The sequence below is a fragment of the Alicyclobacillus tolerans genome, from assembly GCF_900142255.1.
In the GTDB taxonomy this organism is placed as follows: Bacteria; Bacillota; Bacilli; order Alicyclobacillales; family Alicyclobacillaceae; genus Alicyclobacillus_I; species Alicyclobacillus_I tolerans.
This window is the reverse complement of the sequence record NZ_FRAF01000013.1, coordinates 1-57,671: the sequence shown is the minus strand read 5'-3', so window position 1 is coordinate 57,671 and position 57,671 is coordinate 1. Positions and strand designations below refer to the sequence as shown.

62 protein-coding genes and 1 riboswitch (1 of these 63 running past the window's edge) are annotated in these 57,671 nt (G+C 43.5%); of the genes, 7 read left to right on the top strand and 55 right to left on the bottom strand.

The features are described from left to right. From BUA75_RS08720 to moaC, 10 genes are all read right to left on the bottom strand, one after another. Nucleotides 1-784, bottom strand: partial view of an acyl-CoA mutase large subunit family protein gene (locus tag BUA75_RS08720; RefSeq protein ID WP_072874222.1) — the start only. The gene continues 875 nt to the left of window position 1, outside the view; 784 of the gene's 1,659 nt are visible here — the first part of the coding sequence; it begins with the start codon at nucleotides 782-784; the stop codon falls past the left edge of the window. Next, on the bottom strand, nucleotides 781-1,488 hold the full coding sequence (gene lipB, locus BUA75_RS08715) for a lipoyl(octanoyl) transferase LipB (RefSeq protein ID WP_072874221.1): 708 nt from the start codon (nucleotides 1,486-1,488) through the stop codon (nucleotides 781-783). Before lipB ends, BUA75_RS08720 begins: the two co-directional genes overlap by 4 nt. Nucleotides 1,489-1,506: 18 nt before the next feature. Next, complete coding sequence (lipA, locus tag BUA75_RS08710) at nucleotides 1,507-2,463, bottom strand: lipoyl synthase (RefSeq protein ID WP_072874220.1); 957 nt, start codon at nucleotides 2,461-2,463, stop codon at nucleotides 1,507-1,509. A gap of 161 nt (nucleotides 2,464-2,624) precedes the next feature. After that, nucleotides 2,625-3,926, bottom strand: coding sequence for a dihydrolipoamide acetyltransferase family protein (locus BUA75_RS08705; protein ID WP_072874259.1), 1,302 nt, complete (start codon nucleotides 3,924-3,926; stop codon nucleotides 2,625-2,627). Between the two features lie 38 nt (nucleotides 3,927-3,964). Further along, the gene (locus BUA75_RS08700) at nucleotides 3,965-4,948 is read right to left on the bottom strand and encodes an alpha-ketoacid dehydrogenase subunit beta (protein WP_072874219.1); all 984 of its coding nucleotides are present in this window, start codon (nucleotides 4,946-4,948) and stop codon (nucleotides 3,965-3,967) included. Continuing rightward, nucleotides 4,949-5,953 (bottom strand): thiamine pyrophosphate-dependent dehydrogenase E1 component subunit alpha, encoded by a 1,005-nt coding sequence (locus BUA75_RS08695; RefSeq protein WP_072874218.1) that lies wholly within the window; start codon nucleotides 5,951-5,953, stop codon nucleotides 4,949-4,951. Nucleotides 5,954-6,060: 107 nt separating this feature from the next. Next, on the bottom strand, nucleotides 6,061-7,482 hold the full coding sequence (gene lpdA / locus BUA75_RS08690) for a dihydrolipoyl dehydrogenase (protein WP_072874217.1): 1,422 nt from the start codon (nucleotides 7,480-7,482) through the stop codon (nucleotides 6,061-6,063). A gap of 24 nt (nucleotides 7,483-7,506) precedes the next feature. Further along, entirely contained in the window at nucleotides 7,507-8,598 is a 1,092-nt protein-coding gene (locus tag BUA75_RS08685) for a Glu/Leu/Phe/Val dehydrogenase dimerization domain-containing protein (protein ID WP_072874216.1), read from the bottom strand. Nucleotides 8,599-8,812: 214 nt separating this feature from the next. Next, entirely contained in the window at nucleotides 8,813-10,870 is a 2,058-nt protein-coding gene (locus BUA75_RS08680) for a sigma 54-interacting transcriptional regulator (RefSeq protein WP_242650282.1), read from the bottom strand. A gap of 131 nt (nucleotides 10,871-11,001) precedes the next feature. Next, the gene (gene moaC, locus BUA75_RS08675; protein ID WP_072874214.1) at nucleotides 11,002-11,514 is read right to left on the bottom strand and encodes a cyclic pyranopterin monophosphate synthase MoaC; all 513 of its coding nucleotides are present in this window, start codon (nucleotides 11,512-11,514) and stop codon (nucleotides 11,002-11,004) included. Between the two features lie 175 nt (nucleotides 11,515-11,689). On the opposite strand from moaC, the gene BUA75_RS08670 reads away from it, so the two are divergent. Further along, complete coding sequence (locus BUA75_RS08670) at nucleotides 11,690-12,373, top strand: molybdenum cofactor biosynthesis protein MoaE (protein ID WP_083574228.1); 684 nt, start codon at nucleotides 11,690-11,692, stop codon at nucleotides 12,371-12,373. A gap of 12 nt (nucleotides 12,374-12,385) precedes the next feature. Here the strand turns inward: BUA75_RS08670 and BUA75_RS08665 are convergent, their stop codons facing one another. Further along, nucleotides 12,386-13,390, bottom strand: a complete 1,005-nt coding sequence (locus BUA75_RS08665; protein WP_072874212.1) for an MBL fold metallo-hydrolase — start codon at nucleotides 13,388-13,390, stop codon at nucleotides 12,386-12,388. A gap of 218 nt (nucleotides 13,391-13,608) precedes the next feature. Between BUA75_RS08665 and BUA75_RS08660 the strand changes: the two genes are divergently transcribed. Together BUA75_RS08660 and BUA75_RS08655 are read left to right on the top strand one after the other, a co-directional pair. Next, nucleotides 13,609-14,961 (top strand): glycosyl hydrolase family 18 protein, encoded by a 1,353-nt coding sequence (locus BUA75_RS08660; RefSeq protein WP_072874211.1) that lies wholly within the window; start codon nucleotides 13,609-13,611, stop codon nucleotides 14,959-14,961. 27 nt (nucleotides 14,962-14,988) lie between these two features. Continuing rightward, the gene (locus BUA75_RS08655; protein ID WP_072874210.1) at nucleotides 14,989-15,486 is read left to right on the top strand and encodes a permease; all 498 of its coding nucleotides are present in this window, start codon (nucleotides 14,989-14,991) and stop codon (nucleotides 15,484-15,486) included. Nucleotides 15,487-15,494: 8 nt separating this feature from the next. Here the strand turns inward: BUA75_RS08655 and BUA75_RS08650 are convergent, their stop codons facing one another. The 4 genes from BUA75_RS08650 to BUA75_RS08635 all read right to left on the bottom strand — a co-directional run bounded on the left by BUA75_RS08650 (nucleotide 15,495) and on the right by BUA75_RS08635 (nucleotide 19,659). Continuing rightward, on the bottom strand, nucleotides 15,495-16,415 hold the full coding sequence (locus BUA75_RS08650; RefSeq protein WP_072874209.1) for a DNA-3-methyladenine glycosylase family protein: 921 nt from the start codon (nucleotides 16,413-16,415) through the stop codon (nucleotides 15,495-15,497). A 377-nt stretch (nucleotides 16,416-16,792) separates the two neighbouring features. Beyond that, on the bottom strand, nucleotides 16,793-17,638 hold the full coding sequence (locus BUA75_RS08645) for a C40 family peptidase (protein WP_072874208.1): 846 nt from the start codon (nucleotides 17,636-17,638) through the stop codon (nucleotides 16,793-16,795). Between the two features lie 111 nt (nucleotides 17,639-17,749). After that, entirely contained in the window at nucleotides 17,750-18,463 is a 714-nt protein-coding gene (locus BUA75_RS08640) for a cell wall hydrolase (protein WP_207549736.1), read from the bottom strand. Nucleotides 18,464-18,478: 15 nt separating this feature from the next. Continuing rightward, nucleotides 18,479-18,649: riboswitch (cyclic di-AMP (ydaO/yuaA leader) on the bottom strand. Between the two features lie 95 nt (nucleotides 18,650-18,744). Beyond that, on the bottom strand, nucleotides 18,745-19,659 hold the full coding sequence (locus BUA75_RS08635; RefSeq protein WP_072874206.1) for a DMT family transporter: 915 nt from the start codon (nucleotides 19,657-19,659) through the stop codon (nucleotides 18,745-18,747). 141 nt (nucleotides 19,660-19,800) lie between these two features. Here BUA75_RS08635 and BUA75_RS16100 point away from each other — a divergent pair, with 141 nt between their 5' ends. After that, nucleotides 19,801-20,661 carry a G5 and 3D domain-containing protein gene (locus BUA75_RS16100; protein WP_072874205.1) on the top strand — a complete coding sequence of 287 codons (861 nt, stop codon included), beginning with the start codon at nucleotides 19,801-19,803 and terminating at the stop codon, nucleotides 20,659-20,661. Between the two features lie 107 nt (nucleotides 20,662-20,768). On the opposite strand, the gene BUA75_RS08625 is transcribed toward BUA75_RS16100, so the two are convergent. From BUA75_RS08625 to aroQ, 33 genes are all read right to left on the bottom strand, one after another. Beyond that, nucleotides 20,769-21,056: an LSm family protein gene (locus tag BUA75_RS08625; protein WP_072874204.1), complete on the bottom strand. Its 288-nt coding sequence runs from the start codon at nucleotides 21,054-21,056 to the stop codon at nucleotides 20,769-20,771. Nucleotides 21,057-21,261: 205 nt separating this feature from the next. Beyond that, a complete protein-coding gene (locus BUA75_RS08620) occupies nucleotides 21,262-21,783 on the bottom strand; it encodes a YfiT family bacillithiol transferase (RefSeq protein ID WP_072874203.1) in 522 nt (173 codons plus the stop codon). A gap of 41 nt (nucleotides 21,784-21,824) precedes the next feature. Next, nucleotides 21,825-22,367, bottom strand: a complete 543-nt coding sequence (locus BUA75_RS08615; RefSeq protein WP_072874202.1) for a GNAT family N-acetyltransferase — start codon at nucleotides 22,365-22,367, stop codon at nucleotides 21,825-21,827. Nucleotides 22,368-22,494: 127 nt separating this feature from the next. Continuing rightward, nucleotides 22,495-23,304: a sporulation transcription factor Spo0A gene (gene spo0A / locus BUA75_RS08610; protein WP_165611986.1), complete on the bottom strand. Its 810-nt coding sequence runs from the start codon at nucleotides 23,302-23,304 to the stop codon at nucleotides 22,495-22,497. A 126-nt stretch (nucleotides 23,305-23,430) separates the two neighbouring features. Next, entirely contained in the window at nucleotides 23,431-24,693 is a 1,263-nt protein-coding gene (gene spoIVB, locus BUA75_RS08605; RefSeq protein WP_072874201.1) for a SpoIVB peptidase, read from the bottom strand. 110 nt (nucleotides 24,694-24,803) lie between these two features. Continuing rightward, entirely contained in the window at nucleotides 24,804-26,483 is a 1,680-nt protein-coding gene (gene recN / locus BUA75_RS08600) for a DNA repair protein RecN (protein WP_072874200.1), read from the bottom strand. A gap of 3 nt (nucleotides 26,484-26,486) precedes the next feature. Then, nucleotides 26,487-27,350, bottom strand: coding sequence for an NAD(+)/NADH kinase (locus BUA75_RS08595; protein WP_072874199.1), 864 nt, complete (start codon nucleotides 27,348-27,350; stop codon nucleotides 26,487-26,489). A gap of 54 nt (nucleotides 27,351-27,404) precedes the next feature. Continuing rightward, nucleotides 27,405-27,749: a hypothetical protein gene (locus tag BUA75_RS08590; RefSeq protein WP_207549735.1), complete on the bottom strand. Its 345-nt coding sequence runs from the start codon at nucleotides 27,747-27,749 to the stop codon at nucleotides 27,405-27,407. Between the two features lie 106 nt (nucleotides 27,750-27,855). Continuing rightward, entirely contained in the window at nucleotides 27,856-28,692 is an 837-nt protein-coding gene (locus BUA75_RS08585) for a TlyA family RNA methyltransferase (RefSeq protein ID WP_072874197.1), read from the bottom strand. A gap of 4 nt (nucleotides 28,693-28,696) precedes the next feature. After that, complete coding sequence (gene dxs / locus BUA75_RS08580) at nucleotides 28,697-30,571, bottom strand: 1-deoxy-D-xylulose-5-phosphate synthase (protein WP_072874196.1); 1,875 nt, start codon at nucleotides 30,569-30,571, stop codon at nucleotides 28,697-28,699. Beyond that, nucleotides 30,572-31,186 (bottom strand): CNNM metal transporter family protein, encoded by a 615-nt coding sequence (locus BUA75_RS08575; protein ID WP_072874195.1) that lies wholly within the window; start codon nucleotides 31,184-31,186, stop codon nucleotides 30,572-30,574. Nucleotides 31,187-31,961: 775 nt separating this feature from the next. After that, on the bottom strand, nucleotides 31,962-32,837 hold the full coding sequence (locus BUA75_RS08570) for a polyprenyl synthetase family protein (RefSeq protein WP_165611980.1): 876 nt from the start codon (nucleotides 32,835-32,837) through the stop codon (nucleotides 31,962-31,964). Nucleotides 32,838-32,847: 10 nt separating this feature from the next. Continuing rightward, nucleotides 32,848-33,063 (bottom strand): exodeoxyribonuclease VII small subunit, encoded by a 216-nt coding sequence (gene xseB / locus BUA75_RS08565; RefSeq protein ID WP_072874193.1) that lies wholly within the window; start codon nucleotides 33,061-33,063, stop codon nucleotides 32,848-32,850. Next, nucleotides 33,038-34,414 carry an exodeoxyribonuclease VII large subunit gene (gene xseA / locus BUA75_RS08560; RefSeq protein ID WP_072874192.1) on the bottom strand — a complete coding sequence of 459 codons (1,377 nt, stop codon included), beginning with the start codon at nucleotides 34,412-34,414 and terminating at the stop codon, nucleotides 33,038-33,040. The genes xseB and xseA overlap by 26 nt, the downstream gene beginning before the upstream one ends. Further along, a complete protein-coding gene (locus BUA75_RS08555; protein ID WP_072874191.1) occupies nucleotides 34,411-35,250 on the bottom strand; it encodes a bifunctional 5,10-methylenetetrahydrofolate dehydrogenase/5,10-methenyltetrahydrofolate cyclohydrolase in 840 nt (279 codons plus the stop codon). Before BUA75_RS08555 ends, xseA begins: the two co-directional genes overlap by 4 nt. A gap of 28 nt (nucleotides 35,251-35,278) precedes the next feature. Continuing rightward, the gene (locus BUA75_RS08550) at nucleotides 35,279-36,283 is read right to left on the bottom strand and encodes an NAD(P)/FAD-dependent oxidoreductase (RefSeq protein WP_072874190.1); all 1,005 of its coding nucleotides are present in this window, start codon (nucleotides 36,281-36,283) and stop codon (nucleotides 35,279-35,281) included. 55 nt (nucleotides 36,284-36,338) lie between these two features. Beyond that, the gene (locus BUA75_RS08545) at nucleotides 36,339-37,334 is read right to left on the bottom strand and encodes a Kae1-like domain-containing protein (protein ID WP_072874189.1); all 996 of its coding nucleotides are present in this window, start codon (nucleotides 37,332-37,334) and stop codon (nucleotides 36,339-36,341) included. Further along, a complete protein-coding gene (gene nusB, locus BUA75_RS08540) occupies nucleotides 37,331-37,744 on the bottom strand; it encodes a transcription antitermination factor NusB (protein WP_072874188.1) in 414 nt (137 codons plus the stop codon). Before nusB ends, BUA75_RS08545 begins: the two co-directional genes overlap by 4 nt. A gap of 5 nt (nucleotides 37,745-37,749) precedes the next feature. Further along, complete coding sequence (locus BUA75_RS08535; RefSeq protein ID WP_072874187.1) at nucleotides 37,750-37,980, bottom strand: DUF2273 domain-containing protein; 231 nt, start codon at nucleotides 37,978-37,980, stop codon at nucleotides 37,750-37,752. A gap of 3 nt (nucleotides 37,981-37,983) precedes the next feature. Further along, nucleotides 37,984-38,529, bottom strand: a complete 546-nt coding sequence (gene amaP / locus BUA75_RS08530; RefSeq protein ID WP_072874186.1) for an alkaline shock response membrane anchor protein AmaP — start codon at nucleotides 38,527-38,529, stop codon at nucleotides 37,984-37,986. Between the two features lie 30 nt (nucleotides 38,530-38,559). Further along, complete coding sequence (locus BUA75_RS08525) at nucleotides 38,560-38,988, bottom strand: Asp23/Gls24 family envelope stress response protein (RefSeq protein ID WP_072874185.1); 429 nt, start codon at nucleotides 38,986-38,988, stop codon at nucleotides 38,560-38,562. A gap of 159 nt (nucleotides 38,989-39,147) precedes the next feature. Continuing rightward, nucleotides 39,148-40,509 (bottom strand): acetyl-CoA carboxylase biotin carboxylase subunit, encoded by a 1,362-nt coding sequence (gene accC, locus BUA75_RS08520; protein WP_072874184.1) that lies wholly within the window; start codon nucleotides 40,507-40,509, stop codon nucleotides 39,148-39,150. Between the two features lie 8 nt (nucleotides 40,510-40,517). Next, nucleotides 40,518-41,045 carry an acetyl-CoA carboxylase biotin carboxyl carrier protein gene (accB, locus tag BUA75_RS08515; RefSeq protein ID WP_238413690.1) on the bottom strand — a complete coding sequence of 176 codons (528 nt, stop codon included), beginning with the start codon at nucleotides 41,043-41,045 and terminating at the stop codon, nucleotides 40,518-40,520. A gap of 168 nt (nucleotides 41,046-41,213) precedes the next feature. Further along, nucleotides 41,214-41,771 (bottom strand): SpoIIIAH-like family protein, encoded by a 558-nt coding sequence (locus BUA75_RS08510; RefSeq protein WP_072874182.1) that lies wholly within the window; start codon nucleotides 41,769-41,771, stop codon nucleotides 41,214-41,216. A 25-nt stretch (nucleotides 41,772-41,796) separates the two neighbouring features. Next, nucleotides 41,797-42,378 (bottom strand): SpoIIIAG-related protein, encoded by a 582-nt coding sequence (locus BUA75_RS08505; RefSeq protein ID WP_072874181.1) that lies wholly within the window; start codon nucleotides 42,376-42,378, stop codon nucleotides 41,797-41,799. 18 nt (nucleotides 42,379-42,396) lie between these two features. After that, nucleotides 42,397-42,909 (bottom strand): stage III sporulation protein AF, encoded by a 513-nt coding sequence (gene spoIIIAF, locus BUA75_RS08500; protein WP_072874180.1) that lies wholly within the window; start codon nucleotides 42,907-42,909, stop codon nucleotides 42,397-42,399. After that, nucleotides 42,906-44,114 carry a stage III sporulation protein AE gene (spoIIIAE, locus tag BUA75_RS08495; protein WP_072874179.1) on the bottom strand — a complete coding sequence of 403 codons (1,209 nt, stop codon included), beginning with the start codon at nucleotides 44,112-44,114 and terminating at the stop codon, nucleotides 42,906-42,908. Before spoIIIAE ends, spoIIIAF begins: the two co-directional genes overlap by 4 nt. A gap of 58 nt (nucleotides 44,115-44,172) precedes the next feature. Next, the gene (gene spoIIIAD / locus BUA75_RS08490; protein ID WP_306954537.1) at nucleotides 44,173-44,553 is read right to left on the bottom strand and encodes a stage III sporulation protein AD; all 381 of its coding nucleotides are present in this window, start codon (nucleotides 44,551-44,553) and stop codon (nucleotides 44,173-44,175) included. 22 nt (nucleotides 44,554-44,575) lie between these two features. Then, on the bottom strand, nucleotides 44,576-44,770 hold the full coding sequence (gene spoIIIAC / locus BUA75_RS08485; RefSeq protein ID WP_238413689.1) for a stage III sporulation protein AC: 195 nt from the start codon (nucleotides 44,768-44,770) through the stop codon (nucleotides 44,576-44,578). A 47-nt stretch (nucleotides 44,771-44,817) separates the two neighbouring features. Then, nucleotides 44,818-45,339, bottom strand: a complete 522-nt coding sequence (gene spoIIIAB, locus BUA75_RS08480) for a stage III sporulation protein SpoIIIAB (protein WP_129583580.1) — start codon at nucleotides 45,337-45,339, stop codon at nucleotides 44,818-44,820. A 12-nt stretch (nucleotides 45,340-45,351) separates the two neighbouring features. After that, nucleotides 45,352-46,344: a stage III sporulation protein AA gene (gene spoIIIAA, locus BUA75_RS08475; RefSeq protein WP_083574224.1), complete on the bottom strand. Its 993-nt coding sequence runs from the start codon at nucleotides 46,342-46,344 to the stop codon at nucleotides 45,352-45,354. Nucleotides 46,345-46,675: 331 nt separating this feature from the next. Next, complete coding sequence (gene efp, locus BUA75_RS08470; protein WP_072874175.1) at nucleotides 46,676-47,233, bottom strand: elongation factor P; 558 nt, start codon at nucleotides 47,231-47,233, stop codon at nucleotides 46,676-46,678. A gap of 39 nt (nucleotides 47,234-47,272) precedes the next feature. Beyond that, nucleotides 47,273-47,734: a type II 3-dehydroquinate dehydratase gene (gene aroQ / locus BUA75_RS08465; RefSeq protein ID WP_072874174.1), complete on the bottom strand. Its 462-nt coding sequence runs from the start codon at nucleotides 47,732-47,734 to the stop codon at nucleotides 47,273-47,275. Between the two features lie 152 nt (nucleotides 47,735-47,886). Between aroQ and BUA75_RS08460 the strand changes: the two genes are divergently transcribed. Continuing rightward, nucleotides 47,887-48,465 carry a histidine phosphatase family protein gene (locus BUA75_RS08460; RefSeq protein WP_072874173.1) on the top strand — a complete coding sequence of 193 codons (579 nt, stop codon included), beginning with the start codon at nucleotides 47,887-47,889 and terminating at the stop codon, nucleotides 48,463-48,465. Between the two features lie 64 nt (nucleotides 48,466-48,529). Here BUA75_RS08460 and gcvPB read toward each other — a convergent pair whose 3' ends face one another. The 3 genes from gcvPB to gcvT are packed head-to-tail and all read right to left on the bottom strand — an operon-like array spanning nucleotide 48,530 to nucleotide 52,505. Continuing rightward, nucleotides 48,530-50,023 carry an aminomethyl-transferring glycine dehydrogenase subunit GcvPB gene (gene gcvPB / locus BUA75_RS08455; protein ID WP_072874172.1) on the bottom strand — a complete coding sequence of 498 codons (1,494 nt, stop codon included), beginning with the start codon at nucleotides 50,021-50,023 and terminating at the stop codon, nucleotides 48,530-48,532. Further along, on the bottom strand, nucleotides 50,023-51,378 hold the full coding sequence (gene gcvPA, locus BUA75_RS08450) for an aminomethyl-transferring glycine dehydrogenase subunit GcvPA (RefSeq protein WP_129583579.1): 1,356 nt from the start codon (nucleotides 51,376-51,378) through the stop codon (nucleotides 50,023-50,025). The genes gcvPB and gcvPA overlap by 1 nt, the downstream gene beginning before the upstream one ends. Nucleotides 51,379-51,389: 11 nt before the next feature. Beyond that, on the bottom strand, nucleotides 51,390-52,505 hold the full coding sequence (gene gcvT / locus BUA75_RS08445; protein ID WP_072874171.1) for a glycine cleavage system aminomethyltransferase GcvT: 1,116 nt from the start codon (nucleotides 52,503-52,505) through the stop codon (nucleotides 51,390-51,392). 179 nt (nucleotides 52,506-52,684) lie between these two features. Between gcvT and BUA75_RS08440 the strand changes: the two genes are divergently transcribed. Continuing rightward, on the top strand, nucleotides 52,685-54,337 hold the full coding sequence (locus tag BUA75_RS08440) for a DEAD/DEAH box helicase (RefSeq protein ID WP_242650281.1): 1,653 nt from the start codon (nucleotides 52,685-52,687) through the stop codon (nucleotides 54,335-54,337). A gap of 5 nt (nucleotides 54,338-54,342) precedes the next feature. Further along, nucleotides 54,343-55,251 (top strand): YqhG family protein, encoded by a 909-nt coding sequence (locus tag BUA75_RS08435; RefSeq protein WP_072874170.1) that lies wholly within the window; start codon nucleotides 54,343-54,345, stop codon nucleotides 55,249-55,251. A gap of 2 nt (nucleotides 55,252-55,253) precedes the next feature. On the opposite strand, the gene zapE is transcribed toward BUA75_RS08435, so the two are convergent. The 4 genes from zapE to BUA75_RS08415 all read right to left on the bottom strand — a co-directional run. Then, nucleotides 55,254-56,198 carry an AFG1/ZapE family ATPase gene (gene zapE / locus BUA75_RS08430; RefSeq protein WP_083574221.1) on the bottom strand — a complete coding sequence of 315 codons (945 nt, stop codon included), beginning with the start codon at nucleotides 56,196-56,198 and terminating at the stop codon, nucleotides 55,254-55,256. A 14-nt stretch (nucleotides 56,199-56,212) separates the two neighbouring features. Beyond that, nucleotides 56,213-56,743: a shikimate kinase gene (locus BUA75_RS08425; RefSeq protein WP_083574220.1), complete on the bottom strand. Its 531-nt coding sequence runs from the start codon at nucleotides 56,741-56,743 to the stop codon at nucleotides 56,213-56,215. A 15-nt stretch (nucleotides 56,744-56,758) separates the two neighbouring features. Further along, on the bottom strand, nucleotides 56,759-57,106 hold the full coding sequence (locus tag BUA75_RS08420; RefSeq protein ID WP_129583578.1) for a hypothetical protein: 348 nt from the start codon (nucleotides 57,104-57,106) through the stop codon (nucleotides 56,759-56,761). A 46-nt stretch (nucleotides 57,107-57,152) separates the two neighbouring features. Then, a partial coding sequence (locus BUA75_RS08415; RefSeq protein ID WP_207549733.1) for a hypothetical protein occupies nucleotides 57,153-57,671 on the bottom strand: 519 nt, incomplete at its 5' end.

Genomic DNA, 57,671 nt, shown 5'->3' with positions numbered 1-57,671 from the left:
CAACGTAAGCAATCGCGTTCGCCAATGTAAAAGCAATTTCTTGAACAGCTGTCGATCCGGCTTCTCGAATATGATAGCCAGAGATAGAAATGGTATTCCAGTTTGGCACTTCCTTGGAACAGAAAGAAAAAATATCGGTAATTAGACGCATAGATGGCTTGGGAGGAAAAATATAGGTGCCCCGCGCCACATACTCTTTTAAAATATCATTCTGAATGGTCCCTGACACTTTATTCCACGCAACGCCTTGCTGTTCAGCAACCACAAGATACATGGCCAACAGCACTGAAGCAGGAGCATTAATGGTCATGGATGTACTCACTGCATCCAACGGAATTTCGGCAAACAGGGTCTGCATATCGAGCAGCGAGGAAATCGAGACTCCTACTTTACCCACTTCACCGCGCGCAAACGGATCGTCAGCATCATAACCAATTTGTGTAGGCAAATCGAAAGCGGTGCTTAATCCTGTCTGCCCTTGTTCCAGCAAATAACGAAACCGCAGGTTAGTTTCTTCAGCAGAACCAAACCCTGCATATTGGCGCATTGTCCAAAATTTTCCACGGTACATCGTTGGCTGGATTCCGCGCGTATACGGAAATTCACCCGGAAAGCCAAGTTTCTCTAAATAAGCATCAGGGGTAGATTCTTCACTGTTGGGAGTGTACAGTCGTTCCACAGGGATATCGGAAGAAGTATGGAATTCTTTGCGACGCTCAGGTCGCTTTCCTATCTCGGTTTCTACTTTTTTCTCCCAGGCGTTTTTGGATTCTTGGAAGTTCATGCCCGACTCTCCCTTTCGCGAGACCAATCAACCGTCTCTGTTCGTGCAGAAAACTGTTGTTCAAAATGGCGGCGCAGTTTTTCTTCCCATATTTCTACAGAAGCTTCCTGTTGCAATTCTTCAGCGACTGAAGTTACTCCTTTATCCTGAATGCCACAAGGGATGATGGTTTGAAAGTGAGCCAAATTGGTAGCCACATTGAGTGCGATGCCGTGAGAAGTGACAAACTCACCATTGGCGCGTCGCTTCACTCTTGCGCCTACAGCACAGATTTTTTTATCTCCCAGCCAAACACCTGGATAGGCTTCCAGTCGTGTTGCCGTCATCCCTTCTTCAGCGAGGGCTTGTATGACCATTTCCTCTAACCGTCGTACAAACAGTGACACATCGTTACCAAATGGACCCAGGTGCAAAACAGGATAAACCACCAGTTGGCCTGGACCATGATAGGTAACATCACCGCCCCGGTCTACTTCTCGGATCGTAAACCCTTGACGCAGTAGTTCTGCTTCGGAAGCAACAATATTTGCGGCCGATCCGTTTCGACCAATCGTAATTGTGGGTGGATGTTCCACAGTAAAAACGGTCTGCGCGCCGCCTTCCATGGCAAGCAGCGCATCCCGTTGACTCATCTGAATTGCCAGCGCCTCATCATAATCCATACGTCCTAATGAAATCCAATTTACTGTCGTCGGTTGACTCATCCTCACCCCTCCTACAAATTAAAGTTGCGAGGAAGCTGATTCTTTGAGGGATTGAATAGGCATTCCATCCGCACGTAATACCTGCTCATGAGCGTGGTAAGAACTGCGCACCATAGGCCCAGATTCCACATGAGCAAAACCGCGTGCCAAACCTTCGCCGCGCAAACGTAAAAATTCAGTGGGAGTATAGAATTTTTCCACCAATAAGTGTTTTTTTGTCGGTTGCAAATACTGGCCAATCGTAACAATATCAACTTGAACTGCACGTAAATCGTCCAGCGTTTCTAAAATTTCATCCACTGTCTCTCCAAGACCTACCATTATGCTTGACTTGGTTCGAATATCCGGACGAAGTTCTTTAGAACGCTGCAACAGTTCCAAAGTTCTGTCATATTTCGCCTTGGAGCGTACCTTATCTGATAATCTGCGAACCGTCTCTATATTGTGGTTGAGAATGTCAGGCGAAGCGTCTAAAACGGTAGCCAGCGCATCCCAATTCCCTAGAAAATCTGGAATCAATACTTCCACACCGCATGTGGGCAAACGTCTACGGATGGCGCGAATCGTTTCGGCAAAGATAGAAGCTCCACCGTCAGCTAAATCGTCTCTAGCAACTGATGTTACCACGGCATGCTGCAAATCCATTTGCACACAAGCTTCAGCTACCCGTTCAGGTTCTTGTAAGTCGAGTTCTGTCGGTTTACCGCTGTGCACAGCGCAAAATCGACAAGCACGTGTACAAGTCTCACCGAGAATCATAAAGGTAGCCGTACGATGCGTCCAACATTCATAAATATTGGGACAACGGGCTTCTTCACAAACTGTGTGCAACGATTTGGAACGCATCAGTCGCTTCAGCTCTTGATACTCTTCTCCCGTATTGAGCTTAATTTTAAGCCACTCTGGCCGGGACATGGCTTGTTCGCGCATGATACGTTCTTTTTCAGCTTGTTTTTCTGCCAGTTTTGACTGCATATGGGCCACTCCCTCTTTCTTTTGGCAACGTCACAACTTTCTTTCGAAAGCGGAACGCGAAATTTCTTAGCTTGGGACTACTTTAAGTGTAGACCAAACTGCATCAAATGCAAAGAAAGCCCCAACTCGCCGCAAGCGGCTTTGGGGCCAATCCTGGCAACTCATCCAAGCGTCAAATGTTCGCCTGCCTGTTCAACTTGTTCTTTGACCGCTTTCAAGAATTGACCGGCTACCCATCCGTCCAACAAACGATGATCGAGTGACAAACAAAGATTCACCATATGGCGAATGGCAATCATATCGTCATCCATCACCATGGGCCGCTTGACAATCGATTCAACGGATAGAATCGCAGCTTGAGGCTGATTGATAATCGGTTGCGACAAGATGGAACCGAATGCTCCGGTGTTATTGACCGTAAACGTGCCGCCTTCCATATCGGCCATCGTCAACTTGCCATTTCGAGCTCGCGTTGCCAAGTCGTTTAGTGCATGTGCAATTCCTGTTACACTCAGTCTATCCGCATGATGAATAACAGGAACCACAAGAGCATCATCGGTAGCAATCGCTATGGAAATATGAATATTTTTCATCAGCCTTATCTCATCATCTACCCATGCAGCATTGAGCATTGGATACTGGCGAAGCGCATTTGCCACAGCTTTAATAAAGAACGGTAAATACGTTAGAGACACACCTTCCCGTTCAACAAACCCCTTTTTCTGCCGATCTCGATAACGTACCAAGGAGGTTGCGTCCACTTCCACCATCGTCCAAGCATGTGGTGCAGTGCGCTTACTTTCCAACATTCTCCGAGCAATCGTACGGCGAATAGGAGTTGCAGGCAAAACGGTATAGTCACCATTTTCTGTTGCTCTTGCCTCTGCTGCTGCGGGTTGACTGTGCTCTGGAGCTTTAGCTGAAGACGGAACAGCAGAAGAGAGTTCTGTCTGTTTGGTTTCAGGAATAGCCATGGACGGTTGACTTCCCTGTTCAATAAAAGCGAGAACATCTTTTCGTGTGATTCTTCCACCTTCACCGCTGCCCATGACTTGCCGTAAATCGACTTGATGTTCTTCAGCTAACCGCAAAACGGCTGGTGAGTATCTTCCCAACGAACGGCTATTAGCTTTCTTTTCTACTTGATGCCGATCTTCATTCAAGGTACTTGTCAAAGAAGCTTTCGAAGGTGAATCCGCTGGAACAGAAGAACTGGTAGGTTGACTGCCAGTATTCTCCTCATTCAACGTCTCAATTCTACAGATCAGCGTTCCGACAGCTACAGTTGTTCCTTCAGCTATATAATGTTCAGCCATCCTTCCATCTACATCAGAAGGAACCTCAGCAGTGACTTTATCAGTAATGACTTCAGCAATGGGTTCGTATTTTCGAACCGGATCGCCCACCTGTTTTAACCAACGTCCCAGGGTACCTTCTGTCACACTCTCCCCCAGTTGCGGCATTTTTACATCCAATCCTAAAACCTCCTCGTTTCAACAACCTAAAATTTAGCCAGTTTACGCATAGCATCAGCAATTTTAGCTGGTGAGAGCATGTATTCCCGTTCCAAATTACCATTGAAAGGCATGGCTGGCACTTCTGGTCCGCACAGGCGTGCAATAGGCGCATCCAGTTCGAAAAGACAATGTTCGGCAATGAGGGCAGATACTTCCGCGCCCACACCGCAAACTTTGTTGTCTTCATGTACAATCAAAACTTTTCCTGTCCGCGAAGCAGCCTCTAAAATAGCCTCCTCATCCAGAGGGCGCAATGTCCGTAAATCAAGGACATGTGCAGATATGCCTTCTGCAGCAAGTTGTTCCGCTGCCTGTAATGCAAAATGCAAGGCAAGACCGTATGAAATGACGGTGATATCGTCACCCTCGCGACGTACTGCTGCCTTTCCAATCGGAGTAGTATAAGCTTCCTCAGGCACTTCTTCTTTGACAAGTCGATACAATCGTTTGTGTTCGAAGAAAAGTACAGGATCTGGATCGCGAATAGCACTGATCAACAATCCTTTAGCATCTGAAGGTGTTGAGGGAATAACCACTTTTAAACCTGGCGTATGAGTAAACAAAGCCTCTACGCTTTGCGAGTGATATAACGCACCATGCACCCCGCCACCAAATGGAGCGCGAATAACTATTGGACAATCCCAATCGCCATTGGAACGATAGCGAATGCGAGCCGCTTCCGATAGAATCTGATTGACTGCAGGCATAATAAAATCTGCAAACTGAATTTCTGCTACCGGACGCAACCCATTGGCCGCCGCACCAATCGAGACACCAACAATAGCGCTCTCTGCAAGGGGAGTATCGAGTACACGCTGTTCACCAAATTGTTCAATCAAACCGGCCGTAACTCGAAAAACACCACCACGCAACCCTACATCTTCGCCTAACACAAATACTCGCTCATCACGAGACATTTCTTCTTGCAGCGCATCATGAATAGCTTCAATAAATTGTTTGACAGCCATTTATTTCCCCTCCTCGGCATAAATGTGCGCAAAGAGCGTGGAAACTTCTGGAGCAGGCGCAGCTTCCGCATATTCTGTAGCCGCATTGATCTCTTTGCTGATGCGTTCTGTCAACATCTCATGCTGCTCGGCAGTCAATAATCCCATCTCTTCTAAATAGCTCCGCATACGCTCTAGCGAATCTCCTTCTTTGGCTTTCGCCACTTCTTCTCGCGTACGATATGAGCGATCGTCGTCGTCACTAGAATGGGGAACCAGACGGTATGTTTTCGCTTCAATCAGCGTAGGACCTTCGCCTTTCCTGGCGCGTTCCACCGCTTCTTTGGTGACTTGATAAACAGCGATTGGGTCCATACCATCTACCGTGACCCCCGGAAACCCATAACTGCCAGCCCTATCTGCTACATTCTCACAAGCCACCTGTCGATTCAAAGGAACAGAGATGGCATATTGATTGTTTTCACAGAAGAAAATCACGGGTAGTCGATGTACACCAGCAAAGTTTGCTGCTTCGTGAAAATCTCCTTGGTTGCTCGTTCCCTCTCCAAAAGAAGTAAACGCTACTTGGTCATGGCCTCTCATTTTAGCAGCCAACGCCGCTCCTACAGCATGAGGAATCTGTGTACCGACCGGACTGCTGCCAGTAAAAATATTTAATTTATGATCCCCATAATGACCTGGCATTTGGCGTCCGCCGCTGTTCGGATCACCGGCTTTGGCGAATGCCGCGAGTAACTCGTCTTGCGGCGTATGACCAAAAATCAAGACCAGACAGAGATCTCGATAATAAGGCGCTATAAAATCCACTCCAGGGCGCAAAGCAAAACCTGCTCCTGCTTGTGCGCCTTCTTGACCTTGGCATGAAATCACAAACGGAATTTTCCCTGCTCGGTTTAACAACCAAAGTCTTTCATCCAGCATTCTTGCTGTGAGCATTTTTTCATACATCAATAAAACTTGTTCATCGCTCAAGCCTACTTCCCGATGGTTTGTAAGCGTTGCCATGAGAGTAGCTCCTTCCCTATGCATCTCGATTATTAGATTGATCACCCAAAGAAGTGATCGTATTTAACGCAAGCCAGCATGCTAAGCGCTGGTTTTGGTCATTTTGATCACATATGCAACGCCAATCCATCCACAGCCAATGCAGCTTCACCTAAAGTTTCAGAGAGTGTTGGATGCGGATGTATCATATTCCCTATTTCCCATGCAGACGCGTTGACAAAAAGAGCTAGACCTGCTTCGGAAATCAAATCAGTGGCATGAGGTCCAACAATATGCACACCTAACAAATCATCGGTTTCACGGTCAGCTATCATTTTGACAAATCCTTCAGCTTCACCGTGAACCAGCGCTTTTCCAATCGACGAGAAAGGAAACTTACCAATTTTCAACTGATAGCCAGCTTCTTTGGCCTCACTCTCAGTCCAGCCAACTGAAGCTACTTCCGGCCTACTGTATGTACAACGCGCAATGTTGCGGTAGACCAGAGGGTGCGTGTGCAATCCTGCCATAGTTTCTACAGCATGAATACCTTCGTGAGCTGCTACATGCGCAAGTTGCAAGCCACCAATCACATCGCCAATAGCGAAAATATTGTGTTCACGTGTACGATAGTGCTCGTCTACTTGAATGACACCGCGTTGAATCTCGATTTCTGTTGCCTCAATACCAAGATTGTCAACATTGGCAGAACGACCTACAGCCACCATCATACAATCCGCTTGAATAGAAATTTGTTGACCATCGAGATCGTACTGAATTTCCATTCCATCATTTTGCTTGCGAAAAGAATCAGGAATCACTTTTGCACCCGTTTGAACAGCAACGCCGCGTTTTTTCAAAATTTTCTCCACTTCGCGACTGACTTCTTCATCCTCTTGAGGCAAAAGCCGCGGCAAAAATTCCAACAATGTCACTTGAACCCCAAAATCCGAAAGCATAGATGCCCATTCTACGCCTATAGCTCCGCCACCGACAATCAGAATCGAGTTAGGTAGTCGTTCAAACTGCAACGCATCATCCGAAGAAAGCACAAGTTTCCCGTCAAAAGGAAGGCCAGGTAAAGCTCTTGGACTTGAGCCCGTAGCAATGAGGGTGAAGCGAGGCGTCAAAATCTGTGACTCTTCACCATTTTCCACACGTACAGCACCAGCCTGCGGAGAGAATATGGAAGGTCCCATTAATCGACCATACCCGCGTATGACTTCCACTCGATTTTTTTTCATTAAGAATTCCACGCCGCGATGCAACTTTTCTACAATAGACTGTTTACGTGCCATCGCATGTTCTAAATGAAACGAAACTTTTTCTGCACTAACGCCGTAATTTTCTCCGTTTTTTACATCCGCAAACAATTCTGCGCTACGCAATAGTGCTTTGCTTGGAATACAACCGCGATGCAGGCATGTACCTCCAAGTTTATCTTTCTCAACAATGGCTACTGAAAGGCCTAACTGGGCGGCACGAATAGCCGCCACATAACCTCCCGTACCGCCTCCCAATACTACTAAGTCAAAAGACTGCTCAGCCAATGCTTTTTTCTCCTTCCACTGCTGTTACTTGTGCAAGACTGTACTTTGATGAGGCAGGAATGTGCTTCTCACTCGACGCATCTGTTCAATTCTAGCTTCTGCCATGCGGTCTGCAGCCTGATAGGATGGGATATGCTCACGACGAGAGACTTCATAAAGCTCAAGCATGATATTGTAAATCCCTTCCACGCGTTTCTTCGCACGTTCTTCAGAATAACCTTCCAGTTCATCTGCCACATTAATCACGCCGCCTGAATTAATAACATAATCCGGCGCATAAAGAATACCGCGTTCATGAAGCCAATCACCGTGACGAGTCTCAGCTAGCTGATTGTTGGCCGATCCGGCAATAGCTTTGCATTTTAGAAGCGGTAGAGTATGGTCGTTCAATACCGCTCCGAGTGCACAGGGCGCCAAAATGTCACAATCTGCTTCAAAAATTTCCTGAATGCCAACTACCTTTGCACCCAACTCGTTTTGAGCACGTTTTAGCGCATCCTCGTTTATGTCTGTAACTACCAGATGACCACCTGCCTCTTTGACCATTTCGGCCAAAGCATAACCAACGCTACCCAATCCTTGAATGGCGACTGTCTTACCTGCCAAATCGTCGCTACCAAGGGCCAATTTGGCTGTCGCCTGCATGCCACGGAAGACTCCGAGCGCAGTCATAGGACTCGGGTTCCCGCTCGAACCATAAGTTTTTGAAATGCCCGTTACATACTTGGTTTCCATATGAATCAAATTCATATCTGCTTCTGTTGTGCCGACATCTTCTGCAGTAATATAACGGCCATTCAGGCTCTGAATGTATCTTCCTAATGCGCGAAAAAGCGCCTCACTCTTATCCTTTTTGGCATCACCAATAATAACCGTCTTGCCTCCGCCCAGATTCAGCCCGGCGGCGGCAGCCTTGTAAGTCATGCCTCGCGCCAAACGCAACGCATCAAGAATAGCCTCCTCCTCTGTAGCATAAGGCCACATACGGCAACCACCAAGCGCTGGACCAAGGGTAGTATCGTGTATCGCAATAATTGCTTTTAACCCTGAAGCTTCATCGTGACAGAATACAACCTGTTCATAATCGTAAGTTTGCAGATATTGAAAAATTTCCATCCTGTATAAGTCCTCCTGTAATGAAAGTCTCTCCATCCTTTACAAGAATCGCTTGCTCATCCCAGCGACTCTATGACATTCATGAGTATAGTCGATTCATTTTGATGCTGGGAGTTTGATTTTTTTGAGCAATCCATAGAAGCTAAAAACATGAAATAAATTGCACAGTCTGCAAAAACACGCAAGCAAGCGTTTTCACGAAATGCAAATAGGATTATCTCTTTTCGCTCGTTTCCAATTTGTAATACAGAGTACGCACGGAAATACCGAGACGCCTAGCTGCTTCTGTCTTATTGCCACCTGTTGCTGCAAGTGTTTCACGCAAAATTGCCTGCTCAACCATTTGCATACGTTCATTCAGTGTTCCTTGGCGTGGCAAATAGCCACTCTCGCCTGTTTCTCCTGCCAATTCTTGAACAGAAAACCCGAGAGGCGGCAAATGATGCGCTGATAGTGTCGTTTCACTGTATCCTACGGACATCATGGCTCGACCTAAAACATTTTCGAGTTCCCTTACGTTCCCAGGCCAATCCCAGCGTATAAGCGCTTGCAAAGCATCTTTCGAAATTGCGTCCACATTCCGACCGAAAGCTTGATTTTGTCGTTGTAATATAGCTTTAGCCAACTCCTCTATGTCTTCCTTACGATATCTTAAGGGTGGAATAAAAATAGGAATAACATTGATTCGGTAGTACAAATCCTCACGAAAACGTCCAGCTGCAACTGCCTGTTCTAGATGCAGATGAGTAGCAGAAATCAAGCGCACATCAACCGCAATCGGTCGCGTCCCTCCCACGCGAACCAGTTCTTTCTCCTGCAGCACACGCAACAGTTTGGCTTGAGTAGAAACACTCATTTCGCCGATCTCGTCAAGAAACAAGGTCCCACCAGAAGCTTCTTCTAAAAGGCCGATTCTCCCCCGCAACAAACTGGAAGATGCTCCTTCTTCCAGTCCAAACAACTCAATCTCCAACATTTCTTCAGAAAAGAGAGCACAATTGACACGCACAAAAGGACCTTTCGCACGCTGACTTTCTTGATGTATAGCGTGTGCAAACAATTCTTTGCCCGTCCCTGGTTCGCCGCGCAATAAAACTGGGGCAGAAGTAGCCGCCGCTTTTCGCGCCTGGTCGATAGCATGAATAACCGCCTGACTCGAACCAACAATATCTTCAAAACGATATTTAGCAGATAAGGAACGAATAAGTCGATTAGCCCGTTGTAACTCATCTGTCAATTGCTTGATTTCCGATACATCGTGAATGACACCGACCGAACCGCGCAATTCATTCCCTACCCAAATCGGAGCAACATCAACAATCACTTCTTTGCGCAGAGGACCGACTTTCAGTGGCACGTTGCGGACAGCTTGCCCTGTTCTCAACACTTGCATGTGCATACTTTCACCTTCGGCAATATCTACTTCGGCAGGCTGGCCAATCACACGTTCTGGCGGAAGGCCTGTCAAACGCGTATAGGCTGGGTTAATCATCCATCCAATGCCGTTTTGATCGACAACCGAAATTGCGTCCTGAGTACTTTGTATAATGGCCTCAAGCAACTGCTGCACTTCTCGCAAATTGGTGACTTCTGCGGCCAAACGGTGTACTTCCGTCACATCCCGCAATACAACTAAGGCTCCAGCACGTTGAAGAGTCTCATCATCCATTGGCAAGGCATGAACAACGAGATCTGTACCAGCTTGAGAACGCATCTGAGTGACTGGGCTATCCTTACCTTGGAGAATAGGTTCATACACTTCAAGGGGTATCCAGGTATGTGCCTTTCTGCCGCGCATAGTAGCACTAGAAACACCCAGCATGCGTTCTGCAGCTGCGTTGCAAAGAGTTACTCTTCCTCCCGCATCAATACCGATCATGCCATCTTGCGTAGCATTGAGAATTCTCTGCAGATCTCGTTGTCGAGTACGTGCAGAAGCAATCAATCGTTCCTTTTCTGACATGATGAGCATAAAAAACTGCAAAGCAGAAGCAGGCACTACAATGGGTCGTTCTGGAAAACGTTCTAGAAGACGCATGTACACTTCGGTATGACCTGTAACTTCCAAAATAACGTCTATTTGTCCTTGCACCTGTTGTAAAGCACTATCAACATCGGGCGCAGTTGGAATACGAAGTTGCTCGGCAAGTAACATGCCAGGCGCCTCTGGACGTTTGTCCACAACACAGAGAATCTGTAAATCTCGATATTCAGCCAAAGTTTTTAAAACCTTTTCTCCTCCTTGGCCTGCTCCTAGCACAATCAGATTCAATGTGTGTACCCCCATCTTTCAAAAACTCAGTTTGAGAAAATTGTTCTATTAAAAAAAGAAACTTCTAACAGTAAGAACCTCGTTGCCTATACTCTACTCTGAAAACTTGTGATTCTTTATCGTTTGTGAGGTTATTCTGCTTCAAACGTGCCACTTTTCCCACCTGATTTATATACAACCCGAAGCCGTTCAATGGTCATAGCGCGATCGACCGCTTTACACATATCATAAACGGTCAAGGCTGCCACTGAACAAGCATGCAAAGCTTCCATTTCAATCCCTGTTCGATAGGTTGCTGCCACTTCCACCTCAATTTGCAGGCGTGATTGACCTTCTAGCGGTTCTAAAAACTCATGTCGTACCGAAACATGCTCAAGGGGCACTGGATGGCAAAGCGGAATCATCTGTGCCGTCTGTTTGGCACCCATCACAGCTGCAATTTCTGCCACTGAAAGGACATTCCCTTTTTTTAAGCCTCCCTCTTCTATGAGTTTCTGCGTCTCTGCTTGCATGAAAATTTCAACACGCGCAACTGCACGCCTTGCAGTAGTAGATTTACTGCTGATGTTGACCATATGTGCATGACCTTCAGCGTCAAAATGAGTCAATTGAATGGGACGATCCGTTTGAGTTTCTTTGGTCACTCTAATCTCTCCATTATGCTATGGATATTATTTGATTTGTCTAGTTGGCAATTCAACAGTTAAACTTTACACTGTTTCTTATGAATCAGCTTCATAGAGTCTCCGTTAAGCATACATGAAAAATTGACAGGATGGGAACCGGTAAAAACCGTTCCATATAAGGAGTGACCTCTCATTGCGAATCAAAGTTCTATTTTTCGCCCGATTACGTGAACTAGCTCAAACCAACGAGTGCTGGATCGAGTTGCCTGAAAATGCCCAAATTCTTGATGTCCGTTCTGAACTCACGAAAATTTTCCCTCAACTCCAGCAGGATTTACATAGAGCAGCTGCGGCTCTCCATGAGTCGTACGCAGAAGATAGCACTTTATTGAAAGACGGAGATGAAATAGCATGGATTCCACCAGTTGGCGGGGGATCAGGAAAAATAGAAATCATTTCACCTTACTATCAGGTGACAGATGAACCGCTTGACTTGTCAAAAGCCTATCAATTACTTGAAGATCCTAAATTCGGAGGAATTGTACTGTTTTCTGGCACAGTAAGAGAGTGGACTGGAGATAGACGAACGGAGAAATTAGAATACGAGGCATACAAGGATATGGCTCTTTTACAAATGCATCGACTTGGTGAAGAGTTGGAAACCACCTATCCTGGTGTCAAAACCCTGGCTTGGCATCGCGTGGGAACACTTGTACCCACAGAAACAGCCGTGATATGTGCCGCAGCGTCCGCTCACCGTGATATTGCTTTCACAGTGTGCAAGACGCTGATTGATCGATTAAAAAAAGAAGTTCCTATATGGAAAAAAGAATTTTTTTCGGATGGACAAACCGAGTGGAAAGAGAATCCAGAATAAAGTCTGCAAAATTCAGGTACGCGAGCAATAAAAATACTCAACACCCTGCTTTTCAACGATGTGAATCTCCCCATCCACGACTAACCAATCCAGATAACCTAGTATTTCGGAGAGAATTAAGCTAGGTTGATCAAGCCGATGTGGAAAATAAGCAGCAGCGTAATCCCAAGCTGTTTGCATCGGCTTGGTTCGAACCATTTGCAGAACCTTATCTCTTCGACTCTCCTGTTCCTCAAGTCTTTTGGCAATCAGATCGCGTGGATTGTCAATCACGTTTCCATGGCCTGGATAAACAGTACGAAGTTTCATTCCTTGTATGCATTTCAAATTGTTTCTGTAATCAAGCAAAGACTTACTACGCTTTGCTAGAAAGCCGTCTGCTTCTCCCGGTAAAGGCTCAACCAAGGCATTGGATGATATTCGGGCAATCAGTTGGTCGCCAATGATCATCATTTCTTCTTCTGGATGGTAGAGCGCAATAGCAGCCTGAGCATGACCTGGAACCTCTATAAACTGAAACTCCGGAAGCCACTCAAAAGTCATTCCGTCATGAACCGGGACATTAACTACCGACCGGTCGTTCAATTTTTGTAATAAAAAAAATTCTTTTTGAGCCATTTCTTGATAATTTTGTGGCATCCCACAGCGTTGATAAAGTGCTTCGTAAAACCGCGTACGGTAAATATGCCCTCCTTCCCAGCCATCCAACCAGCTGGACACACCGGGATGCGCATAGACGGGAACGCCAGCTTCGGCAATTTTCCGAGTTAATCCAACGTGATCGACATGACCGTGTGTCAACACCAGTGCGGACAATTTCGAAAAAGATGAGATACCGTGCTCTCTAAGCCCTTTTTCCAATGCCGTCAGTGATTCTTGACGCCGTGGTCCGTTATCCACCAACACATATACGTCTGCGCGCTGTAGAAGATAGGCATTCATATCACCAACAGCAAATCCGGTTGGCACAGGCAAACAGTGAACTTCCAAAGCCTGTGAAGATTGAACAGTTGCCATTGCCGCCCCTCCTCTCGCTCGTTTTGTACGAGCGGATAATGATGAAACGTAAAGATGGGTATACTCTGCTCTTTTTTATGATACGCCAGCAAAGCATTCTATTCAATGAGGCAAATATCGAAAAAACTTTTCTATAAATCTTCTAATTACAAAACTCGTCTCATAGAATACAGCAGATAGACAAGAGATAAAGAGTTCAATAGATAGGAGAATGGCGGATGCGCAAGTTAAAAAAGCGGCGAAAAAAAGCACGCCGTGCGTTGCTTGCTGCAATTGCCGCAGGCAGTTTTCTATGGGGCATGGTTGCTTTAGACGGTGCATTGAACCAAAGCTTTGACAATCCAGGTTCAAACTGGAGTACCACAACCCTTGGAGACGCGTTACTCAATGAATGGATTGGAACAACCGATACAGAAAATAATACGGAGAACATGCCGCTGGGGAACTTTCTAAAAACATTTCCAACTTGGTTAGCAGAAACAACACATATGCCGTTTCTTCATCCGGAAGTTGAATTGGAAGACGCCTACTTTTCGACTCCTTCCACATTTCAAGAATCAGGAGGTGGAACACAGTCACCACTACTATCTTCTATAGCAAACTGGCAATCGGTCTCTCACAAAATTGCTTTAGGTTGGATGCCCGCTGAATCCACCTATGAAAGTGACATGCTCATTAAAGATAATCCAGGAATGAATGTTGTATCTCCAAGCTGGCTGGAACTTCAAAACGCTTCCGGCCAGGTAAGCAGTCAAGTGAATCCCGCCGTAATTCAGTATGCGCATCAGCATCATGTACAAGTTTGGGCGCTTTTTGACAATCAATTTCTTGCCAATATGACTCATCAATTTTTATCTAGTAAAGCCAGTGAAATGAGATGTATACAGCAACTTGTCCAAATTGCCAAACAAAATCAACTAAATGGCATTAATCTTGATTTTGAAAACTTGGATGACTCCGATCAATCTGCTTACACAACATTTGTAGCTCGCTTACACAAAAATCTTCAAGCCATTCATGTTGATTTATCAGTTGATGTGACGGCAGATATTGTACCGCTAGTTGACAACTCCGCTTACTTTCATGCCGGCTTGGCAGATGTGAGCGATCAACTGATTCTCATGGCCTATGATGAACATTGGGCAGCCGATCCAACACCTGGTCCTGTAGCAGACATGCCTTGGGTGAAAAGCTGTGTCAATGATTTACTGGATACAGGAGTTCCTGCGGATAAGCTCTTGCTTGGTATACCCATGTACACACGTTTCTGGACAGTGGTCAATGGACAGGCAGTGAACAGCGAAGCCGTTGGACTTGATAGTGTTGCTTCGATTCTTGCTGAACATCAAGCCAAATCCGAATATCAGCCAAGTCTCGATCTTATGTATGCTCAATATCCAGTCAATGGTGGAACCGAAGAAGTATGGTATGCCAATCAACAGACATTTTCCGACAAGCTTCAACTTGTCAATAACGACGGTTTGGCTGGAGTAGCTGTTTGGTCATTGCCATTTTCACAACCTTCAATATGGACAAGCATGATCAATAATTTACAGAAAGTGGTAACTTGAGGGTAGGGTAGGAGGGGGCGATAAAATTTGGACAGAATCCTGCTGACAGTAGGTCTGTGTACTATTGGCACTTACACTATTCTTATGTTCTACAAACCTGAATTGGCTCATGATGGTGTAGAATCCAGTTTATCCATGTTAATTCAAGCGATGCCATGGATGCTTGTATCCATGTTTATCGCAGGTCTCATTTCTCAGGTTATAGATACAAAAGTCATTGCCCGATTTCTTGGACCACAAAGTGGATTGTCTGGAATCATCATAGGAGCACTTTTTGGATTGATGGGAACCGGATCGCGCTGGGCAGTTTATCCTTTAGCCGCTGGACTTTTAAACGCCAAAGCAGCTCCAGGGGCGGTTTTCAGTTTTCTTACATCTTGGCAGCTTGTTTCTTTACCACGCATACCTGCTGAATTTCCTTTTCTTGGAGTTCCCTATACGATATTACGAGCAGTTGTCTCTTTTATTGTTTCGATTATTGGTGGTCTCCTCCTTGAATGGATTTCTAAAATATTCCTAACTTAAACACCCATTTATCTATTTGACGTATGGCCTGGTAATGGATGACGTAAACTGTGCCATACATAATAAGTGACATAACTGCGAAAAGGAGCAAACATCTCACCGAGTCGCTTGGTTTCATCAGGATTGGGACGATCCGGCAAAATAAGAAGATTGGCAAGACCCTTCTGCAATCCCACATCTGCGCTTGGCCATTCATCAAGCATTCCCACCCCAAAAAGCAGCAGACACTCCACTGTCCAGAAACCCACTCCCTTCACCGGCAGTAAACGCTCAAACCACTCCTCGCGAGAAATACCACGCCATTTTTCAAGCGGCAGTTGTTCTTCAACCACACTTTGAGCAATGCTGAGTATTGTCTCGGCCTTGCGATTGTTCAATTGTATTTGCCGTAAATCATCCACAGAAAATCGCAATAAGGATTCTGCGACTGGAAAAGTGAAAATTTCTTCAACAAATGGATTTTCAACGTGATCACCCGCTAATCGAACCAGCCTATTCACAAGAGTGGCAGCAAATTTAGTGTTTAACTGTTGCCCGATGATGGTACGGATGAGCGATTCGAAAAGCGTTGGATCGTGTACTGGACGCAACCCGCGAAAGCGTTCAAAAAGTATGGCTGCAGGTGTATGTTGCAATGTCTCATACATCGCTTCTACGTCGTCTGTAAAACTGAGTGTGAGTGCCAAATGTGCCTTCAATTCTGTTTGTTCTTGATAAGAAAGGTTGCGATTGGTCTCTATCTTCAACACACTATCCATACAGCGGCTTTTGACTGCGGAAGCACGGTAAACAATGGGTTTATTTCCCGTCCAAAAAGTACGAATGAGTGTATGGTCCTGAACATGGACTGTAATATCTTCTCGAACGGCAAACCGCTCTATGGTAGCGTCCCAATCAAACGGTTGGGGAAGATCAACAAGAAAAATCATGAACGAATCTCCTTTTCAGACGGAAGTGTTGAGAAACGTCTCATCAATAGATTAAGGAATTCCAAACTGTTCAGCAAATCCTCTCATTGTCCTTCCTGTTTTGAAACAAAAAACTGCCCCTGCAGGGACAGCTTTTTTGTTCTGAATTTGTAAAAATTGTTAAATTACGCAACCGGTGTTGTGGTGCAGGTAGTTACCGAATAGGGCACGAGCAGGATAAAGAGCACAAAGATGATGAGAAATACTACAGCCCAGCGAGTATATCCTCCAAATACTCCGTACATCTAAGAGCACCTCCCTTGAGCGGTTTCTGCTCTTACAGTACGTAGCAGTCCAGATTTATGCCATGGACATTCGCCCGATTGACAAACATCTGGTTAGGAGTTAGGAATGACCTGGCGAGCAAAAACTAAAGCATGCCCAAACCAAGTCGAATACAGTGGAACTTGGACTACTTTTCCGTATCCCCCACCTTCTTCAATGAGCATTCCGTTACCTTCATAAATCCCCACATGTCCTCCACCTGTCGGGTTATTGGCTGTTCGGAAGAAAAGCAAATCTCCTTCACGAATTTGCGACAGTGGAACAGGTGTTCCTACATGATAACGTTGATATACGGACGACGATGAAAAGCGGATACCAAGAGCAGTCCGATAAACCCAAGCCGTAAAATTTGAGCAGTCAAAACCTACACCAGGAACCTGATGACCCCACCAATAAGGGACACCCAGTTGGGTACGGGCTACAGCAATCACTTTGTTAGCCTCTATTTTCCACTCTGGCAAAGATGACGAAGGAGAGGTTGCAGAACTCAATCCATTTGTGTTTACAGTCGTATTTGCTGAAAGATCCGATGATGCAGTGTTTGTTGAAGAAGGAGCAACTGTTTGAGTACTATCGGTTGTTACCAGATGGACAAACCTGCTACTCGTGGTCAAAAAAACATCTTGACCTTGCCAATCAACCTCATACCAGTAGTTGTTATATTTTTTTACCAACGGTGCTTGCTCCGATAATTCTAATTTACCTACCACAGGAGAATAGATAGATGGTGAGCGAAACATGTCTACCCAACCGTGATTCGTCTCTACATATTCGCTGGAATTGGACGACAGATTTGCAGCCCAAACTTCGTTTGGCTGAACAAAGGCGAGAACTGTTGATGCAGCTGCCAAGACGCCAGCGCCTTGCCAAAACCATTTGGCAAATCTGTTGTTTTTCACAAAATGCACCTCTTTTTTGTTTTATTATTTAAAATTTTCTGTTATATAAGTTTAGCAAATAAAATATAAACTTTTTAAAAATCTAACCAGTGATGGCTTTCTACAAAACCATCACTGTGCAAAAATAAACGGCCCAATTTGTTCAATGGTTGGTTGATCCCAGACCCAACTGTTAGAAGCGGTTTTGGATGGATTATAAAAAACATACGCATTAGGTACTAGATTTTCATGGTTGTCCAACACATCTTCGGCAGCGGTCCAAGCGCTAGCCACAGGAGTCTGATAGATAAAACCGTTCGTGGTACAAGTAAACTGCGCATAACCGTTCGTTTTCTGGAATATTACCCCATAAGCAGTGTTTGGGTAATCTGGATTTTGCATACGATTCCAGACAACATCCCCCACTGCAATTTGAGCATTGAGCGGGGTACCCTGAGCTTCAGCAGAAATTAAATGAGCTAACCAATATAGATTACTATTGTAAGTAGCCTCTGAATAATCAGCATTTGCGGTTGGAGATGAACTTGAATTTATTTGGTTGGTGTTGGCCACAATAGAAGAAGATGTACGGCTTGAGACTGGCAAATTCAGTACTGTGCCAATCAACATATCGCGCGGAGTGACCTGAGGATTAGCTGCTTCCAATGAAGCTAGAGAGATATGGTAGGCTTGAGAAATTTTCCATAATGTATCGCCTGCTTGTACGGTGTACGTTGACATCGTATCTGCATGGGCAACCGTCATATGTGTGGCCGCAAAAAAAGATACTGCTACGACCGGAGCAGCGATTTGCAAAGTTCGCTTCTTTAAAAATTGTTTTTTCAACATAATGTGTAAACGACTCCCTCTCGAGAATTGCCTCCGAGGTTAGCTGTCGGGTTCAGGCGATCGAGTACGCCTGTCCAAATTTGGATTCACCCCTAGAAGGCGATCGGGCAATTGCATCATTCCCGCACCTTCATACTGAAAATCCCCCGTACGCTGCTATCAGCGATTCGGCTTGAAGCAGAAGATTACTAACAAGCTAACATAAAAAATTATTGAATTCATTCTAAAATAATTTACTTGATTACCATTTTTTATATAAACATTATCATTTTTCTACCTCATTGACTGATTTCATCATGATTTTTCCATGTTAGTTTCCATCGAATGGAAGTATCGCTCAACCACATGCCTAGCAAAATGAAAAAAGCTCCGAACCATGTGAAGAAACCTAACTTCTGCTGATCTAAAAGCCAAGCCACAAGAGCAGCGAATACCGGTTCTAACGTAAAAATAACTGCAGATTGAGAAGCGCTCAAATAACGTTGAGCAACATTTTGAATCCAATAAGCAATAGAGGTACCCATAATGCCGTTGACAAGCAGAGAAATAACCACTTTGGGCTGCAACCAATTTGCCAGATTCCATACTGAATGAGGGTAAACCAAAAAGGAGTATATTGAAAAACAAATTGACATGGTTGCAATTTCAACAAAAGCCAGATAGAGAGGTGAGATGAAAGGGGCTGCCTTTTCTACCATGACGATTTGTAACGCCATAAACAACGCACAAAATAAACCTTCCAGGATGCCAGGTTGCATATGAATTAATCCTGGTCCACAAAGTAGATATAAACCGCCTGCTGCGAACCATGTTCCAACCCAGACACGGACGCCCATTCTCTTTTTTTTCTGAATAACCGAACTGATAAACGGTACTATGACCACTGAAAGTCCTGTCAAAAAGCCACTTGTTGCGGGTGAAGTGGTCTCTAGTCCAAAAGTTTGCAAGGCATAACCAAGCATTAATACCAGACCAATTCCTGCACCTATCCACGTCGATTGCCAATTCATTTGTTTTCGCAGGTCACGTTTCCAAAACACGAAGGGCAGCATACAAAAACTAGCTAATAGAAAGCGGATCGCCAAAAGTGGCAGGGCAGGTACATCCGAAAGTGCTGATTTCGTTAAAGTAAATGTTACTCCCCAAACCAATGTAACTAGGATTAAAGAAATCAAAGCTATAGGTTTATTCATATGTATTGTGCCTCTTTTCCCAAACGAGAACTGCAAACCTAAAGATACGGTAAAAACTCTGTCATGAAAAGAGAGGCTGGTGCATAGTCTGAATGACAAACCAGCCAATCCAATTCATTATTTTTCGATAGGGGTGAGCAATTGCTTAAGCCAGGTATGATGCCGGTAACCATTTCAGCTCTGATTGCCTCGCTGATTGCCGATGGAGCTACTACATTGGTTCCTTCTTCTCATCAGGAAACTACTACCCTGTTTCCGAAAGCGAATTCAATTTATATCAATAATGAAAATTCTAATTTACAGGCGCAAAATAAATCACAATGGCTAAAAATTAGATTGCAAAAAAAAGAAAACTCTAAAAAATCGTTCATGACAAGTCTTCATACAGACCATCGGTTTATGCAAAAACATGTGGTAACCACCATCAGCAAGCGAAGATTACCATTTGAAACCTTTATAGAAAAAACAACTCGTTTGCCAGTAGGTCAATACCACGTCTTGCACTCTGGCGAAGAAGGCATTGCTGAGATTAAACAGGTGCGCGTTTTTTTAGATGGTCGTATGTTGCAACAGGCCGAACACGTTCAAACCATCCGCCCCCCAACTCCCCGTGTTCTCTTAGAAGGGATTGCTCCAGTTTTACCACCTATTCAATCCCAAACTTACAATCAATCTAATCCTGAAAGTACGCTCAGTGCGAGAAGCAGCAATAATTTGCAAAGTGCCGAAACTTTAACGGTGGTTGCTACGGCATACGTTGCAGGCGGAATTACTGCAACAGGAAGACCTGCTGAACCAGGCGTTATCGCGGTCGATCCGTCTGTCATCCCCCTCGGTTCGGTGGTCTATATCCCTGGATTTGGAGACTTAATTGCTGCCGATACGGGAGGCGCTATTCAGGGAGATCGAATAGACATCTGTATGGCTACCGAACAAGAGGCGTTGGATTTTGGTAGAAGGACACTCACACTGTACGTGCTGAAGCCTGGTTCAGCATCCTAAGTTCAAATCCCTCACCGTAAATTTAGCAGATGATATATGAGTAACGCCGGCTCGCAGGGAGCCGGCTACCATGAAGAAAAGTTGATGCTTCATACAAAAAACAGAACTTACCACCACCAAGCCCATGGCCAAAATGCAGCTATAGCAAGCCAGGGCAAGAAAAAGAATGGCCACCATGCTTCTTCAACGTCTTCCTGCGATCCGTTCTTGCGGGTTAAGACTTCGTATTGTGCTTGCTCTTGACAATTGGCTGTCTGCCATTGACCACGCAAAGGGCGCAGGTAGATTCCATCGTTAGTGACGGAATGCAGGATACCGTGATGGATGGCTCCATTATGAGTGCGAACAACTACACGCTGCCCCACATATGGTGTGACATGCGCACGAGTCACCATGTCTACTCTCCTCCTATAGAGTGAATTTCCACAAAACTGGTTTGTGGTCATCTACACTCTACGCGAAGGAAGGATTTGGACATCACGATATTCGTCCACATGGACGAGCGGAACTTGGCATATTTATAGATAAATTGTGTCATCCATCATGTCAAATGTGCTATTGATCTAAAATTCATTCCACCCCAGCAACGAGAGAAACAATTTACCAACCCATTCTTTCCCGCAAATTAATAATTTGTGCTATATGGTGTCTGTTATGCCAAGAATAAACACCGAGCGCTTTATTTAGGTCCCACACCCCACTTACAGGATGGACAAAAGTACGTGTAAAATCTTTATCAGACATATTTTTGAGTAAAATGGACCAACGTTCATGAATCAATGTAAACAACTGCAACGATGAAGCAATGGGCACATGAACGTCAGGAAGTTCTGCCCATAAGTTTTCTTTGACCGCCATGATTTGTGGATTATCTTCGGTTAAAGCGCTCTTAAATCTTGCATACACTAACATATCGTTTTCAGCCAAATGATGGACAATTTGTCGAATCGTCCAGCCTCCATCACGATAGGGTATGTCCAACTGTTCTCCTGATAATCCTTCAACAGCATGATTCAGTTTGGAAGGTGCTTCAACAATATCTTGAATCCACTTCCCCCTCTCCAATTCTGTTACATTTTCAACGAATACAAATTTTCCGATTGGATAGCGAATATCCTCCATCAGTCTGCCTCCTGTGATGCTTTTTCTCTATTCTTTGCAGATCACTTTGCAGAAGAATACATCATTAACCAACTGTTTTGCCAGGTTCCTTCATGAATTTCATGATGTTGTAAATACTTCCATTTACGAAAACCCGCTTTTTCATAACAGCGGATAGCTCTTACATTCCATTCAAACGGATCAGCCACAATTCGATGAACTTTGCAATCCCATTCTAGATATTGCACCAATGATGTCACTAATAAAGTACCTATGCCCCGATTCCAAAAAGAAGTCTCACCGATGAATAGATCTATACCATAAATCAACTCTTCCTTACGTAACCCATATTCATTTTTTTGTTGATCGGGTAAAGCGTAAAACTGGACATAGCCAATATTTTCTCCTCTATATTCAACTATGCAAGCTGTTATTCCACGGAGGTTTTTTGACCCATATAACCTGGAAATTTTAGACATATTATAGGATTGATCTCTACCTTCGTAAAATTCGAGAACTTGTGGTTGAGAAAGCCATTTGACCAGCAGAGGGTAATCTTGCATTGTTAATAATCTTACAGACAGCAAGTCTTTTTCGAATAACATTACAACCACTCCAACTATACAAATACAAAAATCGCCTTTTGGTAAAGATTTTCACACTTCCATCTTACCAAAAAGCGATTGGCTTTAAATTTGTAATCTTCGAGTCATTATGAATGAAGACAAACTTTTACCCTACTCTATGCTCCATCCTCAATTTATCAGCTATCATGGCAATAAATTCCGAATTTGTCGGCTTTGTTTTCGAAGCGCTTACGGTATAGCCAAAAACCGTGCGAATGGCATCCATATTCCCGCGCCCCCATGCAACTTCAATAGAATGACGAATAGCTCGCTCTACTCGTGAAGGTGTCGTTTTATAGCGCTCGGCAATTCTTGGATACAAAATTTTTGTAATAGAACCGAGGATATCAACATCATCATAGACAATACCAATTGCTTCACGAAGATAATGATAACCTTTGATATGAGCAGGAACACCAATTTCGTGAATGATCTGCGTGATTTGGGCATCTACAGATTTTTTCGCAACAGTCGATCCGCTAATTGACGGAGTAGCCGACATGGGAGCAAATGAAACTGTAGCTGCCACAGGCGCATTCGAGGAGAAAACGATTTGACGTATCCGTTCTGCAAGCGTCGCCATATCAAATGGCTTAAGGATAAAGTACGAGACACCTAATTCTGCTGCTCGTCTGGTCACATGTTCTTGTCCAAATGCAGTCAGCATAATAATCTTGGGCATTTTTTGATGGTTTTGTTCAGAAAGCCGTTCAATTGTGGAAATACCGTCAAGCACAGGCATGATAATATCTAAAACAATGACATCAGGCGCCTGTTCTCGGACCAATTCTAAAACATCTGTGCCGTTATAGGCGACACCAGTTACATTCATATCGCTTTGAGTAGATAAGAACTCAGCTAGCAAATCTGCAAATTCCCTATTATCGTCCGCAATCAATACACTAATTGCCACCAGAAACCCCCCCTGCGTTCGCTGTGAAACTTTTTCGACAAACAGGGAAAGGTTCCTGCCAATTCTTGCGTAATACTTTTCGTGAGAATTCCATCCAAATCGACATCTTCCGACATGACAAATTCAAATTTATCCCGTTAGCTTTGACTGTAGATCTTCTCCATCTGCATGCATCATCCAAGTTGCTAAAACACCATAGCCACGAGTCGGATCTGAGACAAATACGTGAGTTACAGCGCCAATTAGTTTTCCATCTTGGGTTAGCGGACTTCCGCTCATTCCTTGTACAATACCGCCTGTAACCTGTAAAAGTCGCGGATCAACCACATGTAAAACCAGACTCTTGGTTTGCATGGTTTGCCAAGCGGATATCTTTTCAACTTCCACTTTAAATTTCTCAATCTTGTTTCCCTCAAGCACCGTCCATAAAGTTGCTTCACCTGTGTGAACCTCGTTTGGATAAGCTACCGGTAACAACGGTCCAATTGCTCCATTGGGCTGACATTCACCAAATACACCATAACCATTATTTTGATCTATTTTGCCAATTGGATGAGAATGGGTGGAGAATTCCCCACGCTTTTGACCAGGATGACCGATTTGCCCTTTTACAATCCCAGTAATTCTTGCAGCAAATACCAATCCACGCCCCTCAATAGGCTGTCCAGTATCCACATCTGTAATGGTATGTCCAAGCGCACCCAGTCTGTGTTCTGCCGGATTATAGTAAGTCAATGTTCCAACACCACTGGCTTTGTCACGTACGAAAATACCTAAATGAGGACGCTGATGATTGTCTAAATAAGGATGGATATGAATCGTTTTTGACTTCTTTTGATGAATGATACCAAGTTTTATATCAAACATAGGCCTGATTAACTGTGATGTTAAATCCTGTGTGGAGTGAACTGGATGTCCATTGATAGACTGTATGACATCTCCAATCTCCAAATCTGTAAAACGTGCTGGAGATTTTCGTGAACCATAATCTTGAAACCCGATGACCAATACCCCATCTGACTGCAATCGTATACCTATTGATTCCCCTCCAACTTCTACGTACGATCGCGGTCCAAAGTGAACCTCTTGTTTTTTCCAAGGTAACCAGTTGGTCCACTTCTGCCATGGAGAATCTGTTGCTGATTGCTCAATATGATTTTTATTACCACTGGAGGTAAGTTCAGCGGCCACAATACCTGTAGATTGAGAGGGCAGCACTTGGCTTGGCTCGCTTTGAAAAGTGGTTTGATGATTTTGCACAGTATAAAGCTTTGAATCGTCTTGATGATGAAGCACATCGATAGGATATGAACGGTGGGCTAACATACTGCTCACACCTATGATGCTTGCACCTGCTACGACAACCCATTTGGCAATTGTGCGGTACGGCATCTCAGTTCCCCCTTTTCTAACAACACCTCCGATGTATCGCTCGATAAGTAATTTTCCCTGAAGAGTGGGCAATATGATGTAAAAATTGCTCCAAAGTCGGCGAGACTTGTCTATACTTTGTCATAACTTTGCAGAAGAGCCTTGGCATGTTCTTGAGCAGTATTATCTGCCAATGAGGAACCGAGTAAACGTGCCAGTTCTTGAATACGACCTTCTATAGAAAGGATCGACGCTACAGAAATGGTACGGTTTTCAAATTGTCTTTTTTCAATCAAAAGATGTTGTCCAGAGGAAGCAGCTATTTGAGGAGAATGAGTTACGCAAATCACTTGTTTGTGTCTCGCCAGTTCCTGAAGTTGGCGAGCCATTTTATCTACGGCATATCCGCTCACACCTGTATCAATCTCATCAAAAATCAACAGTTCTGCAGGCTCAACCTCCGCAAATACGGTTTGCAAAGCCAGCAAAACCCTCGATAATTCCCCACCCGAAGCTACCTTCACGAGCGGTTTGAGATCTTCACCCGAGTTTGCTGAAAAAAGAATGGAAACCTCATCCTGTCCATCAGCTCCTACGATCTCTTTTTTTCTAATATTTACTATAAATTGAGCGCTTGGCATGTCTAATTCCTTCAGAATGGCTGTAACTTCAGACGCTAGTTTGTCGGCAGCCTGCTTACGTTTGTTGCTCAACAAATCAGCTTCTATTTTTAAATCATGCCATGCCTGTTCCTCTTCTCGTTCCAAACTCGCCAAATTCTCATCAAAGTTTTCTAATTGTTTAACTTCTTCTTCAATCCGATTACGATAAGCCCATATTTCATCAATCGAAGTACCATATTTACGCATCAATCCACGTAATTGAATCAAGCGATCTTCCACGTCTGCTAAACGATTTGGTTGAAATTCAAGTGAATTTTGATAGGCATCCAAAGCATGTCCAGCTTCTTCTACATGAATAAGGGCTGTTTGTAAAAAATCCAGAGTCTCTTGCAATTGCCCGTCCATCCGTAAGCCGTTTTCCAAACGTTGCACTGCTTTAGCGAGATCTGTTAAAACACCTGTTGAATATCCTTCTTTTCCCTTGAGGAGAGAATCCACTTCTTCAGATAGCGACTTTAATTTGTCCAAAGATTGTAATTTCATTCTTTCTTCGAATAAAGATTCTTCTTCTCCTGAAATTGGGGAAACAGCATCGATCTCCTGCATCTGAAACTGCAACAAATCTAATCGACTCAAACGCTCCAAACTTTTTTGTGATAACTCTAAGCGCTTGTCACGCACTTCTTTCCAGCGATTAAACGCGTTTTTCAAACGCATCAGATCTTCTTCTAAATGAGCAAAACGGGTAAGAAGCGTTAACTGATGTTGTGCTTCCATCAACGCCTGTTGTTCATGCTGACTATTCTGCAATACAAGTTGAGAACCGATTTCTCGCAGGGCAGATACCGTGATATTTCGTCCATTACAGCGGCATACACTTCTCCCGTTATGAAAGAGTCGCCTGGTCAGAATCAATTCATCTTCAATAGGAATATCCCATTCTTCCAGAATGCCCGTCCAATCCCTATGGGATGGATCAAGATGAAATACCGCTTCTACATAAGCTTCTGGAGAGTCTTTGGCAACCCAGTCAGAAGAAGCTCTTCCTCCCAATACGAGCGCAATGGCAGAAAGCAGAATTGATTTTCCAGCTCCCGTTTCACCTGTAATCACAGTCATGCCTTCCTGAAAAGACAATTCCATTTTCTCAATTAACGCCAAATGTTCGACTGTGAGTGACACCAGCACCGCTTAGTCATCCTTTCGGTCCAAGTGAGAATGGGGTTCTCGCAATTTTTTGCGCAAAACCGTAAAGAATTCTCGATCTCGCCATTTGATGAGTGTCGTTGAGCAGACTGCCTTACGAATGCGAACACAATCTCCTGAATGTAATCGAACACTGACCTGTCCATCCACTGTCAACTCAAAGTCACTGTGCGATGCTTCAACTTCCAGCAAAATTTCCTGTTGGCTATCCATCACGCACGGGCGGGAAAACAAAGTATGAGGACAAATGGGCGTCAATAAAAATACCTCAAGATGTGGTGTAACAATAGGACCTCCACAAGAAAGAGAATAAGCAGTCGAACCTGTAGGTGTGGATACAATCATGCCATCACCGCGAATGGTGTCCACATAAACACCGTCCACATATGTATGTATCGTGACCATTCTACCGTAGGAGCCCTTTGCCACCCCGGCATCATTCAAAGCCAATAGCTCCTGAACCATTTTTTCTTCACGTAAAACTGCAGCAGAAAGCATCATACGTGCTTCCAAGTCATACTCCCGATCACGAATACGTCGCACAGCTTCTTCAATTCCGTCCGGATCAGATTCCGTCAGGAAACCTAAATGACCCACATTAATGCCCAAAATAGGTATATTGGCTGGGGCTAGCATCCTTGCAACTGATAAAAGAGTTCCATCTCCTCCAAGTACAAAAGCAACCTCAATGGCAGAGATTTCGGAGATGGTCTGCAAAATAGTTTGTGAATCGTCTGACTGAAAGGAACAAACTTGAAAACCATTCATCTCCAACTGTTGATGCAAGCGTTCCTGAATTGTACAAGCCTGGCGTTTTTGTGGATTGTATAGCAATAGCGCTGTTCGCATACAGATTGACCTCCAGACAGCCCCACACAAACTCTATCACATGAAATTCATGGTTTACAGACTATGAAAATCCAGCATGATTCCTATCAAAATACCTGTAAATAATATCCCCGCATTGAGTAAAAGTTGCTTTTGACGCACGTATATAGGTTTTCTTATTTCAAAATCAATCTCTATAACACTTTCGTCATGAAGATTCATCAGGAGAATACTTTGAACGTGAAAAATTACAAAAATCGGGAACCAATGCTGCATCAAATCCTGTTGGTTGGGTTGATTGGATAACTCATTTGCCGTTACATGAACAGCATATACTTTACCGTTCTTACGAACAATGAAATCCACTTCATATTGTTCTTCAAAAAAAACTCTATCCCAATACCCCTTAAGACGAGCCATGGGCCGAGTATACAAAATTGTATAACCGTTCGAAAGTAAATAATTCCTCACGATGGATGGGTGACCACGCAAAGCACTGTCTGAACTGGACAAGTCAAAGAAAGCCTCAACTTTCCGGGCGTATATTGTCCGACAGGGCTGGTTTTAGTTCATGCCAAGCTCTATGAACCACATCGTCTACATGAAGGGGAATTTGAAAACCCGGTTCTGTATACCAATAGGCAAGGAATTCTATATTACCGTCCCCTCCAGTGATTGGAGAAACATCCAGCCCCCGACAGGACCAACCCATTTGATTGACACTTTCCAGCATGTCCAATAAAACTCGTCGGTGAACATCCGGCTGACGAATAATTCCTCCCTTGCCCACAAATTCACGACCGGCCTCAAATTGAGGCTTAATTAGCGAAATTATAATGCCCGGTTTTTGAACGATCTCGTTGATTTTTTGAAAAAGCAGGCGTGTTGATATAAAAGAAACATCCATAACGACCATTTGGGGCAAAGGATCGAATAATTTTTTATCAACATGGCGGAAATTGGTACGTTCAAGGACAACCACTTTGGGATTTTGACGCAATTTCCAATCCAATTGACCATAACCTACATCAAGTGCGTAGACTCTGTCCGCTCCATGTTGAAGCAAACAATCTGTAAATCCGCCAGTGGATGCACCTATATCCAGCGCTGTAATTTTTTCGCAAGAAATGTCAAAAACCCGCAGTGCTTTTTCTAATTTCAGTCCGCCCCGACTCACATATCGATTATGCTGACCGCGAACTTCTACTTGCATACCTTCTCGAACGAGAGTACCTGCTTTTTCTGCACGTTCTCCATTTACAAATATCCAACCAGCCATAATAGCTCGCCGCGCCGCCTCACGGCTTGGAAATAGCTGATTTTGATAAAGCCATATATCCAGTCTTTGTTTTGATTCAGTCAATCTTTCAACCCCTTGCCAGATGACGAGAGCGTTTTGCATCCTTCACAAGGAGAAGAGCGTGATCGACCAATGTATCTACATCTAGGCCCACTTGCTTAAGTAACTCTTCTCGACTGCCATGCTCAATAAAACGATCTGGCAAGCCAACTCTGGTTAAAGGAACTTCGAGATGTTCATCTGCCAATACTTCAAGTATAGCGCTACCCATTCCGCCTGCTAATGCAGCTTCTTCGACTGTGAGAGCAGGAATCCCCAGACGAGCATTTTTTACTACTTCCTCTGCATCGAGTGGTTTGACAAAACGCATATTAACCACTTTTGCAGAGATACCATGTTGAGCATACAACCGATCAGCAGCCTGCATGGCAACTGCAACCATCGGGCCAAGCGCATAAATCACTAATTCTCTGCCTTCACGAAGGATTTCCGATGCACCTACTGGTATCAGTTGAAACTGTGGATCAAACGGTACGCCAAGACCATCTGCACGCGGGAAGCGCACAGCTACAGGTCCGTTAAGCTGGAGCGCCGTATATAACATATGTCGAAGTTCATTTTCATCTTTAGGCATCATCACAGTTAAATGAGGTATAGCCCGCAAATAACTGAGATCAAAAGCTCCTTGATGTGTTTCTCCATCAGGCCCAACCAAACCGGCACGGTCGATAGCAAAAACAACATGAAGATTTTGAATGGCAATATCATGAATGACTTGGTCATATGCACGTTGCAGAAATGTGGAATATACAGCAAAAACCGGTTTTTTCCCACTTGTTGCTAAGCCCGCACAAAACGTGGCGGCATGTTGTTCAGCAATTCCTACATCGAAACAACGCTTGGGAAAAACAGCAGAAAATTTATCTAACCCCGTCCCACTAGGCATAGCTGCTGTAACAGCTACAATTTGTTCGTCTTGTTTGGCTAATTCGATTAAAGTTTGACTAAATACGCTTGTATAAGATGGCGCACCACTAGCTTTCGCCGAAGAAGGCCAAGCATGCCATTTGTCCGGAGCGTTCTCAGCCGAAGCATAGCCTTTACCCTTTTCCGTAATGACATGTATAAGCACTGGTCCGTTCATTTTTTTAGCATCTTCCAAAGTATGGACCAATTCGCCTATATGATGTCCATCAATAGGTCCTAAGTACTTAAATCCAAATTCCTCAAACCAATGCCCCGGCACCATCAAATAGCGCATTGAATCTTTAATTTTTTCCAATGTCTTTGTCAATTTCGCTCCAATAGCAGGTAATCTAAGCAAGGATTGCTCAATCTCTGCCTTTGCTTTAGAGTATGTCGGATCACTGCGCAAACGAGTTAAGTATTTAGAAACAGCACCCACATTTTCTGCAATTGACATTTCATTATCATTCAAGATAACCAGTAAATTAGTTCCTAAATGACCAGCGTGATTTAATGCTTCCATAGCCATGCCGCCCGTCAAGGCACCATCGCCAATAATGGAAACAACATGATAAGCAGCACCATCCAAATCACGGGCAATAGCCATACCAAGAGCTGCAGAAATCGATGTGCTTGCATGCCCTACTCCAAAAGCGTCATGCTCACTTTCTTCTCGTTTAGGAAAACCTGCCATCCCACCAAGTTTGCGTAACTTTGCAAAACCTTCTTTGCGGCCAGTAAGGATTTTATGCACATAAGCCTGATGACCAACATCCCATACCAATTTGTCTTTTGGACTATTGAAGACTTTATGCAAAGCCAGAGTCAATTCAACAACTCCCAGATTTGCACCAAAGTGACCTCCTGTTTTGGAGACTGTGTCAACCAAGAATTGTCGAATCTCAATAGCCAATTGATTGAGTTGCTCGTCATCCAGTCTTTTGAGATCTTCCGGGCTATTGATGTTTTCCAACATCTAGTGCTGCCCCCGTTTCTTGTCCATTTTGGACCTTAATGACTTGCGAGATTTAAGTTTACCTGATTTTTCAAACAAAAAGGAGACCGTCTCCCAACTTCTTGCCGCCAATAATACAATCGGCGTTGGTGACTGAATGGCAATGGTTTTTCCAATTGCTTTCCAGCCTACTGTCAACGCGGTGACCAGGGCGGTAATGACGATGGAAATCGCCTCTTTATACCAACCATATGCATAAATTTCTTTCATTAGTTGCACACTGACAGCCAACGCTCCAGCACCGCTTAAAACTCCAGCAATATCGCCAATGACATCGGAACATATGCTGGCAACTTTTTCAGCATTGCGCACAATCACAATTGCCTTACGAGCTCCAAAGATTTTTTTGGAAGCCATTGCATGAAAAGGCGTCTCTCGAGCTGCGGCAGCAGCTAACCCCAGCATATCAAAAAAAACCCCGATTAACACAATAATTAGAACTACAATAAGTCCTATGTACCAGGGCATACGATTTAAAGCTATGGTAGAAGTGTCAAATAAGGCGCCAAGCGGCAATGTAATAGCTGCTATAGTAAGTGCAAAGCGCAAAGGTACACGCCGCGATTTTTTTTTCAAAGACTGTTTCCCACCCTAAGAAACATCCAGCGGGTGGCAGCACCTTGAGTAAACGCTGTGGCTTAGGTCCAGTTGGTTTTCCCATGCACGTATCACAGCGTCGCCGCCATGACGGTTTCCCTTTCAACGCGCATTGGCCGCGTCGCCGAAGGCCAGACTAGATTACCACTTAGTCCACACTATAATCCTCAAGGTGCCACGCCAAGCGAACAGTCTAGGCGTTTTCCGCAACAACCGGAAGGCCACTCTCTAGCCTCTTTTGCAGTATGGATTTCATCTGGCACGGGCTGTTATTCCTTGGCCGAGGATAACAGCTTGTTTCCCAGAATCCTTCAATACCACTCAAGGCAGGCTACACTGCACACAGATTGCCTCCGCATGCAGGTTCATACCCCAAGCCGTAACCCCTTTAATTGCGAGCCACGCACTTAGGCCTCCGCGAAAGCTGGGCTAACGTCCGCATGCCATTGCGGGTCTCCCAACTTTCTTAACTCCCAGCATCAGCCCAAGGCTGGGCGCCTCAAGCCAACACCAGGAACTTCATCGATGTGCCCTTTGACGGATTTTTAGCCCCGTCTTCAAGAGTGGGCGGTTGACTAGAATACTGCGCCACCCGTTCGTGTGATTAGTATACCACAGTTTTTGTAGTATCTTTTGTTTTTTTTAATTCCTCACCAATTCAGTGGGCAATTGGCAATGCAATCATAGAACATCACAGATATCCTGTTCCTGGATAATATAATAATCATTACTCGCATTATAGAATTCAGTGAAACTATCGATTCCTTCGTGTGACTAAAAACAGCAAATTCTCAAGTAAAGAAGTATCAGCATCTATTGCATGTAACGATTGAAGAGCAAGCTGTTCTTCAGTTTCTATCGCCTGTTTGGTTGCTTCAATGCCAATCAGCGCAGGATAGGTCAATTTGCCATGTTCTTGGTCACTTCCTGCCATTTTTCCCATAACGGCAGTATCCCCAACAACATCTAACCAATCGTCTACCATTTGAAAAACCAACCCTAAATGGCAAGCAAACTGATGTAAAGAATGATATTGAGAATCAGAGACTTCAGCGGCAATAGCTCCCATTTCAATCGCAGCTTGCAACAATTTACCAGTTTTATAAGTATGAATAAAACGCAACTTTTCCATTGTCATTTCGCCAAGCTGCTGCTCAGCTTCCATATCAGCTGCTTGTCCAAGTACCATGCCTTGATGGCCAGCCGCTTCAGCTAAAAGCGAGATCATGCGTATACGAATTTCGGAAGAAAAACTTGTAGAACGACTGATACAAGAAAATGCTGCAGTTTGTAGCGCATCGCCAGCCAAAAGCGCCATAGCATCACCAAAAACCTTGTGATTCGTAGGTTTGCCACGGCGTAAATCGTCATTATCCATACATGGCAAATCATCATGAATTAATGAATACGCATGAATACACTCTAATGCACAAGCAGCGTCAAGCATTTTTTCTTCTGCGACGCCAAATGCCCTGCCAGTGGCAAGAGCAAGCAAGGGCCGAATGCGTTTCCCATCCGCAAGTAGACTATAACGCATGGAATGATGCAGCACATGAGACGAATCGGGAACTATTCTTTGCAAGTGTATTTGTATGGCTTCAATCCAAGTATTTACCCAACCTTGGGTCACGACCATCCCTCTAATCTTCAGAATTCGCTGCTTCACCGGAAGGATTTAATTGTTCAATTTGAAATTCAGCTTCATTCAATTGTTCACGGCAATACTTGACCAAATCCATTGCGTCCTTATAACGCTGAATGGAATCTGCCAAGGACAATTCTCCTGATTCCAAATGCCTAACGGTTTCTTCGAGTTGCTTCATAGCTGACTCAAATGTCAAGTCTGATTTGTTCATCTACCCAGTCATCCTCTCTACGAACCCTAATACTCCCATCCGCCAATTGCACCTGACCGTAACTTCCGATTGGCAAATCATCTTTTTTGGTAATGACCTTGCCATCCTCTCGTCTCAGAATAGAATAACCTCTTTGAAGAACAGCCATTGGATTTAAAGCAACTAAGGAAGAGGTTAATCTTTCAATTTCTATATTCAAACGGTGTAATTTTCTTTCTGCTAATTGACCCACTTTTTGTTCCAAATGCAACAATTCTGTTTTTTCATCTGCAATCCTCTTTTGGGGCATTACCTTTTGCAAGCGATCACGCAAAATCTGCCATTGCTTGTCTGCCCGTTGTAAGGGACGAGATATATTTCGAGAAAGAAGATTTTCAAGATAGTCTACAGCTTGACGTCTTCGGTCAACCAGACTCTCTGGACGTGATAATACTGGACGTGTAGCTAATTGCAACAGGGTACGACGAGAATCCACCACTTTACGTCTGACAATTTGTCGCGATCGGAACAAAACTTCATCAAGCCATTCTTGCAACTCCTGTTTATCAGGTACGGCCAATTCAGCGGCTGCAGTTGGTGTAGCCGCACGAATGTCTGCGGCAAAGTCGCAGAGCGTGACATCAGTTTCATGTCCCACAGCAGAAATAATAGGTATAGGACAATTGGCTACCGCTCGAACCACGCTTTCTTCATTAAAAGGCCACAGTTCTTCCAGAGAACCTCCACCACGGCCGATAATTATGACATCTACGGCTGGATTCATAGTTTCCAGTCGAGAAAGAGCAGAAACAAGTGTAGGAGCAGCTTCTGGGCCTTGTACCAAAGCAGGCGATAGAATAACTTGAGCTAAAGGAAAACGCCTCTGTATGGTTGTACAAATATCTCGAATTACCGCACCGGTAGGAGAAGTGACCACACCAATTCGTTTCGGATACGAAGGAAGAGATTTTTTTCGACCTTCAGCAAACAAACCTTCGCTCTGCAACCGATCACGAAGTTGTTCAAAGGCGATATACAAATCTCCCAATCCATCCGGTTGCATCGTATCTATATAGAGTTGATATTGTCCATCTCGTTCAAATACTCCTACACTACCCTGACATAATACTTTCATCCCATCTTCTGGGCGAAATTTCAAAAAGCGATTTCTTCCCTGAAACATTACAGCCCGAATACGACTTGTTTCATCTTTTAAAGTAAAATACATATGACCGCTGGTATGATATTTAAAATTAGAAATCTCACCTGAAACCAAACACGATTTAAAATTAGGATCCGATTCTATTTGGAATTTAATGAAGCGGTTTAATTGAGCAACCGTCAAAATAGATTGTGCCACCTGTTGACTCAATTCGCCCACCCTCTTCGCAACGAAGCCAGGCGCACCGTATTGGACAAAAGTGAGGCAATGGTTAACGGACCTACACCACCAGGAACTGGCGTAATCGCAGAGGCTATGGGCTCAACTTCAGCAAACCTTACATCTCCTGTCAATTTCCCGTTGACAAACTCACTGCCAACATCAATCACAACAGCGCCAGGTTTAATATCGTCCTTACCTATCAAACCGGGAGAACCAGCAGCTACAACGAGAATATCTGCCTGCCGTGTGAAATCTTGCAACCTTTTCGTCATACGATGACACACAGTCACAGTGGCATTCGCATGTTGCAGAAGAGCAGCCATAGGTTTACCCACAATATTGCTTCTACCAACCACAACGGCATGTTTACCGACAATGTCAATTTCATGTTCATGCAAGAGACGCAGGATGCCCGATGGAGTACATGGCCAGATGCGCGGTCGACCCAGATAGGCTAGTCCAGCATTTTCCGGATGAAACACATCCACATCTTTCATTGGATGAATACTATCCAGTAACTTTTCACTATTCAACTGCTCAGGAAGTGGCAATTGCAGCAATATCCCATCCACTTCCTCATTACTGTTTAACTCTTCAATCAGTTGCTCAATCTCTTCAGATTTTGTGTGCACAGGCAAAGTATGGATAACACTCTGCATACCAACACGTTCTGCCGCTCGATGTTTATTTCTAACATAGGTTGCCGAAGCTAAGTTGTCACCTACTAAAATGACATCTAAACGGATTTCACGGATTCGGGAATATGCTGCTAATTCAGCTTCCAGTTTCTTCGCTATCGTCTTGCCATCCAGGATAATTGCCATAAGAGCCACCTTTCAAACCAGAGAAACACTATTCTTTACGATTACTGCTGTGTCCCGGGCTTAGTTTGGATTTTGGATCAATATAAGTCTTAGCATTGTTGACCGCTGTTGGCGCCTCGCCAAATCCGGTGGCAATCAACTTGACTTTACCTGGGTAAGTAACAATATCGCCAGCCGCGTAAACACCGGGTATATTCGTCTCCATTTTTGTATTTACTCTGATCTCGTTCTTTTCAATGTCCAATCCCCAATTGGCAATAGGTCCCAATGATGCAGAAAATCCCAAACCACTGACTACAGCATCGACTTCTAATTGATAAATCTCTTTGGATTGATTATTCACAACATCAACACGTTCCAGACGTTCCAATCCATAGAGAGCAGACAGTTCACAAAAAGTCATCACTTCTATTCCAGATGCCTGTAACTGTTTGACACTCTCTTCGTGGGCACGAAATTCTCCACGTCGATGAATTAAATAGACTTTTTTCGCTACGCCTTCCAGCATGAGAGCAAAATCGAGCGCTGTGTCTCCACCGCCAACTACCAGTACAGTTTGCTCACGGAATCGTTCCAGGTGATCGATGTAATAATACACACCTTTCCCTTCAAACGCTTGCGCCCGTTCACCGGGTAACGGACGCGGTGTAAATGCACCTATGCCTGCGCAAAGAATAACAGCTTTACCCAGGTGCACAGTTTTATTCGTTTTAAGTTCAAAGACACCATCTTCATTTTTTGTTAAATCTTCTACTCGTTCATCCAAATGGATACCCGGTTGAAATTGTAACGCTTGTTCTTTTAATTGATTAACAAGATCTCTGGCCAATACTTTTGGAAAACCGGGAACATCATAGATATATTTTTCAGGATAAAGAGTGGCTAATTGACCCCCCAGTTCCGGCAAACTATCGATAATTTTGCAGGTAGCCTCCCTCATGCCACAGTAAAAGGCTGCAAACAAACCGGTTGGGCCGCCACCTACAATCAGAATATCCGTAATTTCTTGATTTCCTTCCAGTGAATGATTCATTCGATTCCCTCCACGCATCCAATACAGGTCTTTATAAATATGTTGGAAAGACGGATTATCTCTTTTGTATAAAATTCCTGGCAATCATTGCTGTACCAAGTGCGTTATCAGAGCTATACGATACAGGCGCATAATACACATGAAAGTTTTTAAACTGTTTGTTAAGACGATACTCGATACGCTGTCGAATGGTTTGATTGGCAGCAACCCCTCCCGCTATAACAACCTCTTCCACTTCAGGATGAAGTTGTATGCCGTGACTGACTGCTTTAATGACCGCATTGGCTATCGACAATTCGACAGCACGTGCTACTATCCCTGTCTCCACACCGTTGTCAAGAGCTCGCAAAGCTGCCGCACACGGACCAGAAAAACTCATACTTGATCCACGAACAGAAGAGGGTATAGAAAAAAGAGAGTTTTCACTCGACCAAGTAGAAGACTTAGCCAGCGCTTCTATATGAGGGCCAGCGGGAAAAGGTAGACCCATAGCTGTGCCAACGCGATCGACATATTGCCCTGCATGCAAATCTGCACCTTCCCCCAGAGTTTCAATCCGGTAGCCAAATCGATTTTTTTTGACCAGAAGAACATCTGATGTCCCACCAGATAAATGTACGGCAATATAAGGCGAGTCATTAGATTTTCTAGAAATAAAATACTCAGCTGCGGCAAGATGATTCTCTTGATGGGAAGTTCTAACAATCGGAAGATTCCCCCAAGCAGCAGCTAGAGTGCAGGCAATCGACCAGCCCGCTTGAAAAACCGGCATATAAGAGACAGCCAATGGACGCGGTCGTATAGAAACACCAATACCACGACATGCCGAAAGAGACACTGATGAACTGAGTTGATAGGTAAGATGCTGAAATAAAGTAGGAAATTGCTGCAGATGATGAAAATGCGCCTCACTTTGGCGCAGACCTACCTTGCCCGATTCCACTGGAAGAATCTTGCGACTTTCCGCTAAAATTTCACCCGCTTCGGACAGAGCCAATATGGAAGTTGTATAGTTACTCGTGTCAATCCCAAGGTACCAAGCTTCGTTCAACTGCGCATCGCCTCGGCAGCTGGTACGAGTTTTGCCAACACACCGTTAATAAACTTACCGGAGTTTTCTGCACCAAATTCTTTTCCCAGTTCGACCGCCTCATTGATGACAATGCGAACTTCTGTAGTATTGTCAAACACCAATTCGTATCCTGAGAGACGAAGAATACATAATTCAACCTTACCCACTCGGTCTAGAGACCAATTTTCCAAGGAGCGCACCAACAACTCGTCCAACTCTTGTTGATGATTGACGACCCCAAACACTAATTGTTGAATAAATTGCATTTCTTCATCTGACACTTTTGTCTCGCCAACCGCATAAGCTATTGCCTGCATGGTTTGCGCCTGGCCAATTTCAATTTGATACAAAGACTGTAAAGCAATGACTCGCGCTTCATGTCTAGTCAACGTCTTCACTCCATATAACGATCCGATAGTAGCTTATCTAAAATCTTCCTCCATGATTGCCGCTCTTCCAGAATACGCCCCACCGCAAAACCTAACGCTGCTAACACGAGCAACAGTATCATAGACCAAAAACCAAAAATCATCCAAAGAAACCACAATAGACAGCCAGCCCAAAAACCTAGCCATCTACGCTGCATTGTCCAAATTTTAATTAGCCACTGTTTCCATACGGGCATGGCTCACTCCACCCACGCTTTCGCACCTTTGACACCTTGTCCAGCAATATGGACAACGTTAACTCCTACATTGGCAACATGGACGCCCGCTATACGCTCTACATACTCTTTGACTGCCAACTGAATTTGTTCGGACAGTGTCTGCAATTCTGTGTCTGGCAACGCTTTAACGCGTGTAAAAAGCGCTACGCCATCTCCTGTTTGACGCACACGTGTTTCAAACTCTTGCACGCCACGGATAGATTTGCCCGTCCGATTGGCCAACTGTTCAATAGTTTCATAAGATATGCGAATAATCCCATGCTGACCAGACAATTCAAGATATTCTTGCGTCGTATGAAGAGTCTTGTAGAATAAAAAGCGTATGGCAAGCAACAAGAGGAGAACTGCGGCAACAATGATATAGATATCCGCCGGGTACAAAGTGGCCAACGAAAACCAACCGTTTGCTCCCATACCATATCCTAAGACATATACACCGATGGCGATTGCTGCCAATGCCGAACCGATCGACAATAATACCAGCAAGATTCTATCCAAAATACTCACAGTATCCCCCCGTTGAGCCGCATGACTGAATTACATGCTACGCAAAGCACGTTTCTCATTTGTCGCCGCGTTTTCCCCTTCGCGTTCTTTATCGTTCGGGAAAACCACACCCACAACATGGACGTGCACTGACTCTACTTGTAAGCCCGTCATACTTTCTACCGCTTGCTTAACCCGCTCCTGAACTTGATAGCTTACATCTGGAATACTAACTCCAAATTGTAGCGCAACCGAAACGTCTATAGCACATGCTCTATCTTCCTGTAAAAACTGTACTTTTACACCTTTACTCAAATTTTTCCGACCAAGCAACGACTCCGTCAATCCACCTGCAAACGAGCCGCTCATGCCTGCAACACCCGGAACTTCACTCGCTGCCAATCCAGCTATAATCTGCAATACCTCATCCGCAATTTGAATTTTCCCAAGTTCTGACGCTGAATAACTCATATCTTGCATTCTCGCCACTCCCCCTTCGTCAGTTCGCCTAGATTGTATGACGAGCCTCATATAACTTATGCCCATTCTACCGAAGTCACTCATCATTGAAAAGCAGGATTTTCAACCCTATTACCCATTATGATGATGAATGCGGAAAAGAGAGATTGTCATCTTTCTTCAATCCATCGGTTTCGGAAGAATGTCGTTTTCTTCCAAAAACCTTGTGGTTACATCACCTTGCACAAATTTTTCATTTTCCATAAGTGCTGCATGGAAAGGTAAAGTCGTCTTGATACCTTCAATGCGATATTCCGAAAGAGCTCTTCGCATACGCATAATCGCTTGTTCACGAGTAGGCGCCCAGACAATCAGTTTAGCAATCATTGAATCATAATTAGGGGGTACCGTATACCCCGGATACACCGCACTGTCAACTCGAACACCAATACTACCAGGCGGCCAGTACTCTGTTATCGTTCCAGGAGAAGGCATAAAATTACGATATGCATCTTCTGCGTTAATCCGACATTCAATCGCATGACCTTTTAATTGAATGTCTTCTTGTTTGACACTCAGCGGCTCTCCTGCTGCCGCCAAAATCATTTCACGAACGAGATCGACCCCTGTAACCCATTCTGTAACAGGGTGCTCTACTTGAATCCGCGTGTTCATTTCCATGAAATAGAATTCACCATTGTCGGCATAAATAAATTCTATGGTACCAGCACCTACATATTGAACCGCTTTAGCAGCCGCTACAGCAGCTTTCCCCATCGCTTCTCGTTTCTCTTCTGTAAGTACGGGACAAGGTGCTTCTTCTACCAATTTTTGCAACCGGCGCTGCACAGAACAATCTCGTTCACCCAAATGAATGACATTCCCATGTCGATCCGCCATAATTTGAATTTCCACATGACGCATCCGTTCTATATACTTTTCCAGGTAAATACCACCATTGCCAAAGTTGGCTTCCGCTTCACGCTGCGATGTGAGCACGGCTTGGCGTAAAGAAGCTTCATCTTTTACAATGCGAATTCCTTTACCGCCACCACCAGCCGTTGCTTTAATAATGACTGGATAGCCAATTTGTCTAGCAATCTCAATGGCTTCTTCTTCACTTTGAATCAATCCGTCGCTCCCCGGAACAGTGGGTACGCCAGCACGTTTCATGGTCGTTTTGGCAATCGATTTGTCTCCCATCGCTTCGATAGCAGACGCGCTTGGCCCTATAAAAGTTATTCCACACGCCTCACAAGCTTCGGCAAAATCGCTATTCTCAGAAAGAAATCCATAACCCGGGTGAATAGCGTCGACACCCGTCAATGTAGCGACAGAAATCAGACTGGGTATATGTAAATAGCTCGATTTTGAAGGTGCAGGTCCAATGCAATAAGCTTCATCAGCGAGCATCACATGCATTGCATTGCGATCAGCCTCAGAATAGACGGCTACTGTCTCGATCCCCAATTCCTGACATGCACGGATGATGCGCACTGCAATTTCTCCACGATTGGCTATCAACACTCGCTTAAACATCACGCCACCCCTTAGACTAGACGTACTCGAAAGAGTGGTTGCCCATATTCTACAAGTTGTCCATTCTCAGCTAATATTTCAATAATTTCACCTTTTACATCCGCTTCAATTTCATTCATGAGTTTCATCGCTTCAACAATACAAACAACCGTTTTAGGATCTACCTTACTCCCTTTTTCAACAAACGGTGGAGATTCGGGCGCAGGTGCTCTATAAAAAGTACCTACCATTGGCGAACGAATGAAATGACCCTCCTGTTCACCAGCATTCTCTTGCGTTGGTTTGGTATCTGATTGAGAAACTGGAACTGGAGCAGATGGTACTGGCTGGCTTTCTGGTGTTTTAGGTTCTGCGTATACAACGGTCGATCGCGTAGAACTATTCTCTACACTTGCAGGAACTGCTACCGTCGTTGCATCCGCTTTCTTCATCAACACTTTCATTGTATCTGTTTCAATTTTAAGTTCATGAATGCTTGTCTCATCCAAGAGTCGAATCAACTCGCGGATTTCACCAATTTTTAACACCCAAACGTTCACTCCTTCATCCCTCATTGTGCACTTTTCCTAGTATAGCACAAGGTTGTTATCAGACTCATCAACTAGCGAAAGACTATATTAAATCCTGTGCACAGAAAAAATTCCCGGAACCATGACTCCGGGAATTTTCTGACCCACTGGAACGATAGATAACTGCATAATAACTGATTACGCATGCGGAGTCACAATGATATTGGTCATTGGCACTCCAAGTTGCTGAGCAACCAGATTCATCACTTGCACCGCATCGTCAGCAGAAAGTTTCTTGGCTGATACATAGACGGTAAACTTATCATTTGCATCGGGTACCACTACACACTCTTTATAACCTGCACCTTCGACGGCATCAACCGCGTTGGCCATCTGTCCTTTTAGGTCCATTAACTGTTTGATTTGGTCTTCGGCAGATCCGATTTGTTCTGTAGAGGCGTTGCTGTTGGCTATGACTGAGCGAAGATTGTCCAACGTCTCAGACATGTTTTTATCTACTTGGGTCTGGGTTGCCACAAAGAAATCAACGCTAGACTCAGAAGTGCTTTGACTGCTGCTTGCATTGAGAGAAGGACTGGTGGATGAACTTGCACTATCAGGTGTTCCTACAGTAGTTGTCACTGAAGGAGATGAGGCATTCGTTGTTTCTGTTGGATTATTCATCGTGTAGTAGCCAATCAACATCAGGGATAGGACCATCATTGTGGACAGCCATACTGTCTGTCTTTTTACCATTCATTCATACCTCCCAATTTTATCACTAGCCAAGCTTTTGAGGCTCCACACTTATCTTATATGCAGGCACGTCCAACACATTCGTAATTGCGTTAATGATTTCTGATTTTGCTAGAATAAAATCTTGTGCTGCTACGGTAACTAATACACCTTCAACCTGAGGCGCACTTTCCGTCACTTCAACAGGTGTCTCCGAACCATCGCTATTATGGGTGGTAAAAATCTGGTCGTTTTTGGTTTGCGTACTCGTGACATTTTGCCCTTGATGCGTTGTTGAAGAACTGGATTGAGTATTCTCTGCAAACTGGACTTGATCGGAAGCTTGAAGGTTCACCATGACATGAACACCATAGACCCCGGAAATTTGCCCCAAAATATTCGTTAAAGTACTGTCGAGCTGTTGCTCTTCAGTAAACAGATTGTTATTTTGCGAAGAAGTTGGTTGTAGTGGATTTTGCGTTACATTCGCTGACTGAGCGGCTGTCCCGGTTGCATTCGCAGCGTTGCTGGACTGATGATGCCAAAAGTTACCCATCACAAGCAGCAGAGCTCCCAACGCACCAATAGCCAGCAAAATCTTTTGATTTTGAATGGGCTTGAAATCCATATGTTCTCCCCCGCTCCTTCAATCCGCAAAATGAATTGTTACATTCGGCTGACCCATCCAATGGATAATAAAAGCTTTCAAGGCAGATTTAGAAATTGAAGGAGGCCAACCAACAATATTGACCGTCGGTTGACCACCAGTAGCCCCACTGATCCCGACTTGCAAATCATCTATTTGAAAATGAGATTGGATAGCTTGATGTAATTCACCAGCTAAAAGTTGATTGGCATCTTCCTCAGTCTGTGTAGAGAGTTCATTTTTCACTTCATGGGTCTGCAGAGTTGTCCACGCGGTATTTTCTGAAGATGAATCCGATCCGCTCAATAACCGAATGGCTGAGCGTTCAAAATCCTGACTCCAGTGGCCCTGCAACATAGGCACTATCGGCTGCAGCATGGCAGCAATAATCGCCAAGCCGAAAACCATGCGCACATATCGATGCATGGATCCTTCTGGTAACAAAAGTTCTGTAAAAACAGCCAACAAAACTATAGAAACCAGACTGCGCAGCCAGGCTCCAAGCAGTGTCACGCCATCATCACCGCCACATTGGCTGATGCCAGTAAGATACAAATCGCCAAAAAGAACATCAGGGCTACTGCAAGTACACATCCAAATACAAGCAACAACGACTTCGCCAATGTCGCAAGACAATCTAAAATAGCTGATTCGCCAAGCGGTTGCATTAAGGCCGCACTACCGCTATAGATAAAAGCCATAGCAAGCAATTTGAGTGCGGGGAAAATCGCAATCAAAGCGATCAGTAAAAGTCCTGTCATTCCTACAGCATTTTTGACTAAAAGCGAGGCACTAAGAACGGTTTCCGAGGCATCCGCCACTGCTTTACCAATAACTGGAACAAAAGTCCCGACCGAATACTTCACAGCTCGTAGCGTGACGCCGTCCACAATCCCTTTGCCAATGCCACGAACCGTCACAACCCCGAGAAACGTCGTCATACAAAGGCTGAGCATAGCTAACCCAGTCATACGTAGAAGAGCGGCTAATCGCGTTAATGAATAACGAGTGGACAACGAACTTGTTACATCCAGAATCGCGCTGAAGAAAATAAGTGGAAAAATAAGAAAAAAAACAACATTCGTTATCAAATGAACAACAAAAAGCATCATAGGCTGGAAAAAGGCAGCCGTGGCTACTGAACCTGATGCTGCAAGCAACGCTACTGCCAAAGGAATAGTTGCAAGCATGAAATGGTCCATCGTTTCAATCGCGTGTTTGGCTGTACCCACTGCTTCAGTAAATGAACCGATGGCGAGGACAAGAAGCACCAAAAAAATCACTGCATAGGCAATTTGGCTGACCGCTTTCTGCTCAAACGCTGTCTGCATTGTTTCTAATACTGAAGCGAGTACCGCCAAAATAAGAATTCCACCCACCAGTCGAGCGTGATCGAGCACAGCATCCAAGAAATATTTCGACAGTCCCGCCAGCAAATGGCTGGGATGAAATCCACCGTCAAACACAGCTCGAAGCAACGATGTTCCCTGGATATCAGGAAGATATCCGTTATATTGGCTCATCAGATTCCGCCAAAATTGATCCAGACTATCCGTAGGCAATTTATCTATTTGGGCAAGAGCTGCTTGATGAATAGTTTGCGCTGCAGTCTCTGTAAGCGGATCGGCCATGACCTTGTAACCTAAAGCCTGCAACCCAATACAGATGAGGATAGAAAGGCCAAGCAGTGATATTCGGCGTAGAGAAGACACTGACATGGACAATACCTCCTCGCCTGGCAAGCTGGATGCGATAGAGATGGGAGGTTGGGATAGTTCACTGTGGCAACAGGTGCATGAGCGACTGAACTACATCATTGACGATTGGGATAGCCAAAATGACAATACTTATTTTCCCAGCCAATTCAATTTTACTAGCCAATGCACCTTCTCCAGCGTCTCGAGCAACTTGTCCAGCAAACTCCACGATATAAGCGATGCCAATAATTTTTAAAACCGTTGAAAAAAAACCAGAATCGATATGCGCACTACTCGACAACCCACGTAGCATATCAAGGACAACCGAGATATTCTGAATCACGCTCGTAAACAGCAAAATGCCCGCTAAAAGGGCTACGAGCATGGCAAACTGCGGAGCGTAAGAACGCAGCACAGTGGCTAGAATGGTAGCTGAGAGCCCAAATCCGACTAGTTGCATGATGTGCACGCGTTCGCACCACCTACTGGGTGTTCAAAAAAACACGAGTAATTTCCTGATAGAGATGATCGACATATCCCACAACCACCACAAGTACGGCTACCACACCAGCCAAAGTGGTCCATTGCGCAAATTCCTCTTTATCTGCATGGCGCAAAATCGTATTCATCAAAGCGACCACAAAGCCAACACCAAATATTTGAAATACTGCTCTCATTTCAGGGGACATCCCACTACCCCTCTCCCGATTTGCCGTTACAAAAATTAGGACATCATGATGACAATCATTACCCCAACCAAAACGCCCAAATATTGCCAAACTTTTTCGTTTTTTCGCCGATCTGTTTCTGCTATCTCTTCGAGCGATTGCAAGCGAATCAGTGCTGTGTCCAATTCTCTGGCAAGGTGAGTGCGATGGGCTGTGGCTACCACTGCCCCAAGTGTCCGCAGAGGTTCATAATCCTCTTTTTGCATGGCCAGTTTTTTCTCGAAACTGACAATAGCCTCATCGATGGCCTCGCCAGCATTCTTCTGTTCCTCTAAATTGGTTGCCATTTGCCGAAAAAGAAGATTAACAGGTTTGGGCAGCAAATCAGCAACATGTGACAACGCCAAAGGCAAAGGTACTTGAGCAAATTCAACTTCTTGACGCAACAGACGCAATCCCTGCGCCAAGAGCGCGATTTGCTTAGGTCGATCACGATAGGAACGCGCTACACTAAAGCCAATACCCGAGGTGGCTGTCAGTGTCAAAATAGAACCAATCATCTGGATTCCTATCTGCACCACCCCCTAGGTTCAGCGTGGTACGATGAGCGTTTTTCCGTTTGCATCGTAGACGGCTTCCAGAGTACCTGGACCACGACGACGACTAATGACTGCATAGCGGGAAAATGCTTGCTGCTCAAATAGCGGACGCATACTTGGACGCATTCGCCACTCTTCCAATGAAGCAGCATGGGCGGTAGCAAAGACAGTAACTCCAGCGTAGGCAGCTTCTAGAATCGCTTGACCATCTTCCATACGACCAATTTCATCAGTCACCAGTACTTGAGGTGAAAGTGAACGAATGGCAAGCATCATTCCCTCAGCTTTTGGACAGCCATCTAATACATCTGTCCGTGGACCGAGATCGAACGTACGCATCCCTTCGACGATTCCTGCTAATTCTGAACGTTCATCCACCACGACAACTTTTTGAGCAGGAAGTTGATATTCTCCTTGCGAACAGGCACGAGCCAAATCTCGAAGCAATGTTGTTTTGCCACACTGCGGTGGTGAGATAAGAAGCAAGCTAGGGACCCTGTGTTTGGATATTGAAATATACGGAGCCAATACACGGCTTGCTCCAATGTGACTTTTAGCAATACGCAGCGCCAATGAAGTAATGTTACGAATGGAGCGAAGTGAACCTGTTTCCGATAGCACAGCCCGACCTGCAATTCCTAGGCGATGTCCCCCAGGCAACGTCAAAAATCCTCTTTTGATGTCTTCTTCCATAGCGTACAGGGATGACTGGGTAGCCGACTGAACCATACGTTGTAACCAATCTTCCGAAACCACCAATCCCTCTCGCCAATCTTTCACAACCTTTCCACGCTCGTTCAGAAAACAGTCTTCTTGAGCTAGGCAAAGTTGCAAGGGGGCATGTTGACGAAAGCGTACTTCTTCTAACTGTTGAAGCACCGTCTCAGGAATCTGACAGAAAAGTTGATAGAGTGGCGGTGGACACAGGATACGCAAAACATTGAGACAATCCACTACTTTTTCGGAAGAATTACCTGCATTCACAAAGACAGCCTCCCTGATGTGTCCATATATATGGACACGTCTAGGCAGCTATGACTGACAGCTCTAAATCCGGCACAATCTCTTTTCAATTTGCATTGTATAGAAAGAGCGTGAGACCTTCAGGAAAGGAGGACATACCTTGGAGGTATCCGTACTCGTTCGGTGGATTGTTGTATTTTTAATTATTTTTTTATTATGCATGATGCTCGTATTCAGCTTAATCAAGAGAAAAGCGAATGGATGACTATTGGTAAAACATCAAGGTAACCCATGCAACCATCATGGGTACCTTGTGTCATACCAAACAAAGATTGAACATTGAAGGGGGAATTTAAGCGCGGGATACGTATTGTCCAGAACGTGTATCAATGATTAACTTGTCACCCTGATTAATGAAGAAGGGAACCTGTAATACATAGCCTGTCTCCATTTTGGCCGGCTTACTACCACCCGTAGCTGTATCGCCACGAATGCCAGGTTCTGTTTCCACAACTTCCAGTTCCACAGTATTAGGCAGGTCGATACCGATGGATTGCCCTTCATGCAGAACAACATAGCAATTCATATTTTCTTTCAAAAAGTTTAACTCATATTCTAACTGTGACTTAGGAATTGTAATTTGCTCGTATGATTCCGTATCCATAAACGTATACAAGTCACCGTCATTGTATAAATACTGCATTTCGCGTGTTTCAATTCGGGCACGCGGCACTTTCTCACCAGCCCGGAAGGTCTGTTCTTTCACAGCGCCAGTCTTGACATTTTTCAGCTTAGTTCGAACAAACGCTGCACCTTTACCAGGCTTAACGTGCAAAAATTCTATGACTCGATAAATATCTCCATCGTATTCAATAGTCGTGCCAGGACGAAAATCATTACTTGAAATCATTCATTGTTCCTCCGTTCTATAAAATCGAAATGGACTCATTTAAAATGATTTGGACGCTGACTTGCGAGACCACTCGGCGCAGAGAAATTCTGCAGCCAAGAGATACCCCTGAATGCCAAGACCCACAATTTGTCCAACGACTACATCTGCCAATACCAGATGGTGTCGAAACGGCTCCCTCTTGTGGACATTGGAAATGTGCACCTCAATGACCGGAATTGCAGCGTCGACCACGGCATCTCGCAATGCATATCCGTAATGAGCCAAAGCTCCAGGATTGATAATAGCACCAACAGAGTCTGGCGCTTCTTCTTGGAGTATATCGACCAGATCGCCTTCATGATTAGACTGCTTTGAAACCAAATGTAGCCCGTGGCGCTCTACTATGGCTCGAACGCGATTTTCCACATCAGACAAGGTAGTTGTACCATAAATATGCGGTTCTCTTTGTCCGAGTCGATTTAAATTAGGTCCATTCAATAACAAGACCTGTGGATGCATCGCGAAATCACCTTCAATCCGTATCAATCTGTCGTCGACAAAATCGCTGATATTGTAGCACAATCAACTGATATACTGAAACTACTTGAACACAAATTCTCAGAACAGTGCTTTGAAGATGACAAAAAACAAAATCATAAAGGAGTCATTGCATGGAAATCTGGTTGATTCGCCATGGAGAAACTGATTGGAACATTCACCAACGTGTACAAGGTTGGGCCGACATTCCCTTAAATGAAAATGGCTTAAAGCAAGCTGAAAAATTAGCAGACTATCTTAAATCTATCTCACCTAAAGCGATTTACAGCAGTGATTTGCAAAGAGCAAAACGAACTGCCGAAATATTGGCTGAACCGCACGGATTGCCTGTTCAAGTAGATGAACGTCTGCGCGAAAGATGTAAAGGCTCAGCTGAAGGTATCCCTTTTGACGAAATTCCAAATCGATTTCCACAGGGAGTACCTGATGAAGAAACAGACCAACAACTGCAAGAGAGACTTTTTCAAGCTATAGATGCCATAGCTAAACAATTTCCTGATGAATCGATCATCTGGTTTGTTACCCATGGCGGAGCCATACGTATGGTATTGGAAAGTCTAGGAGCAAAAGATCTTCCATACATTCTGAATACCAGCATTTCACGCATTTCAGGATCGAATGGAAACTGGAATATTTTAAATATGAACACAACTGCTGAATATGTATTGAATGAAGAATTTCCAAACCCTTGATGAGTTCTGCCGCCAGATCATGGCGGCAGAATAATAATTCATCTGGTAATGGTTAGCGATCTGATCATAGCAATGATTCTCTACCTTCTGTAGATGCCGTAAATTCATACCGCAAAATAGGATTGCGTGCGGCGGTGACTTCATCCAGTCGACTCACTACTGTAGTATAGGGAGCATGCTTGACCAATTCAGGATTTTCTTCTGCTTCTTTTGCAATTTGTAAGAGAACATTGGCAAAATCATCAAGCGTTTCTAAGGATTCGGTTTCCGTTGGTTCGATCATCAGACACTCGTCTACAATGAGTGGGAAATATATGGTTGGTGGGTGCATACCGAAATCAAGAATACGTTTAGCAATATCAAGTGTTCTGACACCATGCTCTTTCTGCTTGGAACCTGACAGTACAAATTCATGTTTGCAAGTTTGTTGAAAGGGCACTTCATAAGCTTCAGACAACCGCTTAAGCAGGTAATTGGCTGAGAGCACTGCAGATTCTGAAACTTTTTTTAATCCATCAGGGCCCATCGTTCGGATATAAGCATAAGCTCTAACAAGAATGCCAAAATTACCGTAGAAGCCTTTGACTTTACCAATCGATTCAGGCCTCTCCCAATTCCAGAAATAATCCCCATTTTCTTCGTTTTTTTCAAGAACCGGCTTAGGTAAATAGGGCTCCAGTTTTTTCTTAACCCCTACCGGTCCAGCACCTGGTCCACCTCCGCCATGTGGCGTAGAGAAGGTTTTATGAAGGTTGAGATGCACTACGTCAAATCCCATATCCCCAGGACGGGCATAGCCTAAAATAGCATTCATATTTGCTCCGTCGTAATAGAGAAGTCCACCTGCATCATGAACAATTTTAGAGATTTCTAAAATTTGGGTTTCAAAGAGACCGAGTGTACTTGGATTGGTCAACATTAAAGCTGCTGTATCACTACCCACAACTTCACGTAAAATTTCTAAATTGACACTTCCATCATCATTGGATGGAATTGTAATGGTCTTCAGACCTGCCATAGTAACAGAGGCAGGATTGGTCCCGTGTGAAGAATCAGGAACAATGACTTTATCTCGCTTCTCACCACGAGATTCATGATAAGCCTTAATCATCATGAGCCCCGTCCATTCACCTTGAGCCCCTGCTGCCGGTTGCAACGATACACTATCCATTCCGGTAATTTCAGCGAGATCGTGTTGAAGTTCATACATTAGTTGCAATGCTCCTTGGACTGTTGAAGCAGGCTGAAAAGGGTGAATCTGGGAAAAACCTGGAAAACGCGCATATCGTTCATTGCGCTTCGGATTATATTTCATTGTACAAGAACCCAATGGATAAAAGCCCGAATCAACCCCATGATTTCGTTTGGATAAAGCTGTAAAATGTCGAACCACATCAACTTCACTTAATTCAGGCAGGCGCGGCGGATGCTGACGAATACAATCGACCAGCGCATCATCCTCAGTAATTGGAACATCTAACTCAGGTAGCGTATAAGCCTTTCTTCCCGCTTGACCAAGTTCAAAAATAAGCGGGATTTGTTCATTTTTGTATTCCATCAGTCAAGTACCTCCTGCAACGCGCTGATATATCCATCTAATTCATCTTTTGTGCGCATTTCTGTAACAGCAATGAGCCAACAATTTTTCATATCTTCATATTCATTTTCAAGCCTAACCCCAGGAAGGAACCCTTTTTCTAACATTGCCTTTTCCACTTCGTCAGCTGATCGGTTCAATCGAATGACAAATTCGTGGAAGAACTTTTCACCGGTCAATACCTCAACACCTGACAAACTCTTTAAACGACTTCGCAAATAAGCTGCTTTTTGATGACATTGGTAAGCCACGTCTCGCAACCCTTGCGGTCCCATATAGGAGAGATAAATTGTAGCGGCCAAAGCGTTTAGAGCTTGATTAGAACAAATGTTACTTGATGCTTTATCACGTCGAATGTGTTGCTCACGCGCCTGCAATGTCAACACAAAGCCTCTTCTACCGTCTGTGTCTTTGGTCTGGCCCACCATTCTTCCTGGCAGCTTTCTCATCAAATCTTTGCGAGCCGTTAAAATCCCCAAATAAGGTCCACCATATTGCATCGCATTGCCCAGTGATTGCCCTTCTGCGATCACCATATCTGCACCAAGTTGACCTGGCGGAGTCAATAACCCCATCGCTATAGGATAGGTCACTACAATCAACAATGCTTCTTGAGAGTGTGCCATTTCAGCAATCGAACGAATGTCATCCAACGTGCCAAAATAGTTGGGATATTGTAATATGACCCCCGCAACTGACGAGTCAAGCAAATTTTTCAAAGTCTCTATTTGGATATTTCCCTGATTTTCAGGAATTTCAACAATTTCAATAGATTGTCCGGCCGCATATGTTGCAAGTACTTTTCGATATTCTGGATTCACCGAACGAGCTACAAGAAGTCGATTTCGACGAGTATGGGAACACGCTACAATTCCAGTTTCCGCCAAAGCTGTCGGACCATCATACATGGAGGCATTCGCAATTTCAGTTCCCATAATTTCAGAAACCATGGTTTGGTACTCGAAAATAGCCTGCAACATTCCTTGGCTTATTTCTGGTTGATAAGGTGTGTAAGAAGTGTAAAACTCAGAACGACTTACCAAACTGTCTACAACGCTCGGAATATAATGTTCATAACTGCCTGCCCCAAGAAACGAGACCAATTTACTGGTATCTTGATTTTTACCAGCCAATCGTGACATATGACGTTCTAAGGAAAGTTCCGACATCGCATCTGGTAGATCTAACGATCGATTCAGTAAAATTTCGCGAGGTATATCATTAAATAAATCGTCAGTACTTTGTAAGTTTAAAAAATCTAACATCTTTCTTTTATCTTCCACAGTATGCGGAAGATAACTGAATGTTTTTTCCAAAATAGACAACCTCACTTTACGCTAGTCTGTGTCGACGGTCGACGATAAAAAGGCGTTTTAATAACCTCAGCGAGAACTTTACGTCCGCGAATTTCCACCTCAACCTGTGTCCCGATAGCTGTGTATGCCATATCAAGCATGGCTAAACCAATAGGCGTTTTTAATGTAGGTGATTGTGTTCCTGAAGTAAGAAAACCAATCACTTCCTGACTATCCTTAGCATAAACAGAGTAACCTTGTCTCGGTATTCCACGGCCAATCATCCGCAATCCAACAATTTTTCTACTCAGACCGCTTTCCCATTGTTTATACAAAGCTTCCTTACCAATAAAGTCGCCCTTATCAAATTTAACAAAAGCTTTTAATCCAGCTTCTATAGGGGTTATATCCTGACTTAACTCATGTCCGTAAAGTGGCAAGCGAGCTTCTAATCGCAATGTATCTCGCGCACCTAAACCTGCCGGTATAAGTCCGTAAGGTTGGCCAATTTTCAGAATTTCCGCAAAAAGGCTTGTAGCATAGTTTTCCTGAACATAAATTTCAAAACCAAGTTCGCCAGTATATCCTGTAGCTGATACCAGACAGGGAAAACCACCTAAATTCGTTTCTACAAATTCAAAAGGTTTAAGGTGAATCAGTTCACTGTTGAAATGAGCCAAAATATCATGTGAAGCTGGTCCTTGTAAGGCAAGTAAAGCAATCTGATCAGAAATATCACGAATTTCAACTTGAAAGGATTGTTTATTCTGCTCGATCCATGAAAAATCTTTCTCGCGGTTTCCAGCATTAACAACCAGCCAAAATTTGTTCTCTCCTAAGCAGTAGACAAGCAAATCATCGACAGTTCCACCATCCGGATAAACCATAGGAGTATAGATTGCATGACCTGTTGACAAATTAGAAATATCATTGGTGACCCAATATTGAATGGCAGCTCGTGCATCTGGTCCCACAACTTCAAATTCTCCCATATGGGATACATCAAATAATCCAGCTTTATTCCGAACAGCTTCATGCTCATCCAGAATACCAACGAATTGCACAGGCATGTCCCATCCACCAAACTCAATGGTACGAGCACCAAGTTGAGAATACAGCGGATATAAGGGCGTTTTTTTTAACGACAAGTTACCACCTCCAAATCCAATAAAAAACCCTATACTTCTCTCGATTGAACATGCATGAAGATCCAAGTTTTAGCACACCATAAGACCATACTTGGCCATTACCTATCAGGAGGCAATGTATGTTTAACGCTTCTCAGAAACCCGTAGAAACGTCTGCATGTTCGTCTAACAAATATCAATTGGCATGGAAGAACAAAGAGAAATTTGACGCGTTTACAGCATACATACAAACCTCTGCTCTTGGCAATATTGAAAGTCGTTCATGGGACATTTTTCAACTGGCTTATGAAGCCACACAAAATTCCCTAGTCCCTGCCTTTGAAAAACTATTAGCGATTGACCATACGTTTGGGTTTCAACCACTTCCTCATCAACTTAAAACAGCACAACGTGTCGTGTCTGAACTGCGTGGACGAGCCATCTTGGCTGATGAAGTAGGACTTGGAAAAACAATAGAAGCTGGACTCATCTTAAAAGAATATTTGTTACGAGGATTGGCAAAAAAAGTTCTTCTTCTCGTGCCGACTTCACTAGTTCTTCAATGGACGAGAGAACTGGCTGAAAAATTCAGAATTCAAGCCGTAGCTCAACGTAGAGTAGATGACTGGCAGGCAGATATTATCGTAGCCTCTCTTGATACCGCAAAGCGAGAACCTCATCGTAGCCTAATTCTCGCAGAAACATGGGACATGATTATCATTGATGAGGCTCATAAATTAAAAAATAAAAAAACTAAAAATTGGGATACTATTAACCGTATTACTTCGAAATACATGCTTCTGCTCACTGCAACACCTATTCAAAACCAATTGGATGAACTGCATGCTCTCATCACTTTGCTTCGTCCTGGACAATTAGGAAAAAAAGAAGATTTTTTCAAACAACATGTAAGTCAAAAGAGAATTGCCAAGAATCCCGCTGAATTAAAAAATTCAGTCAAAGAAGTGATGATTAGAAACCGTAGAGAGGACGGAAATACACAACTCCCTCCACGTCATGTAAAAATCTGGTCGTTGGATTTAAATCCTCAAGAACGAGACTTTTATCAAGCTGTACAAGATTATATGAAAAGAGAATACCAGTACAGGACAGAAAAACATATTTCAACTTTGCCAATTCTAACTTTATTAAGAGAAATTTGCAGTTCTCCCTACGCTGCCATGATATCGATTGAAAAAATGATGAAACGCTCAAATACTTTCATGAGCCAAGAAGAGGCCATGCATCTTCTGGAATTAGGTGGTCGTATTCAAACCTATACCAAAGCTGAAAAGGTGCTTAGTCTTTTGCGTACCATGCAAAATAGTAAATGCGTCATTTTTACAGAATACCGAGCAACACAGGATTATTTGCTCTATCGTCTTAAAAAAGAAGGAATTCCTGCAGTTTCGTTTCGCGGGGGTTTCAAAAAAAGCAAAAAAGATTGGATGCAGGACCTATTTGAGCATCGTGCGCAAATTTTAGTTGCAACAGAAACAGGAGGAGAAGGGATAAATCTGCAATTTTGCAACTATATGATTAATCTCGATTTGCCATGGAATCCAATGCGTTTAGAACAAAGGATCGGCCGCATTCATAGACTTGGACAAACAAAACCCTGCTATATTCATCATCTCACAACTTATGGCACCTTAGAAGAACACATCGTTAAATTATTGCATGAGAAGATTCATATGTTTCAAACTGTAATTGGGCAAACAGATACCATTTTAAGTAAAAATCCTCAGTGGGAGAAAAAATTATTAGAAATTGCAATGACTTCCCAAAATGACAGAGAGATGCAAGAGCAACTTCAGCTTATGAATTCAAGTATCCCAACGAAAGAGAGTTGAAAATAGTGGTTGCCTCTTTACAAGACCTAAAAAATGCAAAAATACGTTTAGATTTTGTCGACCGTTATTTTCAAGCTGTCCATGCAACAACACTCTTAAAAAAAGATTCCTATCGAGAGGTACAATTACCTACTGATGTAGACAAAGAGTTGAATCCTAGACCTTTTTATTGGATGTGGATAGAAACAACTGGCCAAAAACCAGAACCAACAGTTCTGCGTATGGCCTTTGATCAACCTACTTTAGAAAAAGAAAATCAACGCATGAAGGTCGAACACGACGAAAAAATAGCCTCACTTTCTATAAGCCCTGCAGAACGATGGATGTACCAGGCACCTAAAGCACAATTAGTGGATTACGGTTCTTTTTTATTAGATAAAATTTTGGCCAGTGTTAAAAAAAGAGGAGCATTTGCTATTGTTGCACCCAAAAATTTGTCAGGGAGCAAAATCTTAATTCCCTGGTTAATGATGAATGGAATGTTCACATTTCGTTGTGATATGTCGGAACAAAAATTGTGGTCTGTAGCAATTTGCCTAGAAAATGGTCAAATTGTAGATGAATTTTATAACAAGATTCGTCATATTGAAATGAACCCTATAAGCCCACAAAAATTACTTTATCGATTGCGTATGTCGTTAATCGATGGATTTCAAGCACTGCAAACTTACTTAGAATTTCTAGTCAAACAACAACCAACTGATTGGGCGGAAAAATCTCTTGCACGCCTTGAACAAGAACAAGCACATATCAATTTATATTATAACAGTTTACTAGAAGATGCCGATTTAGAAAAACTAGATTCAATTAAGATAGAACATGAAAGAAAATTGAAATCCTTAAGCGAACTGTATTATCCAACAATAGATATTATAATTGAACAAATGGCACTCATAGGTCTCCCATCATCTTAAGATTATGTTAATGATTTCAAATTCTTTTGGCGATAGTCTTCTCCTTCTATTTTAGCCAAGCGAGACATTTGTAAGATTCTGCTTCTCAAAGCAGCTACAGACTCCTGTATATCGGCTCCACCACGCTTATAAATGTCTGGGGGAGAAAAATTAGAAGTAAACCAAGTAGGCAGTTTGGCATGAAATCTATAATTTATAATTCTAAACAGTTTTTCCATAGTAAAATCATTAGCTCTTTCTTGAGCAAATTCATCAATAGCTAAAACAGGCACATTACAACAAGCCTCTATAAACGGCTCGAGATCTTTATCTTCAGAGATGAGATGACGCATTCTATCAAAAATAGAGTCTGATCTTAAGAAAAGACAAGGTATTCCGCGCTCTTGCAATCGATTAAATACACCCAACACCAAGTGTGTTTTACCTACACCAGGAGAACCAAAAACATATACTCCCTGAAGATAAGAATTTTTCACATGATACTCATTAGCAAAACGAATACAATATTGGAATAATTTTAAGTATCGATTTTTTTGATCCAAAGGAAAATTATCCAAAGTGTATTCTTTGTCTTGAATATGGATGCCTATGATTGAACTCCATTCTTGAACAATTCGAGCTTTTTCATGCTCTTGATAGGGTTCACATCTTTCAGCAACAGAAACAATTTGTCCTCCATAGCGACGTAATTTGTGTATAAAACCTTTCATATCTCCTTCCTTCTGACATTGAGTGTATCCTGTACAGTTCTGACAAATCTTTTGTTGTTTAATATGCTCCAATAAAATAATGGATTCATGAATGATCTCTTGGTCTGTCAACGCCCAATTATCCAATTCTGGAATATGTTTTCTAATCAAATTTACATTCAGAGTTTTTCCCTTTTGTTTGGAAGCTTTTTTCCATTTTTCAGGGACAGAATCACCAAAAGATTTAAACCCGCTCATACCCAAAATCTCCCTTAAGTTTGATATTCAGCAACTATTGACGAACAAACCTCTTCTACACTCAGAGAAGAGGTATCCACTATAAAGGAGGCCACTTCTAAATACAAGGGGTGTCTAGTTTCTAAAATGTCATGTATTTTTTGTTCTAACGTATCATGGATATTTTCATTTAATAGAGGCCGAGAATCTACTTCTTTTTTTAAACGTTTGACGAGAATGTATGGAGAAGTCTGTAGATACACACTCCACCAATTTCGTTTAAGATATTTTCGATTTTCTTCATCAATTATGACCCCCCCGCCTGTTGCCAAAATCAATGGAGAGTCAGTTTGTTTGGAAATTTGTTGAAATAACCTGGCTTCAATCTGTCGAAAAGTTCTTTCACCATATTTCTGAAAAAAAACTTGAATGGAGCAGCCAATTTCGGAAGTAATAAGATCATCCAAATCTTGAAAAGGAACATTCAGTTTATATGAAATTTTTTTGGCAATTGTAGATTTTCCAGACCCCATCATCCCCACCAATGCGATAGGCAATGTACTCACGACGTGAACTCCCTTTTAACAATTTTCTTGCCAACTGCATGAATACGGCAAAGGCTGTACATACCCATTTTGATTATACACTACTCCTACCGCAGTATTGGCAAAAGGAGACCTAACCATGGTTATGATTTGAGTAGAATTTCCTTTGATAACTCGAATCTGAAAATTATACTTCCCAACTTCAAATTCAGTTGGAAAACGAGTATCTCCTGCACGTATATCTTGAAGAATTTTGTTTGTTAATAGATGAGCTTCTGTCTCAACAGCAAAAGTATTCATAAACATCTGATTCCTCTTGATGATAAAAAGTGCACTTGAAACCATTCCAGCAGAAAGTACCGATGCAAGAAAACAAAATAACATGACAATAAATGAATTGAACCCCATGAAGCAATGAGTTGATTTGGAATTATTTCTGATTAAATATTTTATTCCAATCAAGAAATTCAAGATGGTGATTTTGACAGTCGAAGCTATATCCCAGAATAATTTTGTTACCTTCGATTTCTGCTGTAAAGCTCCGTAATCCAAGCGCAACAACCTCAACACCACCATAGTTGCTAATTCTAATCAGCTCGTTTTTATCATTTAATCTATATCGAACGACTGAGCCATTATCTAAACTAAGCAGTAGTTCATTTTGACCTAAAATTACTTGACTCGCTTCTTCCATATCAAGACTGAAAATTCTTTGTATAGATAAACTATCAATAGTATCTGTATCTATTTTATGAATATTTTTCCATCCCGGTAGAAGTGCTAAAATTACAGAAACAATGGAAATAAACAGCACTGTATTGATAAAAATGGAAGTCATTGTCTCCCATAGTACAAACTGCATATTCCGGGGCTTTTGGACACTGAATCCGGAAAGTCGTGGACAGTCGTTCCGAAAAGTCTTGGACAGTGAGTCCGGAAACTCTTGGAC

Bases quoted from the DNA above. Each gene is read 5' to 3' on its own strand.
- BUA75_RS08685 (WP_072874216.1), bottom strand. From the start codon at position 8,598: ATGGAAATTTTTCAATATCTGCAAACTTACGATTATGAACAGGTTGTA.
- BUA75_RS08700 (WP_072874219.1), bottom strand. From the start codon at position 4,948: ATGGCTGTCAAACAATTTATTGAAGCTATTCATGATGCGCTGCAAGAA.
- BUA75_RS08650 (WP_072874209.1), bottom strand. From the start codon at position 16,415: ATGATTTTTCTTGTTGATCTTCCCCAACCGTTTGATTGGGACGCTACC.
- lipA (WP_072874220.1), bottom strand. From the start codon at position 2,463: ATGCAGTCAAAACTGGCAGAAAAACAAGCTGAAAAAGAACGTATCATG.
- BUA75_RS08660 (WP_072874211.1), top strand. From the start codon at position 13,609: ATGCGCAAGTTAAAAAAGCGGCGAAAAAAAGCACGCCGTGCGTTGCTT.
- BUA75_RS08505 (WP_072874181.1), bottom strand. From the start codon at position 42,378: ATGGATTTCAAGCCCATTCAAAATCAAAAGATTTTGCTGGCTATTGGT.
- BUA75_RS08705 (WP_072874259.1), bottom strand. From the start codon at position 3,926: ATGCCGCAACTGGGGGAGAGTGTGACAGAAGGTACCCTGGGACGTTGG.
- spoIVB (WP_072874201.1), bottom strand. From the start codon at position 24,693: ATGCCGTACCGCACAATTGCCAAATGGGTTGTCGTAGCAGGTGCAAGC.
- dxs (WP_072874196.1), bottom strand. From the start codon at position 30,571: ATGTTGGAAAACATCAATAGCCCGGAAGATCTCAAAAGACTGGATGAC.
- BUA75_RS08535 (WP_072874187.1), bottom strand. From the start codon at position 37,980: ATGCCCGTATGGAAACAGTGGCTAATTAAAATTTGGACAATGCAGCGT.
- BUA75_RS08525 (WP_072874185.1), bottom strand. From the start codon at position 38,988: ATGCAAGATATGAGTTATTCAGCGTCAGAACTTGGGAAAATTCAAATT.
- lipB (WP_072874221.1), bottom strand. From the start codon at position 1,488: ATGAGTCAACCGACGACAGTAAATTGGATTTCATTAGGACGTATGGAT.
- aroQ (WP_072874174.1), bottom strand. From the start codon at position 47,734: ATGCATCCACAGGTCTTGTTATTGAATGGACCTAATTTAAATCGACTC.
- BUA75_RS08590 (WP_207549735.1), bottom strand. From the start codon at position 27,749: ATGGCTCGTCTTAAGGGGTATTGGGATAGAGTTTTTTTTGAAGAACAA.
- xseB (WP_072874193.1), bottom strand. From the start codon at position 33,063: ATGAACAAATCAGACTTGACATTTGAGTCAGCTATGAAGCAACTCGAA.
- spoIIIAD (WP_306954537.1), bottom strand. From the start codon at position 44,553: ATGCAACTAGTCGGATTTGGGCTCTCAGCTACCATTCTAGCCACTGTG.
- gcvPB (WP_072874172.1), bottom strand. From the start codon at position 50,023: ATGGAATACAAAAATGAACAAATCCCGCTTATTTTTGAACTTGGTCAA.
- BUA75_RS08420 (WP_129583578.1), bottom strand. From the start codon at position 57,106: ATGTTATTTTGTTTTCTTGCATCGGTACTTTCTGCTGGAATGGTTTCA.
- BUA75_RS08510 (WP_072874182.1), bottom strand. From the start codon at position 41,771: ATGGTAAAAAGACAGACAGTATGGCTGTCCACAATGATGGTCCTATCC.
- BUA75_RS08695 (WP_072874218.1), bottom strand. From the start codon at position 5,953: ATGGCAACGCTTACAAACCATCGGGAAGTAGGCTTGAGCGATGAACAA.
- BUA75_RS08460 (WP_072874173.1), top strand. From the start codon at position 47,887: ATGGAAATCTGGTTGATTCGCCATGGAGAAACTGATTGGAACATTCAC.
- BUA75_RS08555 (WP_072874191.1), bottom strand. From the start codon at position 35,250: ATGGCAATTATCCTGGATGGCAAGACGATAGCGAAGAAACTGGAAGCT.
- BUA75_RS08595 (WP_072874199.1), bottom strand. From the start codon at position 27,350: ATGCGAACAGCGCTATTGCTATACAATCCACAAAAACGCCAGGCTTGT.
- spoIIIAC (WP_238413689.1), bottom strand. From the start codon at position 44,770: ATGAGAGCAGTATTTCAAATATTTGGTGTTGGCTTTGTGGTCGCTTTG.
- BUA75_RS08615 (WP_072874202.1), bottom strand. From the start codon at position 22,367: ATGTTATTCGAAAAAGACTTGCTGTCTGTAAGATTATTAACAATGCAA.
- zapE (WP_083574221.1), bottom strand. From the start codon at position 56,198: ATGAGCGGGTTTAAATCTTTTGGTGATTCTGTCCCTGAAAAATGGAAA.
- BUA75_RS08625 (WP_072874204.1), bottom strand. From the start codon at position 21,056: ATGGTGACTCGTGCGCATGTCACACCATATGTGGGGCAGCGTGTAGTT.
- spoIIIAE (WP_072874179.1), bottom strand. From the start codon at position 44,114: ATGTCAGTGTCTTCTCTACGCCGAATATCACTGCTTGGCCTTTCTATC.
- efp (WP_072874175.1), bottom strand. From the start codon at position 47,233: ATGATTTCAAGTAATGATTTTCGTCCTGGCACGACTATTGAATACGAT.
- BUA75_RS08665 (WP_072874212.1), bottom strand. From the start codon at position 13,390: ATGGCAACTGTTCAATCTTCACAGGCTTTGGAAGTTCACTGTTTGCCT.
- BUA75_RS08635 (WP_072874206.1), bottom strand. From the start codon at position 19,659: ATGAATAAACCTATAGCTTTGATTTCTTTAATCCTAGTTACATTGGTT.
- BUA75_RS08550 (WP_072874190.1), bottom strand. From the start codon at position 36,283: ATGAATCATTCACTGGAAGGAAATCAAGAAATTACGGATATTCTGATT.
- BUA75_RS08620 (WP_072874203.1), bottom strand. From the start codon at position 21,783: ATGGAGGATATTCGCTATCCAATCGGAAAATTTGTATTCGTTGAAAAT.